Annotated in this window: 40 protein-coding genes; 18 read left to right on the top strand and 22 right to left on the bottom strand. The window is 43.2% G+C overall.

Annotated elements, in window-relative coordinates; translation table 11 throughout:
• Positions 1-197: 197 nt before the first annotated feature.
• The 6 genes from QWZ17_RS08175 to QWZ17_RS08150 form a co-directional block, all read right to left on the bottom strand.
• Complete coding sequence (locus QWZ17_RS08175; protein WP_290304642.1) at positions 198-755, bottom strand: hypothetical protein; 558 nt, start codon at positions 753-755, stop codon at positions 198-200.
• Between the two features lie 29 nt (positions 756-784).
• Positions 785-1,579, bottom strand: coding sequence for an FHA domain-containing protein (locus tag QWZ17_RS08170; RefSeq protein WP_290304639.1), 795 nt, complete (start codon positions 1,577-1,579; stop codon positions 785-787).
• A gap of 116 nt (positions 1,580-1,695) precedes the next feature.
• Positions 1,696-5,775, bottom strand: a complete 4,080-nt coding sequence (locus tag QWZ17_RS08165; RefSeq protein WP_290304637.1) for an FtsW/RodA/SpoVE family cell cycle protein — start codon at positions 5,773-5,775, stop codon at positions 1,696-1,698.
• The gene (locus tag QWZ17_RS08160; RefSeq protein ID WP_290304636.1) at positions 5,775-7,202 is read right to left on the bottom strand and encodes a PP2C family protein-serine/threonine phosphatase; all 1,428 of its coding nucleotides are present in this window, start codon (positions 7,200-7,202) and stop codon (positions 5,775-5,777) included. Before QWZ17_RS08160 ends, QWZ17_RS08165 begins: the two co-directional genes overlap by 1 nt.
• Before the next feature lie 84 nt (positions 7,203-7,286).
• Positions 7,287-8,249 carry a hypothetical protein gene (locus QWZ17_RS08155; RefSeq protein ID WP_290304635.1) on the bottom strand — a complete coding sequence of 321 codons (963 nt, stop codon included), beginning with the start codon at positions 8,247-8,249 and terminating at the stop codon, positions 7,287-7,289.
• A gap of 29 nt (positions 8,250-8,278) precedes the next feature.
• Positions 8,279-9,718, bottom strand: a complete 1,440-nt coding sequence (locus tag QWZ17_RS08150) for a serine/threonine-protein kinase (protein WP_290304633.1) — start codon at positions 9,716-9,718, stop codon at positions 8,279-8,281.
• A gap of 432 nt (positions 9,719-10,150) precedes the next feature.
• Between QWZ17_RS08150 and QWZ17_RS08145 the strand changes: the two genes are divergently transcribed.
• From QWZ17_RS08145 to QWZ17_RS08135, 3 genes are all read left to right on the top strand, one after another.
• On the top strand, positions 10,151-10,549 hold the full coding sequence (locus tag QWZ17_RS08145; RefSeq protein ID WP_290304632.1) for a hypothetical protein: 399 nt from the start codon (positions 10,151-10,153) through the stop codon (positions 10,547-10,549).
• A 73-nt stretch (positions 10,550-10,622) separates the two neighbouring features.
• Positions 10,623-12,800 carry a TonB-dependent receptor gene (locus QWZ17_RS08140; RefSeq protein ID WP_290304631.1) on the top strand — a complete coding sequence of 726 codons (2,178 nt, stop codon included), beginning with the start codon at positions 10,623-10,625 and terminating at the stop codon, positions 12,798-12,800.
• 150 nt (positions 12,801-12,950) lie between these two features.
• Positions 12,951-13,244 (top strand): hypothetical protein, encoded by a 294-nt coding sequence (locus QWZ17_RS08135; protein WP_290304629.1) that lies wholly within the window; start codon positions 12,951-12,953, stop codon positions 13,242-13,244.
• A 138-nt stretch (positions 13,245-13,382) separates the two neighbouring features.
• Here the strand turns inward: QWZ17_RS08135 and QWZ17_RS08130 are convergent, their stop codons facing one another.
• The 5 genes from QWZ17_RS08130 to QWZ17_RS08110 form a co-directional block, all read right to left on the bottom strand.
• Positions 13,383-15,674: a glycoside hydrolase family 20 protein gene (locus tag QWZ17_RS08130; RefSeq protein WP_290304628.1), complete on the bottom strand. Its 2,292-nt coding sequence runs from the start codon at positions 15,672-15,674 to the stop codon at positions 13,383-13,385.
• Positions 15,675-15,909: 235 nt separating this feature from the next.
• Positions 15,910-16,713, bottom strand: coding sequence for an N-acetylmuramoyl-L-alanine amidase family protein (locus tag QWZ17_RS08125; protein ID WP_290304626.1), 804 nt, complete (start codon positions 16,711-16,713; stop codon positions 15,910-15,912).
• A 35-nt stretch (positions 16,714-16,748) separates the two neighbouring features.
• Complete coding sequence (locus tag QWZ17_RS08120) at positions 16,749-17,192, bottom strand: Fur family transcriptional regulator (protein ID WP_290304624.1); 444 nt, start codon at positions 17,190-17,192, stop codon at positions 16,749-16,751.
• Between the two features lie 185 nt (positions 17,193-17,377).
• Positions 17,378-17,974 (bottom strand): short chain dehydrogenase, encoded by a 597-nt coding sequence (locus tag QWZ17_RS08115; RefSeq protein ID WP_290304623.1) that lies wholly within the window; start codon positions 17,972-17,974, stop codon positions 17,378-17,380.
• Between the two features lie 9 nt (positions 17,975-17,983).
• Positions 17,984-18,373: a carboxymuconolactone decarboxylase family protein gene (locus QWZ17_RS08110; protein WP_290304622.1), complete on the bottom strand. Its 390-nt coding sequence runs from the start codon at positions 18,371-18,373 to the stop codon at positions 17,984-17,986.
• Positions 18,374-18,467: 94 nt separating this feature from the next.
• Between QWZ17_RS08110 and QWZ17_RS08105 the strand changes: the two genes are divergently transcribed.
• Positions 18,468-18,824, top strand: a complete 357-nt coding sequence (locus QWZ17_RS08105) for a winged helix-turn-helix transcriptional regulator (RefSeq protein ID WP_290304621.1) — start codon at positions 18,468-18,470, stop codon at positions 18,822-18,824.
• A 207-nt stretch (positions 18,825-19,031) separates the two neighbouring features.
• Here the strand turns inward: QWZ17_RS08105 and QWZ17_RS08100 are convergent, their stop codons facing one another.
• From QWZ17_RS08100 to QWZ17_RS08070, 7 genes are all read right to left on the bottom strand, one after another.
• Positions 19,032-19,289, bottom strand: a complete 258-nt coding sequence (locus QWZ17_RS08100) for a hypothetical protein (protein WP_290304620.1) — start codon at positions 19,287-19,289, stop codon at positions 19,032-19,034.
• A gap of 159 nt (positions 19,290-19,448) precedes the next feature.
• Positions 19,449-19,757 (bottom strand): hypothetical protein, encoded by a 309-nt coding sequence (locus QWZ17_RS08095; RefSeq protein WP_290304618.1) that lies wholly within the window; start codon positions 19,755-19,757, stop codon positions 19,449-19,451.
• Positions 19,751-20,077 carry a hypothetical protein gene (locus QWZ17_RS08090; protein ID WP_290304616.1) on the bottom strand — a complete coding sequence of 109 codons (327 nt, stop codon included), beginning with the start codon at positions 20,075-20,077 and terminating at the stop codon, positions 19,751-19,753. Before QWZ17_RS08090 ends, QWZ17_RS08095 begins: the two co-directional genes overlap by 7 nt.
• Before the next feature lie 62 nt (positions 20,078-20,139).
• Complete coding sequence (locus tag QWZ17_RS08085; RefSeq protein ID WP_290304615.1) at positions 20,140-20,472, bottom strand: CBS domain-containing protein; 333 nt, start codon at positions 20,470-20,472, stop codon at positions 20,140-20,142.
• On the bottom strand, positions 20,462-21,190 hold the full coding sequence (locus QWZ17_RS08080) for a sensor histidine kinase (protein WP_290304614.1): 729 nt from the start codon (positions 21,188-21,190) through the stop codon (positions 20,462-20,464). Before QWZ17_RS08080 ends, QWZ17_RS08085 begins: the two co-directional genes overlap by 11 nt.
• 413 nt (positions 21,191-21,603) lie before the next feature.
• A complete protein-coding gene (locus QWZ17_RS08075; RefSeq protein ID WP_290304613.1) occupies positions 21,604-22,338 on the bottom strand; it encodes a LytR/AlgR family response regulator transcription factor in 735 nt (244 codons plus the stop codon).
• A 495-nt stretch (positions 22,339-22,833) separates the two neighbouring features.
• On the bottom strand, positions 22,834-23,922 hold the full coding sequence (locus tag QWZ17_RS08070; protein ID WP_290304612.1) for an acyltransferase family protein: 1,089 nt from the start codon (positions 23,920-23,922) through the stop codon (positions 22,834-22,836).
• Positions 23,923-24,275: 353 nt separating this feature from the next.
• On the opposite strand from QWZ17_RS08070, the gene QWZ17_RS08065 reads away from it, so the two are divergent.
• From QWZ17_RS08065 to QWZ17_RS08040, 6 genes are all read left to right on the top strand, one after another.
• Positions 24,276-24,800, top strand: coding sequence for a hypothetical protein (locus tag QWZ17_RS08065; RefSeq protein ID WP_290304611.1), 525 nt, complete (start codon positions 24,276-24,278; stop codon positions 24,798-24,800).
• 148 nt (positions 24,801-24,948) lie between these two features.
• The gene (locus QWZ17_RS08060; protein WP_290304609.1) at positions 24,949-25,266 is read left to right on the top strand and encodes a hypothetical protein; all 318 of its coding nucleotides are present in this window, start codon (positions 24,949-24,951) and stop codon (positions 25,264-25,266) included.
• A 65-nt stretch (positions 25,267-25,331) separates the two neighbouring features.
• On the top strand, positions 25,332-25,913 hold the full coding sequence (locus QWZ17_RS08055; protein ID WP_290304606.1) for a Crp/Fnr family transcriptional regulator: 582 nt from the start codon (positions 25,332-25,334) through the stop codon (positions 25,911-25,913).
• A 77-nt stretch (positions 25,914-25,990) separates the two neighbouring features.
• Entirely contained in the window at positions 25,991-26,668 is a 678-nt protein-coding gene (locus tag QWZ17_RS08050) for a DUF8737 domain-containing protein (protein ID WP_290304604.1), read from the top strand.
• A 111-nt stretch (positions 26,669-26,779) separates the two neighbouring features.
• The gene (locus QWZ17_RS08045; protein WP_290304603.1) at positions 26,780-27,214 is read left to right on the top strand and encodes a hypothetical protein; all 435 of its coding nucleotides are present in this window, start codon (positions 26,780-26,782) and stop codon (positions 27,212-27,214) included.
• A gap of 223 nt (positions 27,215-27,437) precedes the next feature.
• Positions 27,438-29,822, top strand: a complete 2,385-nt coding sequence (locus tag QWZ17_RS08040; RefSeq protein ID WP_290304602.1) for an ABC transporter permease — start codon at positions 27,438-27,440, stop codon at positions 29,820-29,822.
• A gap of 123 nt (positions 29,823-29,945) precedes the next feature.
• Here QWZ17_RS08040 and QWZ17_RS08035 read toward each other — a convergent pair whose 3' ends face one another.
• Positions 29,946-33,062 carry an AsmA family protein gene (locus QWZ17_RS08035; RefSeq protein ID WP_290304601.1) on the bottom strand — a complete coding sequence of 1,039 codons (3,117 nt, stop codon included), beginning with the start codon at positions 33,060-33,062 and terminating at the stop codon, positions 29,946-29,948.
• Between the two features lie 349 nt (positions 33,063-33,411).
• On the bottom strand, positions 33,412-34,272 hold the full coding sequence (locus tag QWZ17_RS08030; RefSeq protein WP_290304599.1) for an ankyrin repeat domain-containing protein: 861 nt from the start codon (positions 34,270-34,272) through the stop codon (positions 33,412-33,414).
• A 211-nt stretch (positions 34,273-34,483) separates the two neighbouring features.
• Here QWZ17_RS08030 and QWZ17_RS08025 point away from each other — a divergent pair, with 211 nt between their 5' ends.
• Both QWZ17_RS08025 and QWZ17_RS08020 read left to right on the top strand, forming a co-directional pair.
• Complete coding sequence (locus QWZ17_RS08025) at positions 34,484-35,242, top strand: hypothetical protein (RefSeq protein ID WP_290304598.1); 759 nt, start codon at positions 34,484-34,486, stop codon at positions 35,240-35,242.
• Positions 35,243-35,259: 17 nt separating this feature from the next.
• A complete protein-coding gene (locus tag QWZ17_RS08020) occupies positions 35,260-35,724 on the top strand; it encodes a hypothetical protein (RefSeq protein WP_290304596.1) in 465 nt (154 codons plus the stop codon).
• On the opposite strand, the gene QWZ17_RS08015 is transcribed toward QWZ17_RS08020, so the two are convergent.
• Positions 35,721-38,189, bottom strand: a complete 2,469-nt coding sequence (locus QWZ17_RS08015) for a TonB-dependent receptor (protein WP_290304595.1) — start codon at positions 38,187-38,189, stop codon at positions 35,721-35,723. The two genes, QWZ17_RS08020 and QWZ17_RS08015, sit on opposite strands and share 4 nt — an antisense overlap.
• A gap of 562 nt (positions 38,190-38,751) precedes the next feature.
• On the opposite strand from QWZ17_RS08015, the gene QWZ17_RS08010 reads away from it, so the two are divergent.
• From QWZ17_RS08010 to QWZ17_RS07985, 6 genes are all read left to right on the top strand, one after another.
• Positions 38,752-39,162, top strand: coding sequence for a response regulator (locus tag QWZ17_RS08010; protein ID WP_290304594.1), 411 nt, complete (start codon positions 38,752-38,754; stop codon positions 39,160-39,162).
• Between the two features lie 51 nt (positions 39,163-39,213).
• On the top strand, positions 39,214-39,573 hold the full coding sequence (locus QWZ17_RS08005; RefSeq protein WP_290304593.1) for a response regulator: 360 nt from the start codon (positions 39,214-39,216) through the stop codon (positions 39,571-39,573).
• Positions 39,574-39,643: 70 nt separating this feature from the next.
• Positions 39,644-40,888, top strand: coding sequence for an MFS transporter (locus QWZ17_RS08000; protein ID WP_290304592.1), 1,245 nt, complete (start codon positions 39,644-39,646; stop codon positions 40,886-40,888).
• Positions 40,889-40,963: 75 nt separating this feature from the next.
• Entirely contained in the window at positions 40,964-42,208 is a 1,245-nt protein-coding gene (locus QWZ17_RS07995; protein WP_290304591.1) for an arsenic transporter, read from the top strand.
• Between the two features lie 126 nt (positions 42,209-42,334).
• Positions 42,335-43,357 carry an SDR family NAD(P)-dependent oxidoreductase gene (locus QWZ17_RS07990; RefSeq protein ID WP_290304590.1) on the top strand — a complete coding sequence of 341 codons (1,023 nt, stop codon included), beginning with the start codon at positions 42,335-42,337 and terminating at the stop codon, positions 43,355-43,357.
• A 74-nt stretch (positions 43,358-43,431) separates the two neighbouring features.
• On the top strand, positions 43,432-44,268 hold the full coding sequence (locus QWZ17_RS07985; RefSeq protein ID WP_290304589.1) for a helix-turn-helix domain-containing protein: 837 nt from the start codon (positions 43,432-43,434) through the stop codon (positions 44,266-44,268).
• Here the strand turns inward: QWZ17_RS07985 and QWZ17_RS07980 are convergent.
• Positions 44,265-45,125, bottom strand: coding sequence for a helix-turn-helix domain-containing protein (locus QWZ17_RS07980; protein WP_290304588.1), 861 nt, complete (start codon positions 45,123-45,125; stop codon positions 44,265-44,267). The genes QWZ17_RS07985 and QWZ17_RS07980 overlap by 4 nt on opposite strands.
• Positions 45,126-45,145: the final 20 nt, after the last annotated feature.

Below are 45,145 nucleotides of genomic sequence, written 5' to 3'. Positions count from 1 at the left end.
CAAATAAAATCACAAATAAAAAACTCATAATCAGGTGGTTAAGCCATAAGGTTTCTAAAGCTTTTAACCCTTGATTCGCATTAGTAAGTATCAAGTAGTAAGACAGCTGCGGAAAGTTTCTCAGCATTCAAATCTTATTCAAAAAACCTTCAAGTAAAAAAATCTTACTACTTACTACTTGATACTTACTACTAAAGCTACTGGTCACTCAGTAAATCAACGCAGTTTTTCTTGAGTTTTTCCAACCGGGCGGGCAGGGAATTTAGCGCGGCTTCATCCTTTAAGTTCCTGTAAAGTACTTTGATAATGGCGAGGGTGTTATCGTCGGGATCGCAGGCCTGGGCTTTTTCGAGGTGCGGGAGTGCCAGTTTAGCTTTTTGGATGTAGTTGGCATCAACCACCGTTTGCTTGCCGGAGATATCTTTGATATACAGGTAACCTAAAGCCCGGTGAGCCACATAGTAGTCTGGCTGAGCAGCCGAAACCATTTTATAGTATTTAATGGCATTTACACTCTGACTATCGTCTTCATAAAGCTTTGCTAATGAATTATAAAAGCTTATCCGCACCTTGGGTGTCAGTTTAGCGGTATCGGGCAAAATCTTCTCGGCAAGGGTCATTTGCCGCGTGGCGTCGGCATTCATTTTTGCCTCGTTAAAATCGATGTAGGTATTATAAACCTCATCGGCAGTTTGGGCATGGGCAAAACCAACTTTTGCTATGATTACTATCAGAAGTAATATTCTTTTGATCATATTTTTTAAACTACCGTGCGGGTAAAAAATTATCCTTCTGCTTTCACGCTAAACAAAAACACGGCTGATTCTCCTAAAATCACCTGGTCGCCTTCGCTCATGGGGTGACCTATTTGGGTTGAGTTAAGCTTGATCATCTTTTCATCGGCAGCAATATGAATTTTGGTTTTATTGCGTGGAGGAACGCCGCCCTCATCGGCATAAATCATAAAACGTTCGTCATCTTTGTTCCACTCAATATGGGCGTGTTGACGGCTGATAAATTTGTTGCTTTCGTCGTTACTATCCGGCGGGAAAATGATTTTATTTAGGCGGAACGAACCGTTTTCGGTAACCGACTTTTTATCCCTGCCAATGTTGATCTTTCCATCTGTTGCTTTAATCAGGTATTCACCCTGCTCGGCCTGCCCGTTCAAAATGCGGATATAAGCCACTGCCGATGAAGCATTGTGCATTACCTGCCTCTGTGTAAGTATGGTAAACGCGGCATCTAACTGAGGTATCCGGCCGATATCTGTTGGAAGACTGTCCGTAAAAATCACTTCAACCGACCAATCGGCAGGCAGATCGAGCGCATAATCATCAGCTATCCGCTGAATCTCGTTCCTGAACTTTTCCTTATCCTGCACATACACCGCTCCTTCGTAGATATGTTTGTCCTCGGCGTTGGCGGCGATGTATAACTGTAACTCTTTAATGTGGCCGGCTTCGCCGCCTTCTACCTTTTGCAGGGCTTCTTTTATGTAGCGCAGCAATGCGTCGCGCAAACTTTTTACATCCCAGGCCTTATCGCCACTATTCCTGCTGAAAAAACTAAATGCCATCTTTTTAATTCAAAATTCAAAAGTAAAAATTCAAAACACTCATTCTAAAATCCTAAAATCTAAATCCGAATTTTTAAATTCTAAAAATCCGAAATCCCAATTCCGAAATCCAAAATCTATTCAGTACTCACCGCCTCATTGCCATCAATACCCTTCATATAGCCTTTTTGCAACAGGAATGGTATAACGTGCTTGCCGGCCAAGTGAACGGCGTCTGACGAGCCGCGGGTTGACTCTATACGGATACAAACTACCATATTGCTTTTGCCATTGGCTTCGGGAGCAAAAAATACATACCAGCCATCGTTCACGCTTTTGTTTTTTACAATACGCTCGGGGGTACCACTTTTACCCGCTACCGCTATTCCTAATATAGGCACCTTAGGCGCGCTTTGTGCTATCATATATTGGGTTAGCAAGCCCGCGTATTCAGGTTTTTCGGCCAGGCTTATCCCAGGTTTTGCAGGTTGTTTGGTGCCACCAATATTCAATACAAAACGATTTGGCATCAACACACCGCCATTGGCTACGCCGGATACAAGTCGGGCTACCGATGCAGGAGTAGCAATAAGCTCGCCCTGCCCCCAGGCCATGCCAGAGATACCCTTAGCCCTTGTTTTATGAATGTTATTAGGGTCGTACCTGGGTTTGGTATTAAATTCGGTTTTGCGCCACAGGTTGCGCCATTTTTCTTCCTGGGCATCGTTCTCTGTTGGCTTGTTAAAATAATAGCCGCCTACGCCATGCAAAAACATCCCGGTTTTCATATACAGGTTAACCATATATTCTTCCAGGTGCTGCTGATTGGCCAGCTTAATGAAATATACGTTATTTGATTTGGCAATCGCCCGTTCCATGGTGATCACGCCTGTTTCGTCTGGCTCAATGCCCTTGGTACGAATACGCTCCTCGGTACTTACGTGATAGGTAACATCGGCAGCAGCCACACCCAATTTATTAAAGGCCGACATAGCGGTTAATACCTTGGCTGTAGAGCCTGGCTGCGAGGCATAGGTAAAGCCCAAATCGGTAGTGGTCATCCAGGTGGAGAGTTTATTTTGATCAGCCTGCGACATCGTGAGCTTATCCCAATTATGTACGGGTGGCAGCGGGTATTGTGCCGAAACCAGCACATCGCCGGTTTTAGCTTCCATAATCACCACAGATACCCGGTTATCAAACAATGATGTGTCGGTAGCTATAGATTGTTGGATGCTGGTTTGCAAATCAGCATCCATGGTTAGCTTTACATCACGGTTTCTGTTTTTAAATGCAGCAACTTCGGGCCCATTAATATCCGCAAGCAGTAATGGAGCCAGTTCGCTATAGTCTTTTTTGGCGACAGTCATTTCCTTTACGCCACGTGGTAAAAAGCGATCTTCCTGGTAACGCGATGCTTTTACGTTATAGCTGCTGATGGGCATTTTAAAGCCACGTAGTTCGGCAGCAAGTTCGTATTCGGCAAAGTAGCCGTTGGTGCTGCCATTAAATACGCCGGTGTTGTTATCACCGATCCAGAAAAACATTTGCTCTTCAAAAGGATAAAAACGTTCCAGCCTTTTGTGCATGGCCGAATCCAGGTCGTAATTTTTGATGCCGGATGCAGATAATTTATTCTTTTGCTTTTCTATCAGTTCGGGCTTGCTGGTTGCCAGGATCAGCCCGTTGCGGTCAAGCAATGAACCGGCCTGTAACTTATTCATCAATATGGCAATGCGTGGGTTATAACTAAACATGCGCGATCCGCTTTTATCGGCCACCAGGGCAGGTTTTACCACCCACTTTTTATTATCGGTACTATAGCGCGATACATTTACCGTTAACAATACCACACCCGCCAATGCCGCGGCCAATGCCGGTACCAGGTTTTTATCCTGCTGTTTGGTAATATAACTCATTTGCACCTGGCTACCCTTCACTAACGATACCGACAGCAAAAAGCCGGTAGCCAGCATATTGATTACTAATGACGAACCACCATAGCTTTCAAACGGCAATGATACGCCCGATAGAGGCAATGCACCGATAGAGCCGCCCGCTATCAATAAAAACTGCACAAAGGTACACACGCCTATCCCGGCGCTGAGGTAAAACAACAGCGGCGTGCCCGTTTGCCGCCCTATGATGATGGACCGGTGTAAAAACAGCAGGAACAGGATAAAGATGCCAGCCATACCTGCCCAGCCAAACTCTTCGCCAATGGATGGCAATATCATATCGGTATGCGCTTCGGGAATGGTTTTGGCAAAGCCCTGCCCTACGCCCTCGCCGGTTAGGCCGCCGCCTGCCATAGCCCATAGGCCGTTGGCAACCTGGTCGCCGCCATACACTTCATTATTCCATGGGTCTTGCCAAATAGCTTTACGGTCAACCAAACGCTCAACCGGGCCGGGGATAATTTTTTCCAGCCCGGGTATCTTATCGATGGTTAAAAACGCGGTGATCACAATAAGCGCCATAAACGCCGACTCACTGAGGTACCGGGGTTTTAAAAACCCAACTAACACTAAAATACCAAAACTAATGCCTGCGCTAAGCCAAACGTTATCAAAAAACCAGGTAGTCAATACAAACAACACCACAAAGCCTGCCATAGGCAAAAAATCGCCGCGCGAAAAGGAGAACAGGATGATGAACGTAAAACAGATTACCATGGCCGGCCCCAAATCTCCTAAAATTAAAAACAGCAGCAACGTAAGCACCGTAGCAATCAATGCCGATGAAAAGAACGACCAGCGTTTGCCCCAACTGGCATACTGACTGATAAACTTTTCGTTAGCGGCAAAAAATCCCGCCAGGAAAATAACCACCAGGTATTTTACAATCTCGCTGGGCTGAAAACCTAACAGGTTTACCTTAACCCCGCTACCTTCGGGCCCGGTACCAAACAATATAGTACTAAACAATACGCCCATGGCCAGCACTATCCATGGCCAGCCGTTGGCCGCGCTGCGTACCTGTTTAAAAATAAGCAAGCGATACAAAGCCGAATCGGCGGTTAATTTACGCAGGTTAACGAGCAGCATAATACAAACCACGGCAACGCCTATGCCCAAATAGATGAGCGTATCTTTGGCTAAAAACCTGTCGCGTAAAGGGTCCTGCAAGCTCAATAACGTTAGGAACGAAATCCCGGTAAGCATCATTACCAGCGGCAGCATCAATTGATCTGCGGCCTGGAAACGGGTGCTTAGCAACAGGTGAATGATGATAAAACCTGCAAAAAAACAAGCGACAATGATCCAGTACCATTTGTTAAAATCATCAATGGTACGTACTATGAAGGCGCCTTCTTTTTTCAGGATATTAAAATCTTTGGTCGACAGTAGCTTAATACTATGCGGTGCCTGGCTAAAATTGATGGTTTTATTGGCATCCAAATCAACCACGCCTTGCGAGCGGCCAAATTCAAAGCCCGGCTGCAGGGGGAGCAATTCAAAAGCCTTATCTGTAGGTAGGTTTTTAAACTCGTAACGGCCATTGGCATCGGTGCGGGCAAAGGCGGTTAATGATTGTAGTTGCCGTTTTTTTTGATCGTTTAAAACGTATATCTTTTTTGCCGATGCTGATTTTTCGGTCGTAGTATTTTTGGCAGCGGTTTCCTCGTCGGAGTAAATGCTATCCTTAGGCAAAATCATATTCAGCCTCACCAATACGCCGGCTACGGGTTGCTCTTTATGACTTATTTTACCGCTGATGCTGTATTCGCCTAAAGCCAGGTCTGTTTCGGCTGGGATTTGCGGCGGGTTATTCTTTTCCTGTGTAAAACGGACCGAGTCATCGCCGGTATAACCTAAAAGCTCCCGCGAATCCAATACCCTTTGGCGGTACGATTCGCCGCCCTGCTCCATGGCTTCATCGGCATTTACGTAGTATTTGCGTTTGTTGATCTCGCCAGCGTTATCAAACTGGCCCGCGGTGTTTGACTTACCGCCAACTATCGATTCGATGTAATTTACATCCCGGGGATCATCAAAGTAATAGCCTTTGCGTAATAAATTAGCTATGTTTTTGCCGGGGTTTGGCGCATTGATGTTTACAATGGTACCATCTGCAAGTCTTTTATCAACATCAACAAACTTTAACTGCAAAACGGTATACAGCTTCCCAAATAGTATAGCCAGTACAATACCTGTCAACAGTAAAAAAAGCCGTTCCATTCCACGGCCCGGGGCCTTTGGTGTACCCTTATCCATTATTTTTTGATGGCTTTAGGTAAGGAATCTATTTTGAACATACCGCCAAACAACCTGCCCGAAATGTATTTTTTATCGGGAAACAGGTAAGAAGTTTGAACCGGCGTAGCGCAGTTATTAAACTGTACATTTTTTAAAACCAAGGCATCGTTATGGGTTGCAACCGCTACTTTAAAACCATCAAAGGCAAGGCTATCCAGCACTACATATTTGCTTTTGGCAGATAGCGCGATAGCAGGCCCATTATAAGTCGAATCTCTTTTGAATACTATTTTCCCCTTGGCTTTAATATACAGGCTATCCTTACCAATAAAAATAGAATCGCTCAGGATGATAGGCTCTTTAAAATCAGCTTCTGATAAAACAAGGGTATTCCCTTTTAATTTACTCAGGGTATCCTGCAATTTAATTTCGCCGGCGCTTTTTGGTTTTACAGCGGGGATGGCTGCCTTTGCGGGTTCTGGTTTAGGCTGATGATTAAGCCAGTATTGCCATATAAAACCGCCTAAACATATCACAAACATTATGGCCAATATAAAAATCGTGCCCTGGCTGTTTTTAGGTTTTACTGTTACTTCAGCCGGCTCTTCCACTGGTTTGGGTTGTGGCTTTGGTTCGATGACCTCGGTAACAGCCTTTACAGATACAGCCGGGCGTGTAGCATTTTGCTGACGCGGGGCTTTATCGTTTTGGGCCAATACCACAGTTACATTATCCTTGCCTCCTTTATGGTTGGCGGCGTTGATGAGTTTTTTGCCTTTATCTTCTAACGTTCCGCTTTCTGTCAGGATGTTTTTGATCAGCTTTTTGTCCACCAAATCGGTTAAACCATCGCTGCAAACCAGCAGCATATCGCCGGGTAAAAACGGCGAATGACCGGTTTCTACAAAATCGCTATCCTGTGCTATATTGGGTGCAAAGCCCAGGGCTTTGTTAATTTCGTTTCGTTTTGGATGATCCATGGCGGCCTCTTCGGTAAGCCTGCCCGAGTCTTCCAGGAAACCTACAAAAGAGTGATCTTTAGATATTTTAATGAGCGAATTATCGCGCAGCAAATACAAACGGGTATCGCCCACATGGGCATAGTAAAACTGGTTGTTTTGCAAATCGATTACTGCCAGCGTTAACACGCAGGCCATGTTCTCCAAACCCTTTTCCTGTAGTTTACGATTGTAAATTTGCTGGTTGGCATTTACAAAAGTGTTCACCAATAGTGGTGTTACATTACCAGCCACGTAGGCCAGGTCTTTTAAAATACATTCGCGGGCAATTTCGGCGGCAATTTCGCCACCTACATAACCGCCTACCCCATCAATTACACAGGCAATAATAAAATTACCATCATCGGTTTTCTGGGCAATAAAGGCATCCTCGTTATTATCCCTTTGCTTACCGGTATCTGTAATGCCGAAATAATTATTTGCCATGGCTGGATCTTTTTATATCGATAAAATGGGCAAGCAACAATAAAACACATATTGCCAGTAAGCCTATTGATAGTATTTGCGACATTATGCTTCGGGTTTAAATATGTTAATACCAATGATGCCGTTCAGCAATATTTTGGAGTTAAAAGGTAGCTCCACCCATTGCGGCGAATTTATATCACTACGGGGCACTTCCTGCTCATTAATCATGGTAAGCTCGCCAAATGAGGCCAGGTAAAATTTGCCGTCGGCCTTATTCAGGCGAATGCGCAGGTGCGGGGTATTTACCCACTCGCTCGGAATTTTAAAAACCGAGGCATCTTCCCGGGTTTCTTCATTGCCCGATACCACGATATCCTCATTCTTCACCAAAAACTCCACCTTACGGCCAACAAACTGTTTATCGGGCATAATGGTATCTAAACGCGCCAATACCTGCTGACCGGGTTTCACCACTTCCTTCTCGTTATAATGCAACTCGTTGGAGTATGGTAACTCGTAATAACCTTCGCTGTAATAGGTAAAGCCTTTTAAAATATCATTGCTGATATCAAGCGTTTGGGCGACACCCGTATGGCGCGGAATGAAAGTTACCCTCAGGTTCTCTTCTTTTTTATTGCTGCCGGGCATCAGCTTGCCAATAAAGCCTTTATCCCCTTTTTTATAGTCGGGATGCGATACCAGCCTGAAAACCCATTTCGAGCTTGATGGCTCCACCTTTTTACCAAATTCCTGGTGTTCGCTTAACAACTCATAAAACTTTTTAACCGATTCATGAACGATAATACCGAACAAGCCCGAGCGGTTATTGATAAACTCCAGGTAATCTTCTTCGTTGAAGCTGATGATGTATTCGTGGTAAAATACTACCCTATCGGCAAAGGAAAGCTGGGCTATTGATTCTTTAAATTTTTCGATAATGTACATATAAACATCATCGGGCGTAAGGGCTTTATTTTGTACGGCGGCTACAGCGGCAGCTTTGCCATTTGGCAAAAACCAGTCCTGTAAACCTATTTTTTGCCAAAATGTAGATTTTGATTCCATTCGGTCAGCATTTAGATATCGTGTATTAACTAAAAACTCAATTTTGATGTATCGGCTTTTTTTACGCTATCGCGATAAAATTGCGGATTGGTAGATTTATGCTTCACCCCACGCAAAATCGAATCGGCCAGTGAATCAACTTCCGGTGGTACGCCCGCGCCGTTTGCATTATCATCCGGGTGCGTACTCACCTGCGAATCTGGCTTTGCCAGGTTATTTTCTTCCTGTTTAATTGCGGGGCCGGTTTTGCTTAGCGTATCCCGTTGCGGTGTGGTTGATTTAAAAAGCGTATTGTAAATACCCCTGCGGTGTTTAAAACCCAACACTGCCGAAAACCCGGTAAGCGCGATAAGGATTACAATTAAACTGATAAAAATGGGCTTGGAAATACGTACAGTATGTTTGCCAACCACAACCGGCGTTTCGGCGGCAGTGTTTATAACATGTACGCCCCTGGCGCTTTCGGCTTCCTGGTAGTATAGTAACAAACCTTGCAAACGCTCGTTCTCTTTTAACAGTACCGACGCGTTCCATGAATCATCAACCTGGTTGCTGTTCACAGCGGCTATACTGCTATGTACTAAAGCATCCTGCAGTTCAATGCCATTCATGAACCTGTTTTCTGGTTCCTTTTCCAGGCATTTGGATACTATTTTGAGCAGCCATGCCGGTACCAGCATTTCATGCTGTTTCTTTTCTTCGGTCCAGCTTTCGGGCAGGTTCTTTTTACGCAGTTCCATTACATCGGGCACCGCGCTTTCCATATGGGCCAGCATCACGGCGTTGCGGGCGGTTTCGCCGTTATCTTTAAGGGGGAAAGGCACCTGACCGCCTATGAGTTCGTACAAAATGATACCAAAGCTATATACATCCGTTTGGAAGTACATCAACCCTTCGTTTTGCTCTGGTGCCATAAATTCAATAGCGCCTGCGTGGCGGATACTGGTGCGACGCTGATCGTCAGACATGGCCGAAAGACCAAAATCCAGCAATACATAATTGCCTGTATGAATATTGAACTTTACGTTATTGCTTTTAATATCACCATGCTTTACCGATACCTTGTGGCAGTGCGATAGCGCGTTTGCAAGTTGATCGGCCAGTTTAATGATCTCTTTAATGGTAAATATCGGCTCGTGAGGTGCTTTCAACAGGTCTTCCAAATCCGGGCCATCAATATATTCCATTTCGATAAAAGGGAACGAACCACTTTCGGTAATACCGGAGTTTAAGATCTTAACCACGTTGGGGTTAGGCTCTTCGTTCACCTTTTTCAGTTTTTCAACCTCGTTCTGAAAATTTCTGAAATTTTTATCGTCGGTACTTTCGGTATGGATGGGGGTCGGCAATAACTTTACCGCTGTGATGATGGGGCCGTAACGCCTGCCTTTATAAACAGAGCCTTGTCCGCCCGTTCGCAAAGCGCCCATATTTTCCAAGCCTTCGGTTATCGTAAATACTTTGCTCATTGAGTTATGCTTGCAGTGCTATAATGTAAAATAACATTTGTTAAATATTGTTATCACAACATAACGCACGTAATGATGTTTGGTTATAAAAATAGGAAAATTTAGGTAGTATCAAGTAGTAAGTATCAAGTATCAAGATTTTTGACAGGCGGGAATTATGCAGATGAAAGTAATTTGAAAATTTGAGTATTTGAAAATTTGAAAATGATTTTAATGCATTCTTCATGTCCCTCTGGGCCTCGCGGTAGAGGACCCTGATGTGGATTCCTTTACTCATAATACCACCGCTGACTACTTAGCAGGCCGCCCCGGGGCGTTGCAATGAGACTTTTGGGGGTGCCGATGGTACAAGAAAAGTTACTTTTAGCAGTTGAGTATACATTACTATAAATAAAAGCTCTGCAGCCTGCCAGGCTTTTGTATCTTTGATCAATGTTCAGGAAATTTATATGTTACTTTTTAGCAAGCTTGTTTTTAACGGGGAGCATCATATTGCCCCTGGGAGATTTCTCGCTGATAAGTGATATTCCAAACATGTACCATAATTACACCAGGATCACCTCTGCGGAGGAGTTAGGTGTTATTGATTTTATAGGCGATTACTTACTGCATGGTAAACAAATATTTGGCCATAATGAACATGATAAAATACCGGTTAAGGGAAACGACGTGCAATTTCAGCACCAGGCCAGCCCCTCAAACGTGTTGGTAAACCAACCATCCATTACTTTATTTATCGCCCCATTCTTCATTTTACCCCATCGCTCATCTACCCAGGTATTTTACACATCTGAGTATCGAAACGAGCTTTTCAGGCCGCCACTTGCCTAATAATACCAACTAAAGTTTACTATCTATTTATCTATCTGCCCGGCATTTTTATGTGCGGGCTCAATTTATATTCATGAAAAAAAAATTCATTCTCATACTCTGCGTGCTTTTATCGCATTGGGCAGCGGCGCAAAATATTTTTAAAGCCAAAGTAATTAACGATGAAACCAAAGTTGCGATGAAAGGAGCAACAGCCTTTATTCCCGATCTTAAGATTTCGGCCATTGCCGATACAAGCGGATTAATTATTATCAATAATATCCCAAACGGGCGTTTTGAAATTGAAATCAGTTACACCGGTTTTGCCAAAAGCGAAAAGGTTTATAGTTTCCCCATGCAATACCTCAATATCCCAACTGTAGTCAGCTTAGGGCCTGCTACCGGCGAACTGGCAGAAGTGATGGTTCAAACTACCCGCACTAACCAAAACCTGCGCGATGTACCAACCCATATTGAGGCATTGCCCTTAGAAGAATTGGATGAAAAAAGTACCATGCGGCCAGGCGATATTAAAATGCTATTGGGCGAAACTACAGGCATACACGTACAGCAAACTTCGGCAGTGAGCGGTACGGCTAATTTCCGCATCCAGGGATTAGATAGCCGCTACACACAATTATTGCAGGATGGTATGCCGCTTTATGCAGGCTTTGCGGGCAATTTAAGCTTAGTGCAAATTAGTCCGCTTAATTTACGCCAGGTAGAGTTTATCAAAGGCTCGGCCTCTACTTTATATGGCGGCGGAGCCATTGCCGGGTTGGTAAATTTAATTAGCAAGGTACCCGAAAAAGCGCCCGAGTTAACCCTGTTATTAAACGGCACTACGGCCAAAGGTGCCGACGCGAGTATTTATTACAGCCAAAAATGGAAGCACATTGGCACCACCATTTTTGGCGCCTATAATTACAATGGCGCTTTTGCACCCGGCGATGGCAGCTTCACAGCAATTCCGCAAACCAACCGCATAGCCATTAACCCCAAGTTTTTTTTGTATATGGACGAACATAACTCCGGCTGGTTTGGCGTGAACACCACCTATGAAAATCGTTTTGGCGGCGATATACAGGTAGTAGATGGCAATGCCGATAACGTTCATCAATATTTTGAGCGTAATAAAACCTTTCGCTTTTCTACCCAACTATCGTTCACCCATAAAATAGATGAAGAAAGTCGTATTAACTTTAAAAATTCGGTTGGATACTTTCACCGCGATTTTGAAGAACCCGGATTTGGCTTTAAAGGGCAACAACTATCCTCTTTTAGCGAAGTTAATTATGTACGCAATGGCGAAAAAGCTTCATGGGTGGCAGGAGCCAATTTGATAACAGACAACTTTACAGCAGTGCCGCCGCAAAACAATCTAAATTATCATCAGACTACTTTAGGCGCGTTTGCTCAAAACACGTATAAAGCCAGCAATTGGTTATCTATGGAAAGCGGTTTACGCATTGACGAAAATATACCCGCACCGGTTAAGCCATCAAACGGGCTTTTTATTTTGCCCCGCCTAAATGCGCTGTTTAAGATATCCGGTCATTTAACCAGCCGCATAGGTGGCGGGCTGGGTTATAAAATGCCGACACTATTTAATGATCAAAGCGAGCAGGAAGGTTATCAGCATATACAGCCATTAAACATTGGAAATACCAGGGCCGAGCAGTCTTTTGGCTTAAATGCCGACCTCAATTACCGCAATGCTTTAGGCGACGAAGCATTTATCAATATTAATCAGTTGTTTTTTTCAACAAGGGTTAATCAACCACTGATACTACAAAACAACACTTTTATTAATGCACCCGGCCACCTGCTTTCACAAGGAGCCGAAACTAATGTGAAATTGGTGATGGACGAATTGGTATTTTACCTGGGTTACACCTATACCAACACCAGGCAATATTTTAGCGGCACAAACAGCACACAACCGCTAACGCCTAAAAACCAATTCAGCTTTGATTCTACCTATGAAATTGAAGGCAGTTTCCGTTTTGGTGCCGAGAGCTTTTATACCGGACCACAATTATTAAGCGATGGTACAACAGGCAAAGGCTATATCACATTTGGCTTACTGGTTCAAAAAATGTGGAAACACCTTGATATTTTTATAAATGCAGAAAACCTTACAAACCAACGCCAAACTAAATGGGGAGCTATTTATACTGGTAGCATTACTAATCCCGATTTTAAAGATGTTTTTGCTCCTTTAGAAGGAACGGTGGTCAATGCCGGTATCAGGATAAAACTATTAAACTAATTTTACAGTACCCTCAGGGTCGCTCGGCAGAGCACCCTGAGGGATTAGTTTTCTCATGACACCATCACTGACTACTTAGCAGGCGGGCCCAGAGTCCCTTTTCAAGGACACCCAGAGCAAACGAATTTTCCCCAAGAAGGCTGAGTACTTGTGACTATCTACATCAAACCAAGCTTATTTTGTAGCAAGGACAAACATCGGCCCGCTCATTCGCCGCGGGAAAGGGCTTGTTACTTTTTTCTTGATAAAAAAGTAACCAAAAAATCAAGTCAGCAGAAAGGCTTCTTTGCCGCACAGGCCTTTTCCCTGCAAAACGGGCAGAACCTGGGCTGGAATTATTTTGCCCTTGCCCTCATAGTCCCGCACATGCAAAAACTTCCTATGCCCTGCCACCGCACAGCCCACCATCGTTCTGCCTGTTTTCGCCCGAAGCTGCTCTGCTGACACATTTGGGAAAGCGAGAGTGACCTGTTGTTAAAATTCAGTTCTTGTACCTTTGAAAACAACGAGGCAACGATACTTCTTTTATTTCCTCGACAAAAATATCTTGATACTTGATACTGACTACTTGATACTAAACAACTACTCTACTACTATTTCATCCACCAGCAACCACGCTTTTGCTCCGGCTATGTATTCTCCAGGTGGGATGATGCCTTTGTTAGTTCCCTTAACCCTGATGTAACGTGCCTGTGTTGGCGCGATGTTGGCGCGTACAGCGTTGATTCCGTTTTCTTTAAACTCGGTTTGGCGATAAACTTCAGTGTAGGTCTTTCCGTCGGTGGATACTTCGAAAGTAAGCTGAGTTGGCTCCCACATCTTTTGCCAATGGTATTTGAGGATATTGATGCCGAGTTTGGAAACAGATTGCACCGATCCCAGATCAACAGTTGCATCCAGATCATCACCATTAAAGCCGTACCACTGACTATCGTTGTACAGCTTATTGCCGAAAACGCCGTTCACCAGGCCGCTGATATCGCCGGTATTGTAAGTGCCTTTGGGTTGATTTATCAGTGTTACTGTTTTGCCCACAGCTTTGTGGATGCTGAAACTTTGCTCGTATACCCGACCCGTTTGCCTGCCATTGCTCAATACCGCGGCTTTGATATTGCCGGATGAAGTAATGGTTAGTGGTTTGGTATATAACTTACTTTTAACGCCGGGAACTGAGCCATTGGTAGTATAAAATATTTTACCGCCAGGCAGTGTCGTGTTCAGGCTGAGCGATGTTTGACGATTTGCCGCTGTGCCTATATCTCCCGTTATTTCATCAAAAGTATTGGCGGCATTTACGTTAAGTTTTTGCAGCAGTGGGCGCTCGTTGCGCAGGCGTTTTAAAAATCCCTTATAATCTTTATTATCTTTATCCATCCAGGCCACTTCGGCCAGGGCCAGCATGCGGGGGAATAATTGCCGCTCGGCCTGGGCCGGGCTGGCCATGTATTCGCTCCAGGCGTTGGCTTGTACCCCTTTGATGTATTTGGCTTCATCGCCGGTGAGTTCTTTGGTTATCGGCTCGTAATTATAAACTTTGCTTAGTGGTGTGTAACCGCCGCCTGCAATAGGCTCCGCCCCGTAAAGCGACTGGAAATAATCGAGGTATACATACTTTTCGGGCGTCATGATGGCATCGTGGTGTTGTTTGGCCGCGGCAATCCCGCCCTCCTCGCCGGTCCAGCTCATTACGGTGGCACCGGGAGTTAGTCCGCCTTCCAGTATTTCGTCCCAGCCAATGATCTGCCTGCCTTTGCTGTTCAGATATTTTTCCATCCTGCCAATAAAGTAACTTTGCAGCTCGTGTTCATCTTTCAAATGCTCTTCCTTAATGCGTTTTTGACATTTGGGGCAGGTTTTCCATTTGGTTTTAGGGCATTCATCGCCACCTATGTGAATATATTTTGATGGGAAAAGCGGCAGCACTTCATCCAACACGTTTTGCAAAAAGGTGAAAGTTTCGTCGTTACCGGCACAGTATACATCGTCAAAAATACCCCAGTAAGTAGCCGTTTTATACGGACCGCCTGTACAACCCAATTGCGGATAGGCGGCCAATGCAGCCAATGCATGCCCCGGCATTTCAATTTCGGGGATAATGCTGATATGCCTTTGCATGGCGTATTTTACTACGTCCTTTACCTCATCCTGGGTGTAGTAACCTCCATAACGCTTGCCGTCAAAGCGGTGCGGGCTATCCCTTTTATGGCCGATGATGGTTTCATCGCGATAGGCGGATATACTTTGCAGCAATGGGTATTTTTTAATTTCGATGCGCCAGCCCTGGTCGTCGGTAAGGTGCCAGTGAAAGGTGTTGATCTTGTACAGGGCCAGCAGGTCTATCCATTTTTTGATAGTTTGTACGGTAAAAAAATGGCGGCTAACATCCAGATGCATCCCCCGGTAAGCAAAACGGGGATGATCCTCAATGGTGCAAACCGGTACGGTAGCTTTGCCATTGACTACATGGATAAGTTGGGTTAGCGACTGTAACGCGTAAAATACACCAGTCTCATCGTGGCCTTGAATAGTAATGTGTTTTTGTTTTATGATAAGCTGATAGCCTTCTTTTTGAAGCACCCGGGTGGAATCGATACTGATGTTGATAGCCGGAATAACGAGCTTATTATTAACAGAGGGGTTGATACCTGAAACAGACTTTAGGTAGTGTTTAAAAAAGTCAAGATTATGTGGATTGATGTTTTCCTCCAGTTCTATCCCGGTAGTAGCCGAAAAAGTGAAAATGCCTGCACCTTTTTGCACTTTATAAGGTTGGGGAATAATGCCCTGTTCTTTAGTTTGGGCTGATGCGGAATTGATCAGCGTAAAAAAACAGATAAGACAAAAAAGTAGTTGGCTGAGGTTGGATAGTTTCATCGGCAGTAATTTTCAAAACCGAATATAGGGGATACCACTGAGTTTAAGACCTATGCTATTGAAAGATTTTCAATTCGCAGTCAACAGGTTCGATATAAGCGGCAGCATTTGCAGAAAGGAGCCATAAAATGAGTGTAACCTATGTTATCGAAATATTGGCTAAACCCCTACCTCCCCTTCCCCAAGGAAGGAATCGCACAGTCCCCGCTTTTTAAATGGTTGGAATACTTAAAACCTACAAGGCTCCAATAGCTTTACGATAATTATTTATAGCGGTTATAATGGTTTGCACAATCTCATTCTGGCCGGCCTCGGAGTTCAGGTAATCTTCCTCCTCGGGATTGTTTACAAAACCCGTTTCTATCAATACAGCGGGCATGGCGCTATGGGCCAGTACCAGTACGCCCTGCTCCTTTACGCCTTCGCTGGCGCGGCCATCATGATCGGTAAACTCGGCGTTCAGTAAATCGCCAAAAAGGATGCTTTGCTTGCGGTATTTTTGAATGTAAGCATTGAGGATGATAGCGTTAGCCGGATCGGTTTGATCATAGGCCTCATAGTTTTGCTTGTAATCCTTTTCCTGAAAAATGGACGAGTTTTCCCTTACAGCTTCCTCCTGCTCCCTCAACCGGTGAAAACCATATACTAACAGCAATACCCCTTTGCGTTTATGCGCTATAGCTGCCGTGCCTTCGGGCGATGAATTACAGTGGATGGAAATAAACAGGTTGCCATGTGCCTGGTTACCAATATTTGAGCGCTGGTTAAGCGGAATAAAAGTATCATCGGTACGGGTCATCACCGTGGTGAGGCCTTTCATACTCATGCTTGTATCAATAGCCAGTTTTAGTCGTTTGGCTATGGCTAAGGTTACGTTTTTCTCAACTGAATACGAGCCCCTTGCACCCGGATCTTTACCGCCATGGCCGGCATCAATAATTACCGTTTTAAACCGGAAGGTAGAAGTGGCTGGTATGGTATCTTTGGGGGATTGGAATGAGCAAAGAACAAGGAACAAGGACAAAATGCCAACGTTCATGATTAGGGCAGACAATAATTTTTTAGTAGACCTCATTATTTCACGGCCTTTTTGCTGCATTTGGGGCATAAGCCGCTTGCGTATAAAGTAAAAGCCTGCGGCTCGAAACCGGCGGGCAGGTTAATGGCAGGCAACTGCATATCATTAAGGCAATACACATTTTTGCAATTGGTACAGTTAAAGTGCAGGTGCTCATCGTGGTGATGACCTTCATCGCAATTAGAAGTGCACAGGGCATAATTGGCAGTTCCGTTTAAATCAAACACCTTGTGTATGATTCCTTTCTCCTCGAACGCGCTCAGGATACGGTATAAGGTAACGCGGTCAATATCATTCATTACGCTTTCCAGGTCGGGTTGTGACGTCGCCGTATTGCGCGACGACATCATAGATAATACCCTAAGCCTGGGGGCAGTTTTTTTTAGATGATGCCGGGTAAGCAAATCTTCGAAATGAAAGTTATGAAGCGTTTGTGCCATTATGTTTTATGGGTACAAATTTAGCAAGAATATACATGCGATAAAAAATAACGTATAGTTAATTGTAATATTGTTGCGTTTAAACGGGCCAAAACAAAAAGAAAAATCGCATTAGCCTGCCGGTATTTCTTTTGAAAAATTCCGCAGACTGATGCGATGGATAGTCATTAAGAGACTGTTATGAGTTAAAGAACTTTGTAGGTAAGCCCGGTTTGCGCGCCCAGCACACTTTTAACATAAGCCTGGGTCACCCTATCCATAGTAACCGGGATAGTACCCGGAAAAAAGGGAAAATAACCCGGCGACTCTTCAACCACTGTTGGGCCTACGGCATTAATACGCACGCCGTTTTGCAGTTCAATGGCAGCACCGCGCACAAAACCATCAATAGCGGCATTAACCGTACTCAGGTTGGCGCCAAGTACAATAGGGTCTTCGGCCAAACTGCCCGATGTAAGGGTAAAGGAACCTTTAGGGTTGATGTAGTGCTGGCCTATTAAAACCAGGTTAACCTGCCCCATCAACTTACTATCAATCCCTTTCCTAAAGTCGGCATCCGTCATATTACCCAGCGGACCAAAATGCCCGTCGCCACTTACGCACACCAGCGCGTCAAAAGCGCCTACATGTTTGTAAAGGTTTTCAATAGATGCGGTCGAGGAGATATCAACCTGTACATCGCCGCTTTTTGAGCCGGCCTTTACTACTTCATGCTCTTTTTGCAGGGCAGCCGTTACATGCTTGCCAATAGTGCCGGTGGCACCAATAATTATAATTTTCATGTTGCTTATTTATTGTTTGTGGTTTTCAAAAACTTCTTTAGCGTGGGCCAGGGAATTACTTACAGCAGCGCCGACGGCATAAAACGTCATTTGTAATATTACCTCCACTATTTGTTGTTTGGTAGCGCCTAATTTTAACGCGGAAGCTATATGCGCTTTTAACTGTGGTACGGCATGCCCTAATGTGGTACATGATGCAATGAGTAAATATTTGCGGGTAAGCAAATCAAGACCGGGTCGGGCCATGATGCCCTGTATGGCCCACTCAACGGTCATATCAACAAAATCGGGGCAAACATCTTGTAAATTATCCAGCAATTGCTGCCCGGCTTCCTCGCCATGCAGGTGATTTAGAAGCGCGAGCCCTTTTTGGTAAGTATCTGATTTAGCGTATTTCATGTTTCTTTTTTTGACAATATTACCCCATTACTTTACATTTGTCAAGTAATTACCAATTAGTCAACTATTGACATAAAAGTAACTATTATTGAAGATGAGCATTTTAAACAAGCAAAAAGTTTTAAAAAAATATGACCAAGCCTGCGACTGCCCCATCACATCGGCTATTGACATTATTGGCGGCAAGTGGAAACCCGTAATTATATGGCTGCTACTACCTGGCGCCAAGCGCTTTGGTGAGCTGCATAAAACCATTCCCGGCATTGCACTAAAGGTATTATCCAGGCAGTTGAAGGAGTTGGAAGCCGATGGCATCATTACGCGTAAAGCCTACGCTGAGGTACCGCCAAGGGTTGAGTATAGTTTAACCGCCAAAGGCCAATCGCTGCATGATGTTATGGAACTGCTGGCCGGCTGGAGCAGGGAAAATATTATGGTTGCAGTAGGGTAGTCACAGAAAATATCACGCCTGCATATTATTATAATCCACCGCAGATAGGTTTATTTCCAACGTCGACATCTGATACGGAGAAACGACCGTGTGATGCCGTGAAAACACCAACCACTGGTCAAAATGTTCATGTATTGGAAAATGCTGAAACAAGGGCGGCTCTTGTTTTATAGCTTATTATGGTAGGAGTTCAAAAACTGCTTTGGTTTAAATTCTCTTTTTCTTAACAACCTGCCAGCTGCTTTTCAATTCTTTATACTCTTCAATTTCTTCAGAAGATAGCCTTTCGTTTACATTTATTGATTTCCCGTCGAGGCCTTTTATAACATAATTGCTTTTAGTTAAGGTATCAAAAAACTGGATGCTGTACTTTTCGTTCAAACTTTCGTTGTGCTGTACAATTTGGGCAAATCTTTCTTTAAAGCTTTCTTTTTGGGCAACAGTGGCAAATACTTTATCGGTCATAATTTATTAACTCTTTTGGCCCATTAATGTTTCAAACGGGGCAACGCGTGTGTAATATAGCTTAATTTATTTAATAACAGGCAAATACAGCAGTTAATAACAAATTGGTTTTCATCACTTTTATGGATCAGATATCGCAAAAAGCATTGAGCATTACAGCTAACAAAAATCCTCACTCTCCATTAATAACAACTCGTTAACGCTTACTTTGGGACCCGTGTAATTCCTTTCGGGCAGGGTTGATAGTTGTTTTTGTGACCGAGCCGCAAAGCTCAATTTGTATCCTGTATTATCTTCCGTAGTCATCAAAACAAAATCATATTCGGTGTCTGTTTGGGGTACAAACAGCATCACTTTTTTATTCGCGGTATCGGGTTTAATCCACTCGTCGCTGTGATTTGTGGTTGCCCAGCCGGTAACTTCAGGATTGCTATTTATATCTTCGGGATAAGCCAGGTAGTTTACCAAAAAAAAAGTATCCTAAACTCAGTATCGTACGGAAAGGTGATCGCAAATTTATCGCTGGCCAATTTTATCAACCTTGGCAGTGCGGCCCAGTCTTTTTGATTATACATATTGCAAAAACTGGCTATTGCCTTTTTAACATCTTCGTAAGTGATGCCCGCAATAATAATCAACTTATCATTGGGTACCTGCTTATCGGGCTTAGCATTAAATAATGGCCTTGATGTATTGTTAGTCGCGTTATTTTTAAACAGCGATGGCGCAAACTTCAGTAAAGCAATAAATACAATTATAAAAATGCCTATTGGTAAAATTATGCTCATGATTATTTAGGTCGTGGCACTAAGATATTTAAAAGAAAGCATATGTGTGAGGCCGGCAGCCTCTACACATCTCTAAAAACCTTAAAATACAACACCCCTAAAAAATCGGTACCATCATAAACCGGCAGGCAATCTGTTTGGGCCTGCTTCATCAGCTCCATCGCCTCAAAAACTGTTTGCCCCGGGTTAATGGTCGGTTTTGTAAAATCACAATCAATAACCTGGTGATGGGCGTTATTTTCAACGTCTCTGGGGGTAATGATGCCCACTACTTTCAAATGCTCATCCATTACGGCGTAATATTCCTTTAAGGCAAACCACTCTGCCATTTGGCGGGTATCTTCCAAAATAGAAACCGTGTGGTAATCCTTATCTATCAATAAATCAATTTTCATGTAGTAGTAATATATCTTGCGGAATTGAATAGTAAAACACTGTTCCTTTATCATGTATGGATTTTGCCCAAATGCGCCCATTCATACCATTTATCATATCCTTGCAAATACTCATGGCTACCCCTGCCCCTTTCAACTGATGGGGGAACGAAGTACCGGTTTCATGCACCGCAAAAAGCGACCTGATTTGCTCGCTTGTCATCCCCTTACCATGATCCCTGAACGCTACGGTAAGCCATCCGTTGTTGGTAGTACAGGTTACCTCAATAACGCCACCTGCGGGCGAATGCTTGGTGGCATTACTTAAAATATTGCGGTTAATAAACTGAAGCATTTCCTTTTGGGCGAAGACCACCTGGCTATCGGGAATAAAATTTTGTACCGTAATCCCCCTGTTCATCTGTTCATGTACATACAAACTATTGGCCTCGGTAATCATATTGGCCAGTGAAAAGGACTGCGCTTTATAATCAATTCCATCTTTTTTTGATTTATACAAGCAAAGGAGACCGTTTAAAAGCTCAATACTTACCGAAGATGTATAATGTACTGCTTCAAATATCTCATGGAGTTCGGCATCGGTAAACGTGCGGCGCGACTGTTTTACCATATCTGCTATGGCTATAAGTGAAGCGAAGGGCTGTCTCAGATCATGCGCTAATACAGAAATAAGCATGTCGTTAAATTTTTCGGAGACGGTGGTAGTTTGTAGCTTCATATGCAATGGGGGATTAAACTGTTGTACTTTAATTGTCATTCGGGGGCGATTGCGCCTTGTATGCTCATATTTTTAACGTTATAAATTATATCGGTTTTTCTTTATGGTTAATAAGCGTCAATCTGATTTTAGAACCGGAAACGATACCGCTTCCCTTTCTATTACTAAAGAAATACAACTAAATGAATCTGTATTGATGGTTTCGTTAGAAACGGATTTATAACCGACAGAAAGCATGAGAAGCATGCATGTCGTTTTAAAAGCTGCCAAGGCAGGCAAAAGCGCTGATACAACCAAAGGTTGTTGCCCTTTTCACGTAGCCAAAACAAAGAAAAGGAGAAGAGTTATCCGACGAGATAAACGTCCTGACCGATAAAGTTGCCAGGACGTTCGATAAAAGGGAAATTAGCTATTTAAAGCCACTGGGCTATAAAATCTTTAAATTCGGCCCTGTATTGTTCCGTTACCGGAATCATGGCCTTATTTATATGAATAGTGTGGTGATGAATGGTTTCTATTTTATCTAACGATACTATAAACGACCGGTGAACACGCATAAAAGAATTTTGGGGTAGCTTTTCGCCAATGCTTTTTAAGGTGGTTAGGGCTTTAATTACCTTACCATCTATAGTAGTATAAATCCTAACATAGTCTTTATAACTTTCTACATACAGGATGTCTTTTAAATAAACACGTACGATATCATGCTCTACCTTAAGTAAGATAAAATCGTTAGGACCATAGGTAGCTGATGAAACCGTGGGCTGCGATAAGCCTTCAAAATAACGGCGGGCCTTGTGCGCGGAAGCCAGCAAGCCTTCAAACGTTACCGGCTTAACCAGGTAATCAAGCGCGTTCACCTGGTAGCTTTCAACCGCGAAACGATCAAAACCGGTTATAAAAATAATTCGTGGCGCGGCATCGCCTTTAGTGGTATGCAGCAGGCGGGCCATATCGATGCCGTTTATTTCGGGCATACCGATATCCATAAATATCAACTGTATATCAAGGGTTTCTAATAAAGCCAGGGCCTCAATTGGCGATTGTTGTGTAGCTAATAAATTCAGCAGCGGGATTTGTAGAATGTATTCTTTGAGGTAGCTGATCACTATTGGATCGTCGTCCAGGATCATACAATTAATAGTCATAGTACAGTATAAGTTAGGTAGATAGCAACCAATTGCGCAGCATCCAAACCGATGCGTTTGCAGGCACAATAGCTTACAATCGTTTACTATGGTACAAAAGCCACGCCACTTACTTTTAGGCAACAGCAAATATGTGTAAACAAAAGCGCGTTACCTTTTTGGGGAACAAGGTGCATAAAACGAGGAAAAATATCCAACACAGTTAAATAGCATCATCAATTATGCCTTTTTTGATCGCTGCAGCATTAAATGAACGCAGCTAACTCAATTTGAAGCGAATAAAATTATTTTCTGCTTTGTTAAAACAATTATGCAGGTTGTCTGTATTTGTATACATTTTATTTTTCAGGACTACATATTTATTTGAGCAGATGTATAAACATACATCCAACCAAAACGCGGCAGCCTTCAAAAACGCTGTTACAGATATATTGAATTGCGGTTAATCAAGCGTGATAAAACTGGCGCATCATCAGGAAGAACAACTTTATTGTTTCAACTTTTTACCCTTTTACTGCTTAAATATTTACGTACCGGGATATCTATATAGGTCATTACCAGGTAAGCGATAGTTACCAAAAATACTTCTGAAACGATGATGATTACCGCTAACCTGCCTGGCCCTGGTTTGTTTGCTGCAAAATAACTGGCAAACACCCAAATGAACGCGTAATGCGTCATGTACAGTGGATACGACATGTTGCCCCAAAACACACAGAATTTTTTAAAGCTGCTACGCAAGGTTGCCCCTGCCCCTAAGGCTATCAGCAACGGGAAGTATATTAACACTACCAATGTTTCGGTAAGCCAGTTCCATTTTTGGGAAAAGGGCATCATAAAAGCCAACGCCAGTAGTATGGCTAAACCAATAAAGCCAAGTTTGTTTTTAATAATCCAGTTAAAACGGTAAATCAATAAGCCTACTAAAAACGAATATGAAATACGGGCGGCACCATCCCAAAAAGTGCCCGTGCTCCAACCGCCCATTAAATTGCCCGAATGCCAGCCTACATAACAAAGCCCCACTGCCGCAAGCACAGCCAGCGCAACCAGGTAACCACGCTTAAGCCTGTTAAGCACCAAAGCGTAAACAATGTTGGCTACATATTCCCAAAACAACGACCAGGCCGGGGCATTAAACCCAAACAGGTTAAAATACCTATCGGGCATACCGCCAATGGGAATCATCAGTATAGAACATACAAACAACACTATAATTCTACCGGCGCTATACAATTCGGGGTGGCCGCCAAAGGGGTCAAAGAAAAAGGTTAATAAGCCCATTATTGAGCCGACTACCACCAGCGGGTGCAGCCTGATAGCGCGCGATTTAAAAAATTCTATCACGCCCATTTTGTCAACCCTGTCATCATAAGCGTAAGCAATAACAAAGCCTGATAGGCAGAAAAAGAAATCGACCGCGAGAAAACCATGCCCGATAAAATCCTGGCTGTAATCGCTGTAAGCCACTTCCATGAAATGAAAGGTAACCACCGCAAGCCCGGCAATCCCCCTTAAGCCATCTAAAATTTCAAAATGTTGCCTGGTTTTTAAAATATCCGGGGATAATTGTTTTTCGCTCATGGGTTATTTGTTTTGGTAAAGCTTGTTTGCAGGGCCCTACCGGGTGATTAGGCAAGAATACCAAATAACCTAAGGGCTGGCAAATTTGTATTGATTAAATTACCAATGTACAGGCTATCACTTAAAAATCCGACATTGACATTGGCCAAATTTTTCATACCTTGCAAGCCTTGTAGGGCCTGTAGCAGGCTTAAAATAAGATATGCTAAAAACACAATTGAACAACGTCATTATTATTACTGTCATTTTAAAAGATGAGGGGTGATATTGATTTGCTATAAATAAAATAGAAATTCTTAAAAGCCCTCTTCACCCGGAGGGCTTTTTTTATGCACCAGAAATTTAAAATTGATATGAAAAAAGCTACCCACCATCTGTTCAAAAAACACATCATAACGGTTTACGCCGATGATAAAAAAGGATTATTAAACCAGCTGTTGATGATCATCAACCGTAAAAGCTACGAAGTTTGCTCACTCAATGTATCGCGCACCGATATGCACGATGTAGTAATTATTGCCCTGGAGGTAATGCTGCCCCCCGCCGATGTTTATTTCATCATCCAAAAAATGAATAACATTATTGAGGTTTATAAAACGATAAGTCACCTGGCCGAAGAAACGCAGTTGCTTAGGATTGGGCAATACAGAGTAGCAAAAGATCACCTTTCGCAGGTAGTTTACAGTCTGCATCGCTATGGCGCTACCATAACCGAAATACTTGATGATTCGTTCATTATCCAACGTACCGGCACCGCTTATGATTTAAACGAGCTGCTTAATTTTCTGGATGGCGAACACCTGCTAAGCTATTGTTCAAGCGCGCTTATATCCGGCCGTAGCTTAATTTCTGTAGATGAGTATTTTGTTTCGGCATGAATAACGGGTGATATACGTCGTAATACTTGTCACAACTTATAAATACTGTCTAATTCGTCAGTTTTTGAATTTACAACTTATGAGAATAACAAACCATTAGCTTGCATATATTATATTTGTTTAATACTATTTTAATTAACTATTGATTATGTTTTACTTATTAGTTACAGCGGCAATTATTTTCTTCATTGCCCATGTATCACTTTTGGTTGCCTCATTTACAGGGCCTAAATTTGCTAAATCGCGCTACTTTTACTCCCATTTAACTTTATGGCTTACAGGCTTATCGTTATTTGTAGCAGCCATTTTATTTAGCGGCACAGGGCAATCACAGTTTTTGGATTACTTTGATAGCAGCTTAAAAAAAGTAATGATATTGGTGGTAACTTTCGCGCTCTCACTTACCGCGCATAGTATTATAATTTACCTGGTGTTGCCCTCCATTAGGAAAAGCAAAAGCTTTTAATATAGCAAGCTATACACATTGCCTTGATATTTTTGTAAGTTAGTCCCTGTTGGCTTACAAAACAAATGAGTAAAAATACCCTTACCTTATTTTTGAGGAACTCCAACCTGGTTTCTTTCGCAGCCGCCAATGAAATAAGCGATATATTTACGCATAAGCTTATTCCGCGAAATCAGCACCAGCTCACCGAAGGTAAAATTTGCGATGAATACCTGTTTTTAGAAAGCGGGTACATGCGTGCCTTTGCACATGATACCAATGGCAACGAAGTTACTACCGGTTTTTATCAGCCGGGGCAGGTAGTGTTTGAAGTATCCTCATTCTTTAACCGCAGCCGGTCGAAAGAAAATATATTGGCACTTACCGATTGTGAGGGGTGGTTTATCACTTATAAACAACTAAATGATCTTTTCCATGCCCTGCCCGAATTTAGGGAATTTGGCAGATCGATACTGGTAAAAGGCTTTGCCGATCTTAAAACCCGCATGCTGGCCATGATTACCGAAACCGCCGAAGAACGTTATGCCGCGTTATTAAAAACCAATCCCGAAATTTTTCAGCACGCACCCTTAAAAAACATAGCCTCGTACCTGGGAGTTACCGATACATCGCTGAGCCGCATCAGGAAAGATTTTTCAAAAAAATAGCAAGCCATTCGTTTCTTGTCATTTGGCAAGATGCAGCCATATTTATTGCGCTTCCTTTGTTTGTAAATTTTAAAACAATGGAACACTTACCAATTTATATCAAAATAGTATTTATACTCACTGCCTTACTTAGTTTATGGTTGCTTTATAAAGCTACCAATCAATCCAAGGCTATAATCATTACTGTTTTAGCTTGGCTTGGGCTGCAAACGGCTTTAAGTCTTACCGGTTTTTACACCGTTTCACGCGGTGTGCCGCCAAGATTTGCCTTGCTGCTGGTCCCGCCGCTTATGCTGCTATTCATCGGGCTTATAACACCCGCCGGCCGAAAGCTGCTGGATGGCTTTGACATAAAATGGTTAACACTCATCCACATTGTACGCGTCCCTATTGAAATAACCCTTTACTGGCTATTTCTGCATAAAACCATCCCCGGGATCATGACTTTTGAGGGGCATAATTTTGATATCCTTGCCGGGTTAACAGCTCCTTTAGTTTATTATTTAGGCTACGTTAAAAACGCGCTTCACAAAAATGTAATCCTTGCCTGGAATATCATTTGTTTGCTGCTACTCATCAATATTGTGGTTACGGCCGTACTATCGGCTCCTTTTCACTTTCAAAAACTGGCCTTCAATCAGCCTAACATCGCGTTGTTTTATTTTCCTTTTACCTGGTTGCCGGCCGTGGTAGTGCCGGCAGCGTTAATGGCGCATTTAGTGAGCATCAGGCAGTTATTGATACAGAAAAGTTAATTTTAATTTATACAACAAAGCCTCATATTGGCCGGACTTAGGTGTTTTGCGTAAAGTAATAGGTTTGAGTTTGATATTTTCTTATCTTTATACAAACCTAAAAACTTAGTCATGAGCACATTATCAGATAAAATCATCCAGGCATGCAAAGATAACTTTGCAGCGCACAGCAACGATTGCAGCGGCTTTGTTAAAGCCGTAGCTACTGACTTGAACGTAACCTTAACCGGTTTGGCCGATAATATTGTTGACGAAATTCAAACCGGCGATTGGACTGTACTAAACGATGGTATTGATGCCAAAGCAAAAGCAGACGACGGCTGGTTTGTTATAGGAGGTTTAAAAGGGGCCGAAAACGTTCCGGCCCAAAGTCACGGGCACGTGGTGGTGGTAGTGAGCGGTCCTTTAGATCCTACCCATAACGCCTATCCAACAGCTTATTGGGGGCGTTTGGGATCTGTAGGTAAAGAGAACACCCCTGTTAACTTTGCATGGAATGCTGATAGCAGGGACAAGGTGATCTATGCTGCGGTGCAGATCTCTTAAGAACAGGTAACGGCTCTGGTAGTCAGTTATCGATATTAACCTCAATCAATCGCTTGTTCGTACGCGTGCGGTAAGTGTACGCTATCGAACACTTCAAACGCCAACAATCATTTCAATTAGTTAATAATCAATCGTTTAAAACTTCGGCATAATTATTACAGGTTTAAACGGGTATTGTAGCCAAACATAACATATTGATATCAACCTATTAACTGACAACGCAATGATCAAAAACTACATTAAAACAGCCTGGAGAAACTTACTCCGCAGCAGGGTTTATTCGCTAATTGCCGTTTTTGGCCTGGCCATAGGGCTTTCGGTAAGTATTTTACTTTTTTGGGGCGTTAATGACGAATTAGTTTATGATACGCAATTTGCTGATGCATCCAGCATTTATCGCCTTAATGCCAAAATTAAAATGGGCGACAACAACTACGATACCTGGACAGGTGTACCGGCCCCGATAGCCGCAACGGCTTTAAATAATTTCCCCGGCATCGATAAAGCTGTTCGTTACAGTATCCGCAAACAATTGGTTAGCTATGGAGAAAATCACATTATAGAAAAAAGTGTGGCTTATACCGAACCATCTTTCTTTGATATATTTCATATCCGATTTATTAAAGGCAACGCGGCAACCGCCCTTACGGAACTTAACAACATGGTGCTGAGCAACACTACAGCTATCAAATATTTTGGCTCGGCAGATAAAGCTTTGGGCAAAACCATGCTCCTGGGCGAAAAACAGGAGCCATTTACAGTATCGGCCGTTATGGCCGATATGCCACAGCGAAGCAGCGTACGCAAGGATATCTTGCTTTCCTTAAACGTAGTACGCAAAAACTTTGGCGGCAACGGCAACTGGAAAACTATTGATGAGGATTGGGGCAGCTTTGGCTTCATTACATTTTTTAAGTTAAAGCCCAACGTAAATGTGCAGTTACTGGCTAAACAGCTTTCAGATATCCACTTAAAAAATAACGGGTACGTAAAAAAGGGCGATGTTACCTACCTGTTTCAACCGCTTAATAAATTGCGCCTGTACAACCCGGATTTGAGTCCGGCAGATATCAAGGTGGTTAAAATATTTACTATAATAGGTGTTTTGATTTTGTTGATAGCGGTTATCAACTACATTAACCTATCAACAGCCCGAGCTACCAAACGCGCTAAAGAAGTTGGGTTAAGGCGGGTTGTTGGTGCAGGCAGACCGCAGCTGATAGCCCAATTTGTAACAGAGTTTGTGCTGATATTTGTGGCGGCGCTGGTTTTGGCTTCATTTATTATACCTATGTTGGTACCGCTTTACCAAAGCATCAGCGGTAAAGATTATCCTATTGACTACTGGAACGGATCAACCCTGCAAATTATCGGTTGGGTGGGCCTGGGCACCATTGTAATGGCCAGTATTTACCCGGCCTGGGTACTATCGTCCTTCAGCCCCACCGCGGTATTAAAATCAACCTTTAATGTTTCGGCAAAAGGTGGCTGGTTACGCAAAAGCCTGGTGGTATTGCAGTTTACATTTTCAATACTACTTATCATTTGTACCGTAGTGGTATCTAAACAATTGCACTTTATCCAAACCAAAAACCTGGGCTACAACCGCGAAAATGTGTTTGTGGTACAGATGAACGACAAGATGGGGCAACATGTGCAAACCATCATCAACGATTTAAAAACCAACAAGCGCATCACCAGCGTAACCTTTGCTAATGATGATATTATGCAAATGGGGTCATCGACCGATAACATTGGCTGGCCGGGCAAATTAGCCACCAACACCGAGGCCCACATCAGCCCGATGGAGGTAGCTGCCGATTTTACATCGGTAATGCAAATGAAGTTTGCCCAGGGCGATGGGTTTACTGGTACACCTGTTGATAGTGCTTACTACCTGGTTAACGAATCGGCCGTGCGTATGATGGGTTTAAAACATCCGGTGGGAACCATCATTACCCTTTGGGGCAAACCACGGGAAATTAAGGGTGTATTGAAAGACTTCAACAATAAATCGCTTAAAACAGATATCGCGCCCTCTATTTTCAGAATCGCGAAATCGGCAAATTATGGCGGCGTATTGTACATTAAAGCTCAATCAGCATATATTAAAGACGCGGTAACCCAGGCCGAAAAGATTTACCACGGCTACAACCCCGTGCACCCGTTCGACTACCAGTTTATGGACGACAACTTCGACGCCATATACCGCAAGGAAATTCAAACCGGCGAATTGTTTAAAGCTTTTGCCGGCGTTACCATACTGCTTAGCTGTTTAGGCTTGTTTGGTCTGGCCGTATTTACCGCCGAGCGTCGCACTAAAGAGATTGGAATCCGCAAGGTATTGGGTGCAAGCGTACAAAATATATCGATATTGATATCCCGCGAGTTTGCATGGCTCGTAATAGCCGCCAACCTGATAGCCTGGCCAATTGCCTGGTACATCACCCACCAATGGATACAGGAATTTGCTTATCGCACAGATATCAGCTGGTGGATTTTTGCCGTGTCGGGCTTAGCTTCATTAGCGCTGGCCTTGCTTACCGTAAGTTCGCAAGCGATAAGGGCTGCATTGGTTAATCCCATTAAAAGTTTGAAAGTAGAATAAATTAGTGAGTAAAGATTTTGGGAGCAATGAACAAAGATTTAACGTGGAAAAAGACTTCCGAAGTTTTAAAAACTTCGGAAGTCTGGGATATACGACTTGCCTTACTTGAATATAAAGTGCCGGCTACTCCCCTTCCGGAGTTTCCTTCAACTCGTCTTCCTTTTTACCTTTGCCTAAATGAATAATCGGCTTATCCTGTGTGCCGGTAATGGTCATCGGGATACCAAAGATGCCTAACGGCGGCAATCCTAAGCGGAATTGCATATTCAATTTACCATCAAAACTTACCTGCCCCTCAAATCGTGGCCGGAAGCCTGCCATACGCATTTTGGTACGCTGTATGGTGATGATATTATTGGCTATAGTAGTTTTTATATCAACTTTGCTTACATCGTTTTTACCACCCAGGCTATCCCGGCCGGTGCTTTTACCAACGGCGCTAAATAGTTTAAAGCCTTTTACTTTTACCTTTTTAACAGATAGCACACCGCCACCTTTTAAGGATGGATAAATGGGTTTCATATCGCCGTTAAGCTTGCCGCTTAACTGATAATCTAAAGAAACAATACCCTGTACACTGCCAGCCGATGTAGCCATATCATGAAACAGCTTTATCTCGCGGTAGGCCCGGTTAATGTCAAATTCTTTGGCATCAATATGGTAATCAAAGTAGGCCTTTTGCGGCGTTAAGCTGCCGTAGGTTGCATCCATTACAACCGGCGCGCCTATGAGTGTAAAACCGGTTTGCTTTAGCACAATTTGGCCGTTGCTAACGCTCATTTGTCCTTTGGCATCATTAATATCCAGTCCGTTATATTTTACTTTTTTAACATTGGCGGTAAAATTAAGATCGAGATTGGACGGAACCAGGATCACGCCGGATTTGGTTGCCTTTGGTGTTGACGGACCAGCCGCGAAAGCCATAAAATCATCGGCAATAATTAAACCGCTGCTCAGGTTAAATTCACCTTTTAATGGCGAGTTTGGTTTAACGGCGTAATCTATTACGTTTGACAAAGCACCATCAAGCACAATAACCGATTTACCGTAGTTAGCCGTGAATTTATCAAACTTCATTTTATCCTGGTTAAAACTAAACAGGCCGGTTTTGATGAGGAACGGTTTAGGGAACAGATCAGATGTGAGCACCAGGTCTTTCACCTTCATGGTACCAGAGTTAGCCAATTGATCATATTTACCCGCCATAGCATCGCTTTGCCTGCCTTTTAACGACAGGTTGGTGGCGATTGTGCCTTTTACATTATAACCCTTCATAGCAAACACCTGGTAAATTTTACCAATATCCAGCGATCCGTGCGATTGGACACTATAATCAAGGTTGTCAAAATTCTTGAGGTTAGCCTTCAGCATAAAAGGTTGTCCTTCAAAAGTGAAGGATACCGGTTTGATATTCACCTTTAAGCCTTTTAATGAGCCTGTATTATTGCTGATAGCCGTACTAACCTCAATATTTTGCAGCGGATGCGGGTAGTATTTAGTTTGAATGTAACCGCTATGTAAATCAATCTGCGCGTTGGTAACCGGAAAAACCCTGTCGGCCGGGATGTATCTGCCTTTGGTTTGCACGTCGGCATCCAGGTTCCCCCTTAGGTCGATGCTATCAACCGGGTAAATCTTTTTAATATCGGCCAGGTCGAACTTCGCTTTCAGGTCGGCATCAATTAACGCGCCGGCTTTGTTGCTCATTTTTAAATAGCCTTTAATGTAGTTATTAAGTGCGTTAATGTTCAGATTGCTCAGTGCCATGGTAGCGTTGGCTGGGTTGCTGTCGGGGCAGCTGGCATTCAGATCAAAGCTAATATTTTTCATCGCCTCGGGCAGTTTAGCGTATTTCACATAACCGTTTCTGAATGATGAATTAAACTTAAATTTAGGGATACTGGTAATCACCGTATCTATATGATGACGGATGCCGGTTTTCCTTATCCCGGTGGCATACTTACCCTCGGCCAGTAAATGGAGCGAATACCTTCCTTTTACATCAAACGCCTTTACGCCAAAAGCGCGGTTCCATTTTTCGAGGTCGATCTCGGTATTGATTTTGGCAAACACCTGCGGCGACTTGATGCCTTTTACCTTAATCACCGATCCAAAATAATCTTTACCGATATTGAAATAAACCGAATCAATATTCAGGTCGAGATTATTGGGATCACAACCGGGGACTTTGGCTTCCATGTTCAGGAACAGGTTTTTAACTGGCTCTGGCGTTTTTTTGTTGGCCACGTAGCCATCACGGATTTTCATGCTGAAATCCAAATCGGGCATTTGCTTGGTTGCGGCTATGTACTTACCCACTAATGACATGGTGATTTTGCCCGTTCCGTTTATTTCGGTATCATCGGTCCATTTGGCGTATTCGGCAGGCAGGGCGGTAAAAATATCGCTCAAATCCTGTTGATCGCTCCTGATCCTGAAATCCATCGCGTAGCCATCCTTCAAAAACTCAAACTTGCCTTTAAACTCAACCGGCAACTCATTAATCATCAGGTTGTTTTTTTGAAATATAAAGGCGAATGATTTGGTGTTGATGCTGGTTACCAAATCGGCATTTACTTTTTTATGGTAGATGTAGGGCTGGTTGCCGTAGCTAAAATCGATAGAGCCAATTTCGGTATGGGTGTATAAATCAAAAACATCCTTGCTTAAATCGCCGCTGCCTTTGTAGTTAAAATCGCGGGCATTAACCATCAGGGGCATCGATTTATCGTTATAAATCAAATGACTTTTTTCTATCAGGATTTGCTCGATGCCTAAAGAAGCGCTCGCTGTATCTGCAGCCTGTGCCGGTTGCGCGGTTTTACCTTTGTAAACATTATAGTTGGCATGCCCCGCGCTATCAACTTCAATATTGATGGTGGCTTTGCTAAGGTAAATACGGTTGATATTAATTTTACTTTTAAACACCGAAGAAAGATCGATCGCCAATGAAACTTCTTTAGCGGCTACCAGCGTATCATTCTGAAAAGGCGCGCTGCCGTTGAGTGAAAAATCATTAAGCGTAAGCGTTAAAGCCGGGAATTTTTTGAAGAAAGAAAGGCTTGTGCCCGAAAAATTGAGCTTGCCATTGATGCTGCCGCCAGCCCATTGTTTTATTTTATTGGTTACAGTTTGCGGAAACAGGTATGGCAGTAAAAACATGAGGGCCAACAAGCCAACAAGGGTGATGCCTGTAATTTTAAGCGTTTTGAAAACGACTTTTTTTATTTGGATGGGCATAAAATATAGCTATTCAGGTGCCATAAAGATAAGTTTAAAACCACAGCCCACAGCGGAATTTAACATTATTATAGGCAAACAACAGCCAATTAATCCAAACTTAAAAAATTAAACTACATTGATTAAAACGATGATTTGTAGGGAAATCGTTTTATAAATTTAGGAGGCACCTACGGAGCCAAGGTAATGTTTTACCATGTGTCTATAAACACGAGACTCCGCTGGAGTCTTGAATGTATTTTGGGGGGTTCCGGAAGTGCTCCGTGTTTATAGCGGAATGTCTGCCGTATTTAGGGGCTACGGCAGGTGCCTACTTTTTAAAAGCGATTGTTGAGACGACAGACCGGAACTACAGCCCTTTCAAATATTCCTCAATCTTTGCAAAACGCTGCCGGGTTTCGTCGCCGATATTCTCCTCACTTAACATGTGCTGCGCCCAGCCAGTTGGTGTACCGCCATAAATTTTATCGGGCACATCAAGCCTCGCTCCCGCTTCCATGAGCAGCTTTACAGCCGCTAATGATCCAGAATAAACCGCCTGGTGCAACGGCGTAGCATGGCTATGAAAGCCTTCATTATTTTCGGGATAGCCGTTTGCGGGTGCGCCAATACTTAACAGGTGAGCTATTGCATCTGGCTTGCCATAAAAGGCGGCGGTTGTGAGGGCTACCAACAACTCATTTTTATTGGCGGTGGTGGTCATCCGTTTCACATCGTCCATTAGGTTTAGTCCTATGGCTGCTGCCAATGTGAGCTTGCCGCCCCGCTTGATGAGATGGGCCGCGGCCTCCGTATTTCCATGCGCCAAGGCCCCTAACCCACCGCCAGGTGCGGCACCGGCATCGATAAGTACATCCATCATGGCTATTTGTACACCACATTCTTTAGGGATACGGCCGGTAGCCACCAGGCCAAGCGTATAATCCATTTGATATTGCGCGGTATCCTTTGCTTCGTTCTTTACAAAAAGGATAAGCAGTTGTGTGATATCAACAATATTGGTAGCCAATTTTTCTACGCGAATGGGATTATCTGCCACAAACCAAAGCAGGTATGGATGTTGAAAATAGCCGGGCTCAGGATGGTTTAACCTATCACGTACCAGGTATTTGTTTTGGGTTAGCAAATCATCCAGCAAAACAATATCGCCGCTATCAATAGCTTCAACAGCCTGTAAAAATATGGGATCGTTGATGTTAGAATTGTTCATTTGTGGTCAAATTTATATTCAACGTAGAGACGCAATATTTTGCGTCTCCCACTATACAGGGCAAATTTGCATAATCGGACTTGCAAATCCGATTTGCACGCGGGAGACGCAAAGTATTGCGTCTCTACAAAAACAGAACCTGCTTCTTAGTTTAAAGATACATATGTATCTTTAATTTCGGTTAGTATAACAACCAAATGAACTTAAACCAATGAAAAACTTCCTCTGCATAGTCTTATTTCTATTTGTAATCACCAACGCCCGGGCCAATGATAAGCCTGCGATGATTAAAAGGTACCGGCAGATCATTAAACTGATCCAGACAGATAAAGCCGAAGAACTATCAAAGCTGGTAGCCTATCCGCTTAAAAGAGAAAATCCCTTAAAAGATATTACCAACGCTAAAGAGTTTATTGCCTATTACCCCATAATGTTTGACGCTGCGTTTAAGAAAAAACTGGCTCAGTTTAAAGACAATAGTGTACTTGAAAGCAACGGCAGCTTTGGCCTGGTTGGCGGCGCATTTGATGGCGATATCTGGCTTAATGAAAAAGGACAAATTCAGAGTATTAACTACAGTTCCAAACGCGAACAGGATTTAAAAGACCAACTTACCAGATCCGTCGAAAGCAAAATGCATCCTTCGGTAAATCATTGGGACCAAAATATATTGGTGCTGCAATCGCCCAAATTGTTAATCAGGCTTGATAGGATAGGCAACAATATTCGCTACGTATCGTGGAGTAAGGGCCGGTCGACCTCTGAGAAACCCGATATTGTGCTTAACAACGGAACAGAAGAAGCACAAGGTACTATGGGCGGCTGGACCTACACCTTTAAAAGCGGCGACTGGACCTACGTAATAGACGATGTTGAAATGTGTGAAAGCGACGATCAATGCGGCTATTTTTTACGCCTATCATTTAAGGGGCAGGATAAATCATCAACCAAATTGAAATCAATTAAATAAGCTTTATTGGGTGCTCCATGATAAAAAAACAAGCTTTGAGATTTGCTATTTTGATAGCATTATCAATAAAACTAACGTATGCAAACGCGCAGGATACAACGAAAAATAAGCCTTCTGTATTCAATTCTGACGTTTACATTTATGGATCAATAGATCCTTTATTGGTATCGTCAAATATACTTAAACTACAGTCGGCGGCATATTTTGATAAACACATAATGGCCGTTGGTAAGGTTTACGGTGGCGCTATGACAGAAAGTACCGGAGTAACGACGATTTATGTTGGTGATAATTATCCCAAACAGGACTTTGTTGTAATTATAAAAAAACGAAACCATGCCAAATTCGGACATCCCGAAACCGATCTTATTGGTCGTGAAATAAGAGTAACCGGCTATTTGTCAAATTACAAAGGTATGCTGGCCATCAAACTATCAAAGCCAAAAGACCTCGAGATAATGCACTTATCATCCTCTCATTAAAACGGAAACACAGCCTTAAAGCTCATATTCCTGCCAATGTTATAAATACCCAATTTTCCGTTTGGCGAGGCTTTGTAATATTCAAAATACTTTAACCGGTTAAGGTTTGATTGATAGGCTGTATTAAAAAGGTTATCTACCTGGAAAAACAACTCGCACAACGTTTTCTGAGATTTTAGTTTGATGGTGGCACCAGCACCGACATTAATCAGCGTATACCCGGGTGTCGCGGTTTCTGTATTATCCAACGCGTAAAAACGGTTTTGAGAGGCATAAACATCCGCCTCGGTTTTAAAATAGATTTTTGACAAAGCACCATATCCGCGTTGCAACGTAACTTTTAGCTCCGAACGGATGTGAAGTGGAGGGATAAATGGCAGATACTTTGCCGCGCCTTTAGATTGCGCTATCAACTCCTTATTTTGATTGATGCCCGTAACATAGGCAACACTATTGTTAAAGGCCAGCCATTTAACGGCGCGGGGGTGCAGGTTAACGGTAAACTCGGCACCGTAAAGCCGGGCCTTTGATTGCTGGTACTCATAGGTGCTGTTTCCGGGCACAATCACCACGGGGTTGCCGTTGGCATCTGTTAGCCGGGCCTGGTAAATATAATTGTCAATATGGTTGTTAAAAAACTCGGCTATCAGGTCGGCATCTTTCAGGTAGGATATAATGCCGATATCTTCCTGCAAACTAAACTCAGGGTTAAAGCTCCTGTTGCCCAGGTACACAATATGCGCGCCGGGATCAAGGCCATTTGAGCCTATTTCCGTAATGTTTGGTGCACGATACCCGCGTGCTATGTTGGCTTTAAGCAAAAGCCGTTCATTAACATTATAGGTTAAACCCAAACTGCCCGATATACCTTCATAAACATGTTTAAATGCCGGGAACTGCAAGTGAGCGCCGGCGGTATCGGATATTTCAACCTGCTGCTCAAGACCCTTGGCCGGGTTTGGGCCTACATAAAAATCGCGCCAGCTGATGTGCCGGTTATCATACCTAACACCGCCCGATAAATCAAACTTCCCAAAACTTTTACGCGCGAAGATGAATGTGCCGGCATCAAATAAATTATAATCGGGTATCGGGAAATCTGTGGCGGCTTTGCTACGGTTGGCCTGGTACATACCGTTGAGGCCAATGGTAGTTTCGACGCCATTAAAAACCGGGAAATTATATTTCAAATCATAATTAAGCGTGTTTAATACTACGTATAAGCCCGCCTGTTGTGCCAAGGTGGGATGATCGTATTCCCTACGGATGCTTTGCTGGCCGCCTAAGGAAACATCAATGCTGCCTTTACCCAGGTTAAACTGGTTATGGGTATACAACCGGTAATGCTGAATACGCTGGTGCAGCGGCGCGATGGAATAAGAGTTTAATTCATCATTACTTACTATGGGGCGGTTTTTGATATCATCGCCGGCAATTTCACTAACCTGTTTGGTAAATTGTCGTGTTAATGAATCGCGACTGCCATCTGGAATTTCCTGCCGGTTATCATAAAGCGTGGCCGCTATTTGCGAGTACCCCCATTTTTTATCAACCCTAACCATTCCCGATAAATTGTACTCCCTGAAACCGGTATTATAAACCAAGCCGTCAATTTTATCCCGGTAGTCATGAGCCGTTTTGGCTGTAGCCCTGAAAGTATAGGTGAAGTCGTTTTTTTTGTAGGCCAGCCCTAACGATGTACCAACCATGCCGTTATTGGTATGGTAATCGGCAATATAATCGCCATTTAATACTCCGCTGGCTCCGCGGGGGATGGCCGGGATCAGGTTAATTACACCCGCAATGGCGTCGGAGCCATAGGTTAAGCTGGCAGGCCCTTTGATTACTTCGGCACGCCCAATGCCATACTGATCAATCTCGATGCCATGCTCATCGCCCCATTGCTGCCCCTCCTGCCTTACACCATCATACAAGATTAGCACCCTGTTATAGCCCAATCCCCTTATAAAAGGCTTGGATATGTTTGGCCCGGTGGTAACAGCATTTACTCCCGGCACCCCTTTTACAATGGCGTCAATGATGTTGTTGTTTACGTTTTGGTTCATCTCCTTTACGGTCATCACCGCTATGGGTACCGGGTTGCGACGCAATTCTGTAGCACGGGATACGCCGGTAACTACAACCTCATTTAGCTTGGAGTAATTTTCTTTAAGGCTGGCATTTAAAACCGTAACATGTGCCTTGCCAATAGTTATTTTATAGCTTTCGGCCTGGTACCCTAAGGCAGAAAAAGAAACCTCGTAATTACCGGGGGCAATGTTATCGAGGGTATAATACCCCAACTCGTTACACGTGGTACCGTTTTTTGTACCTGCCAAAGTAATGGTAGCAAAAGCCAAAGGATCGTTCCCCGAAGTTAACCGCCCCTTTAAACACCCCTTTTGAGCCAAAGCCAATATCGGCATAAACATAACTAAAGCAAGACTAAGTATTTTTATTTTCATGAATTTGCATTTTAAAAATGCAAATCAAACAAATAAAATTAGTCTTACCTAATTTTATTTTATTTACTTATTTAATTATAGAACTCACCAAACACAAATACATACCGACAACTCCCGCGAGCTTATAGCTCGGGGGTACCATAGTTGCAGCTTTCAGCTGCCTGCTCTTTAGCTTTAACAACACCGGAAGCCAAAGGCTTCAACCAGCTTTACCCACGAGTTACGCTACGCTAACCTCGCGGGAGATAGAAATATAAAAAACATCTTAGTTGTATCTTTTTGCGAACGCAAGAACTTTAAATCCCCGAAAAGTTGAGCCTGGTTTAAAGAGGGTTTTAACCATCGCAATGGGCAATTTCAAATTTATTTTGGCTTTGTATATCCCGTTAAAACACCCATTGTTTTACCGTTAAAATACCGGGCTGTTTAATTATAAATGCATACTTACATTAGCATTTTAACATACAATAGTATTTGTGCTTATTAATTAAGCAAAATACCATGTAATTGGAATTTATTTTTCTTTTATAAACATTTTCACAGTATATTAGTTTAAATTTCCATGAAACCAAAAGATATAACATCAAATATATTAGTAATAGATGATGGCGAGATTGATAATTATATTTTTGAAACGGTGTTAAAGAAGGTACTGATAAATTCAAAGTTCGACACCTGTATGGATGGCCAAAGCGCCATTGACAAGCTAATAAGCATAAACAGGACCACGCCTCATCTTTTCCCCGATTTTATATTTTTGGACCTTACTATGCCCATGATGAATGGCTGGCAGTTTTTGGAAGAGTTTAGCCGCCTGAATATAGATCCTTTAAAGAAAAGTAAAATATATGTGCTATCTTCATCTGTATCAAACTTAGATAGAAGCAGGTCGTTGTTAAACCCTTTGGTGGTTGATTTTATTTCAAAGCCAATTAACCGCGATAAAATCCAGTCTATTTTTGAGGTTTCGTAAATCCCCCATTACGCGGCCGCGTGTTTATTTTAACATTAAGCTTCTTTCACTATGTTAAAGAGTATATTGATCATTGAAGACGATGCCGATATTTTGAGTACCGTTGAATCGGTTTTAAGCTTTAATAATTTTGCTGTTACGGGGCTAAGTCATACCCATGATATCATTGAATCCATTAAAGCCCACAAGCCCGACCTGGTACTAACCGATTATATGTTACCGGGGATGAACGGCGGCAAAATATGCCAGATGATTAAAAGCACCCACGAAACCAAACACATCCCGGTAATCCTGATGTCGGCCTACCACAGGCAGGCTATTTCGCTGGCCAACTTTAATTACGATGCCTACCTGCCCAAACCATTTGATATAGATAAATTGGTTAAAGCCATTAATAAGCTGTTGAATTAAGGATTGTTAAAGCAATCAAAATCATACAACCTACCAAACATTACTTATTACCAGGCTGTTTAATGCCGTAATGAGTAATACCATCGCCAATAAACGTGTACTGTGGCCGTTGCAGTCACTTAATTTTTTCATGGCCGATATGCAGGCTGGCATAGGGCCGTTCCTTGGTATTTTTTTACTGGCTAATGGCTGGAAAAGCGGCTTAATTGGTTCTGTCATGACCATTGGTGGCGTTGCCGGTATGCTCATGACCGTTCCGGCGGGGGCGCTTATAGATGCCACCAAACGTAAACGTTTATATGTTGTTATTCCCGCAATTTGCACTACGGTAGCTTCGGCCATCATTTTAATATCGCAAAACTTCTGGCTGGTTTCGGCCTCGCAGGTGGCTACAGCGGTTGCAGGCTCGGCTATCGGTCCGGCAGTAATTGGTATTACTTTGGGAATAGTGAAGCAAAAGGGCTTTAACAAACAAAACGGGTATAACCAGGCCTTCAATCATGCCGGGAATGTGGTGGGGGCTGCCTTATCCGGCTATCTCGGTTTCAAATTTGGCATGCCTGCTATATTTTACCTCGCCGCTTTGTTCGGTGTTATATCTATTATTTCGGTAATGCTTATTCCGGCTAAGGCTATTGATGATAATGCCGCACGTGGCTTAGCAAAAAAAGATAATAGCGACGATAAAGCAAGCGGTTTACAGGTTTTATTTAAATGCAGGCCTTTGCTTGTATTAGCAGCCGCGTTAGCTTGTTTCCACCTGGGCAACGGTGCTATGCTACCGCTATATGGGCTGGCCGCCGCGGCTAATAACCAGGGAGATCCTACCATATTTGTAGCCGTGACCATTGTTATCGCACAAGTAGTGATGATCATTGTATCATTAATAGCCATGCGCATGGCCGAAAAACGCGGTTACTGGCTGGTAATATTTATATCATTTATAGCGCTGCCGGCACGGGGCTTTATTGCAGCGCATATGATAAGCCACACCGGTTTATACCCGGTACAAATACTTGATGGCATAGGTGCCGGTTTACAAAGTGTTGCGGTACCGGGCCTGGTAGCCCATATTTTAAACGGAACCGGCAGGGTAAATATAGGGCAAGGTGCAGTAATGACGGTTCAGGGACTGGGAGCAGCGCTAAGCCCGGCAATAGGCGGGTGGATAGCGCAATTAATTGGATACAGTTCGGCTTTTATGATCCTTGGATGTTTTGCCATAGTATCCATATTGCTTTGGCTCCTATACGGCCCATCGCTTAAAGCAGCCTGCAATCATCAGCCCGGTAAAACAACAAAGCCTGCATGGTAATAAACAAATTCAAATCATAAAGCCAGGTTATCATAACACTTGTAAATTCGCCGGCATATTTTCTATCAATTTATAATGACGAACCTTACCATCTGGATCATTTCGTTTTTTGCTATAGCAGGGGTTATTATCCGGCCTTTTAAAGTTCCCGAATTTGTTTGGGCCTTAACCGGGGCAATTGTGTTGTTGATAGCAGGGCTGATTTCACCCACCGAAGGACTAAACGGCGCAAGCAAAGGCACCGATGTTTACCTGTTTTTAACCGGCATGATGCTACTGGCCGAAACCGCCCGCGAAGAAAAACTGTTCGACTGGCTTGCGGCGCATGCCACCAAAATGGCTAATGGATCGTCTGTGCGGCTGTTTTTATTGATTTACTTAGTAGGTGTTGTGGTAACCTCATTTTTATCAAATGACGCCACCGCGGTCGTTTTAACGCCAGCCGTAGCTGCCGCTGTAAAGGCCGCCAAAGTAAATAAGCCTTTACCCTACCTATTTATCTGCGCGTTTATAGCCAATGCAGCATCGTTTATATTGCCCATATCAAACCCGGCAAACCTGGTTATTTATGGCAGCCATATGCCGGCGTTAATACAATGGTTGCATACGTATGCCTTGCCCTCGGCAGTGGCTGTAGCTGTAACTTATGGTATGTTGTATTTAACCCAGCTCAAAAACCTTAAACAAGCCATAGAAAGCGAGATCACCATCCCCACACTTTCTACCGGTGGTAAAACCGCCTTAATCGGCATTGCTGCTACAGCGGCCATCCTGCTAATCTCTTCGGCATTTGATATTCAATTGGGTTTGCCAACTGCTATTACGGGTATTGTTACCTCGGCCATTGTAATTATCAGCGCTAAAAAGAACCCGGTAGTTGTAATCAAGGGCGTATCGTGGTCTGTATTACCGCTGGTAGCGGGGCTGTTTGTAATTGTTGAAGCGCTCGGCAAAACCGGGCTTATTCAAAACATCAGCACTTTGTTACAGCAAAGTTTAGCTCATTCTTTAAATGGTACGGTGTGGGCCGGCGGAATCATAACTGCATTTAGCTGCAACCTGATGAATAACCTACCGGCCGGACTTATTGCCGGTAACGCCGTGCAAGCCGGACACGTCCCAGCAATGGTGAAAAGTGCTATATTGATAGGCATCGACCTGGGGCCAAACCTTTCCATCACCGGTTCGCTGGCTACTATATTATGGTTGGTAGCCCTGCGCCGCGAAGGGATAACCGTTAGTGCGTGGTCATTTTTAAAACTGGGGTTTATAGTGATGACAGTAGCATTATTATGCACACTTGGGGCCTTGTGGGTTTGATAACAGATGCTTGGACATATTCAATTCATCAATAAAATTTAACGTTTTAAACAAAACACTTTGACGTTTTAAACAAAGTGACATTATCCTATTGCCTGTAGTTTTGTATTATCAAAATTTAAGAAAATGAAATTACAAGACAATTATAACGGCGTATTGCAAAATCCCATTAACTCCGGCTTTGATGCAAAATCTACAGTTCATGATGTGATCAAAGGAATTGACCTCAGTGGTAAAACGGCCATTGTCACCGGTGGATACGCGGGCATCGGTTTGGAAACCGTGAAAACTTTTGTTGCTGCCGGCGCAAAAGTTATTGTACCTGCACGTGATGTTGCCAAAGCCATAAATAATTTGCAAGGTATAGTGAATGTAACTATTGAACAAATGGATCTGATGGAGCCGGAGTCTATAGATGCTTTTGCCGCCAAGTTCCTGAGTACTTATGATAAGCTTGATATACTGATTAATAATGCAGGTATCATGTGGGTGCCGCTACAGCGCGATAAACGCGGGTACGAATCGCAGTTTGCTACCAATCACCTGGGGCATTTTCAACTAACAGCCGGGCTTTGGCAGGCTTTAATGAATGCCAAAGGCGCCAGGGTAGTAAATGTATCGTCGTACGGTCACCAGATAGCCCCTTTCAACTTTGATGACCCCAATTTCACTAACCGCGAATATGAAACCTTGCAAGGTTACGGCCAGTCTAAAACGGCCAATAACTTATTTTCTGTCGAGCTTGATCATATCGGGAAAAACTTCGGTGTGCGGGCATTTTCGGTCCATCCGGGTTCGGTAATCGGCACCGATTTGGGTAGAGTTGCTCCCATGGCATTGTTTCAACAAATGGGCACTCATGATGCCAATGGAGATATTTTCCCCGAAGTAGCCGCAAAACTTAAAAATGTGGAGCAGGGTGCCGCAACATCAGTATGGTGCGCTACCAGCGCACAGCTAAATAACATTGGTGGTGTTTATTGCGAAGACGCGGATGTGGCCCAACTGGATAAAGGAAATATCGAACATAATTATAATGACCCATCATCGCTACGTGGTGTACAACCCTACTCGGTAAACGCGGCAAATGCAGTAAAACTTTGGGTTTTAAGCGAAGAAATGACAGGCGTAGCATTCGCTGTAAATTAATAACATTCACCATTAAACAGGCCGGCGTATTTGCCCGGCTTGCTTAATTTTTGTTAGCTTTACTATTCAGCGTTATGGAATTTGAAACAAAATACATCACCCCCGATATTAAACTCTCGCTTTTTACAGGAAGGCTTTTTAAAACGGAGGTGATGTTTGAACACCACATGCTGGTTTGGTTTATTTCGGGCGAAACAAAAATTATCCAGGCCGATGTTACCTACACCTTCAATGCGGGTGATATTTTCCTTATTCCACGCAACCAGTTAGCTACCGTTATTAATTACCCCAAGGATGGTAAGCCACACCAGGCTGTAGCTATGCACCTCACTAAAGAAAGGTTAAAGGATTTTTACTCCCGGCATAAAACAACCGGCAAACTACTGGCATTGCAAAAGATATATCTATTTTCAAAACACCCGTTACTGCAAAGCTGCCTTTCGTCGCTGGTCCCTTATTTTGAGCTGGGCGAAAGTCTACCTCCTGATATTGCCTCCATTAAAATTGAAGAAGCCATCAGCATATTAAGATCTATTGATAAAACCGTGGATGGATTGCTGGCTAATTTTGAAGAACCGGGCAAAATAAACCTGGCCGAGTTTATGGAGCGTAACTATATGTTTAACATGACGCTGGATAGGTTTGGCTACCTAACCGGCCGCAGCCTTGCAACCCTAAGGCGTGATTTTAAAAAAGCCTTCAACACTACACCTCAAAAGTGGCTTACCAAGAAACGATTGCAACTGGCTCACTACCACATAGCTCAAAACCAGCGCAAACCTATTGACGTTTACCTTGAAGTAGGGTTTGAAAACCTATCGCACTTTTCATACGCGTTTAAAAATCAGTTTGGGTATTCGCCCAATGAGTTGGTGGAGAAAAGTAATGTAGCAGGGATACTTCGAACTTAACTTCTCACCCTTTTCCTAAACAGGGATGGGCTTTCCTGGAAATTCTTTTTAAACAAGTTACTCAGGTGACTTTCATCAGTAAAGCCTAATTCGTAAGCAATTTCGGAGATGGTAAGATCGCTAAACTCCAGCCTTACTTTTACCAGCGAGAGTTTATATTGCAGAATATAACTGCGGATGCTGACACCGTTATTCTTCTTAAAATATTCGCCAACATAATAGCCTGATAAATTGGCAAAGTTAGCCAGGTTATTGATAGTTAACTTTTCGGCATCATAAATATGTTTTTTAATGTAACCGGTTAATAAATCATTCTTCCGGCTCAGTTCTGTTGGCGTATGTTCTGCCGGGGCATCGGGCAGAACGTTACGGGCAAAAATATTGAGCAATACCTGTAACAGGTGCCGGATGTTTTTTTCGTGATGCAATTGCCTCGACAGATATTCGTCGTGAATCGTCTTGATGAGGCTTTTAACTGTATGGCAGTCGTCGTCACTTTTTACCAAAAGATTAGCCTCATGGTTGTGGTTAAAAAACAAGTACTCCAGGTTTTTCATCCAAACATTCAGCGCTTCCCGCTCATCGGGCGAACTACAGCCCTCGAAAACAACATCTGTAAACCGGATATATAAAAACCGGCTTGGTTTTTCGACCGTAAAAGTACGTTGATCAAGCGGGGTATAAAGCAATATGTTCCCCTTGCGATAAGGCATGCTATTGGCGTTAACATACCGCAGCCCCTCGCCCTCCATCACATAAATAATTTCAAAAAAATTATAAACTTTCGGCGCAAGATCCCAATTATTGGTTTCGATAACCTGTACCTCAAATGGCTCAACTAAACGCGTGTTTAACATCCTTTAAAGTTACAGAAACA

Origin of the sequence: Mucilaginibacter flavus (assembly GCF_030409315.1) — a bacterium.
Lineage (GTDB): Bacteria > Bacteroidota > Bacteroidia > Sphingobacteriales > Sphingobacteriaceae > Mucilaginibacter > Mucilaginibacter flavus.
Note: the sequence above shows the minus strand (reverse complement) of the source record. Positions and strands in the feature narration are given on the sequence as shown.

What these genes read in the sequence shown, in the direction of transcription:
- QWZ17_RS07980 (WP_290304588.1), bottom strand. Translation starts at nt 45,125, where the DNA reads ATGTTAAACACGCGTTTAGTTGAGCCATTTGAGGTACAGGTTATCGAA.
- QWZ17_RS08165 (WP_290304637.1), bottom strand. Translation starts at nt 5,775, where the DNA reads ATGGATAAGGGTACACCAAAGGCCCCGGGCCGTGGAATGGAACGGCTT.
- QWZ17_RS08130 (WP_290304628.1), bottom strand. Translation starts at nt 15,674, where the DNA reads ATGAAACTATCCAACCTCAGCCAACTACTTTTTTGTCTTATCTGTTTT.
- QWZ17_RS08140 (WP_290304631.1), top strand. Translation starts at nt 10,623, where the DNA reads ATGAAAAAAAAATTCATTCTCATACTCTGCGTGCTTTTATCGCATTGG.
- QWZ17_RS08030 (WP_290304599.1), bottom strand. Translation starts at nt 34,272, where the DNA reads ATGAACAATTCTAACATCAACGATCCCATATTTTTACAGGCTGTTGAA.
- QWZ17_RS08145 (WP_290304632.1), top strand. Translation starts at nt 10,151, where the DNA reads ATGTTCAGGAAATTTATATGTTACTTTTTAGCAAGCTTGTTTTTAACG.
- QWZ17_RS08075 (WP_290304613.1), bottom strand. Translation starts at nt 22,338, where the DNA reads ATGACTATTAATTGTATGATCCTGGACGACGATCCAATAGTGATCAGC.
- QWZ17_RS08120 (WP_290304624.1), bottom strand. Translation starts at nt 17,192, where the DNA reads ATGGCACAAACGCTTCATAACTTTCATTTCGAAGATTTGCTTACCCGG.
- QWZ17_RS08025 (WP_290304598.1), top strand. Translation starts at nt 34,484, where the DNA reads ATGAAAAACTTCCTCTGCATAGTCTTATTTCTATTTGTAATCACCAAC.
- QWZ17_RS08100 (WP_290304620.1), bottom strand. Translation starts at nt 19,289, where the DNA reads ATGACCGATAAAGTATTTGCCACTGTTGCCCAAAAAGAAAGCTTTAAA.
- QWZ17_RS08035 (WP_290304601.1), bottom strand. Translation starts at nt 33,062, where the DNA reads ATGCCCATCCAAATAAAAAAAGTCGTTTTCAAAACGCTTAAAATTACA.
- QWZ17_RS08070 (WP_290304612.1), bottom strand. Translation starts at nt 23,922, where the DNA reads ATGAGCGAAAAACAATTATCCCCGGATATTTTAAAAACCAGGCAACAT.
- QWZ17_RS08015 (WP_290304595.1), bottom strand. Translation starts at nt 38,189, where the DNA reads ATGAAAATAAAAATACTTAGTCTTGCTTTAGTTATGTTTATGCCGATA.
- QWZ17_RS08020 (WP_290304596.1), top strand. Translation starts at nt 35,260, where the DNA reads ATGATAAAAAAACAAGCTTTGAGATTTGCTATTTTGATAGCATTATCA.
- QWZ17_RS08125 (WP_290304626.1), bottom strand. Translation starts at nt 16,713, where the DNA reads ATGAACGTTGGCATTTTGTCCTTGTTCCTTGTTCTTTGCTCATTCCAA.
- QWZ17_RS08055 (WP_290304606.1), top strand. Translation starts at nt 25,332, where the DNA reads ATGAGTAAAAATACCCTTACCTTATTTTTGAGGAACTCCAACCTGGTT.
- QWZ17_RS08045 (WP_290304603.1), top strand. Translation starts at nt 26,780, where the DNA reads ATGAGCACATTATCAGATAAAATCATCCAGGCATGCAAAGATAACTTT.
- QWZ17_RS08005 (WP_290304593.1), top strand. Translation starts at nt 39,214, where the DNA reads ATGTTAAAGAGTATATTGATCATTGAAGACGATGCCGATATTTTGAGT.
- QWZ17_RS08050 (WP_290304604.1), top strand. Translation starts at nt 25,991, where the DNA reads ATGGAACACTTACCAATTTATATCAAAATAGTATTTATACTCACTGCC.
- QWZ17_RS08115 (WP_290304623.1), bottom strand. Translation starts at nt 17,974, where the DNA reads ATGAAAATTATAATTATTGGTGCCACCGGCACTATTGGCAAGCATGTA.
- QWZ17_RS08080 (WP_290304614.1), bottom strand. Translation starts at nt 21,190, where the DNA reads ATGAAGCTACAAACTACCACCGTCTCCGAAAAATTTAACGACATGCTT.
- QWZ17_RS08160 (WP_290304636.1), bottom strand. Translation starts at nt 7,202, where the DNA reads ATGGCAAATAATTATTTCGGCATTACAGATACCGGTAAGCAAAGGGAT.
- QWZ17_RS08150 (WP_290304633.1), bottom strand. Translation starts at nt 9,718, where the DNA reads ATGAGCAAAGTATTTACGATAACCGAAGGCTTGGAAAATATGGGCGCT.
- QWZ17_RS07985 (WP_290304589.1), top strand. Translation starts at nt 43,432, where the DNA reads ATGGAATTTGAAACAAAATACATCACCCCCGATATTAAACTCTCGCTT.
- QWZ17_RS07990 (WP_290304590.1), top strand. Translation starts at nt 42,335, where the DNA reads ATGAAATTACAAGACAATTATAACGGCGTATTGCAAAATCCCATTAAC.
- QWZ17_RS08010 (WP_290304594.1), top strand. Translation starts at nt 38,752, where the DNA reads ATGAAACCAAAAGATATAACATCAAATATATTAGTAATAGATGATGGC.
- QWZ17_RS08175 (WP_290304642.1), bottom strand. Translation starts at nt 755, where the DNA reads ATGATCAAAAGAATATTACTTCTGATAGTAATCATAGCAAAAGTTGGT.
- QWZ17_RS08110 (WP_290304622.1), bottom strand. Translation starts at nt 18,373, where the DNA reads ATGAAATACGCTAAATCAGATACTTACCAAAAAGGGCTCGCGCTTCTA.
- QWZ17_RS08105 (WP_290304621.1), top strand. Translation starts at nt 18,468, where the DNA reads ATGAGCATTTTAAACAAGCAAAAAGTTTTAAAAAAATATGACCAAGCC.
- QWZ17_RS08060 (WP_290304609.1), top strand. Translation starts at nt 24,949, where the DNA reads ATGTTTTACTTATTAGTTACAGCGGCAATTATTTTCTTCATTGCCCAT.
- QWZ17_RS08085 (WP_290304615.1), bottom strand. Translation starts at nt 20,472, where the DNA reads ATGAAAATTGATTTATTGATAGATAAGGATTACCACACGGTTTCTATT.
- QWZ17_RS08170 (WP_290304639.1), bottom strand. Translation starts at nt 1,579, where the DNA reads ATGGCATTTAGTTTTTTCAGCAGGAATAGTGGCGATAAGGCCTGGGAT.
- QWZ17_RS08155 (WP_290304635.1), bottom strand. Translation starts at nt 8,249, where the DNA reads ATGGAATCAAAATCTACATTTTGGCAAAAAATAGGTTTACAGGACTGG.
- QWZ17_RS08000 (WP_290304592.1), top strand. Translation starts at nt 39,644, where the DNA reads ATGAGTAATACCATCGCCAATAAACGTGTACTGTGGCCGTTGCAGTCA.
- QWZ17_RS08090 (WP_290304616.1), bottom strand. Translation starts at nt 20,077, where the DNA reads ATGAGCATAATTTTACCAATAGGCATTTTTATAATTGTATTTATTGCT.
- QWZ17_RS07995 (WP_290304591.1), top strand. Translation starts at nt 40,964, where the DNA reads ATGACGAACCTTACCATCTGGATCATTTCGTTTTTTGCTATAGCAGGG.
- QWZ17_RS08065 (WP_290304611.1), top strand. Translation starts at nt 24,276, where the DNA reads ATGAAAAAAGCTACCCACCATCTGTTCAAAAAACACATCATAACGGTT.
- QWZ17_RS08040 (WP_290304602.1), top strand. Translation starts at nt 27,438, where the DNA reads ATGATCAAAAACTACATTAAAACAGCCTGGAGAAACTTACTCCGCAGC.